Annotated in this window: 45 protein-coding genes and 1 pseudogene; 25 read left to right on the forward strand and 21 right to left on the reverse strand. The window is 62.1% G+C overall.

From position 1 onward, the window contains the following. The 8 genes from DK871_RS28785 to DK871_RS21350 form a co-directional block, all read left to right on the forward strand. The coding region (locus tag DK871_RS28785) for a hypothetical protein (protein ID WP_218581498.1) at window positions 1–255 on the forward strand (255 nt) is incomplete at its 5' end. A gap of 310 nt (window positions 256–565) precedes the next feature. Then, on the forward strand, window positions 566–2,959 hold the full coding sequence (locus tag DK871_RS21320) for a TonB-dependent siderophore receptor (RefSeq protein WP_161906521.1): 2,394 nt from the start codon (window positions 566–568) through the stop codon (window positions 2,957–2,959). Window positions 2,960–2,978: 19 nt separating this feature from the next. Beyond that, window positions 2,979–3,950, forward strand: coding sequence for an amino acid ABC transporter permease (locus DK871_RS21325; protein WP_161906522.1), 972 nt, complete (start codon window positions 2,979–2,981; stop codon window positions 3,948–3,950). After that, complete coding sequence (locus tag DK871_RS21330; RefSeq protein ID WP_161906523.1) at window positions 3,943–4,716, forward strand: amino acid ABC transporter ATP-binding protein; 774 nt, start codon at window positions 3,943–3,945, stop codon at window positions 4,714–4,716. Before DK871_RS21325 ends, DK871_RS21330 begins: the two co-directional genes overlap by 8 nt. 18 nt (window positions 4,717–4,734) lie before the next feature. Next, complete coding sequence (locus tag DK871_RS21335; RefSeq protein WP_161906524.1) at window positions 4,735–5,658, forward strand: ABC transporter substrate-binding protein; 924 nt, start codon at window positions 4,735–4,737, stop codon at window positions 5,656–5,658. Between the two features lie 12 nt (window positions 5,659–5,670). Further along, window positions 5,671–7,254, forward strand: a complete 1,584-nt coding sequence (locus DK871_RS21340; protein ID WP_161906525.1) for an FAD-dependent oxidoreductase — start codon at window positions 5,671–5,673, stop codon at window positions 7,252–7,254. An 11-nt stretch (window positions 7,255–7,265) separates the two neighbouring features. Beyond that, window positions 7,266–7,688 carry a RidA family protein gene (locus DK871_RS21345; RefSeq protein WP_161906526.1) on the forward strand — a complete coding sequence of 141 codons (423 nt, stop codon included), beginning with the start codon at window positions 7,266–7,268 and terminating at the stop codon, window positions 7,686–7,688. A 130-nt stretch (window positions 7,689–7,818) separates the two neighbouring features. After that, complete coding sequence (locus tag DK871_RS21350; RefSeq protein ID WP_094775154.1) at window positions 7,819–8,103, forward strand: hypothetical protein; 285 nt, start codon at window positions 7,819–7,821, stop codon at window positions 8,101–8,103. 77 nt (window positions 8,104–8,180) lie between these two features. On the opposite strand, the gene DK871_RS21355 is transcribed toward DK871_RS21350, so the two are convergent. Continuing rightward, the gene (locus tag DK871_RS21355) at window positions 8,181–8,585 is read right to left on the reverse strand and encodes a hypothetical protein (protein WP_161906527.1); all 405 of its coding nucleotides are present in this window, start codon (window positions 8,583–8,585) and stop codon (window positions 8,181–8,183) included. A gap of 367 nt (window positions 8,586–8,952) precedes the next feature. On the opposite strand from DK871_RS21355, the gene DK871_RS21360 reads away from it, so the two are divergent. Then, window positions 8,953–9,441, forward strand: a complete 489-nt coding sequence (locus tag DK871_RS21360; protein WP_161906528.1) for a type VI secretion system tube protein Hcp — start codon at window positions 8,953–8,955, stop codon at window positions 9,439–9,441. Between the two features lie 46 nt (window positions 9,442–9,487). Here DK871_RS21360 and DK871_RS21365 read toward each other — a convergent pair whose 3' ends face one another. Next, on the reverse strand, window positions 9,488–10,324 hold the full coding sequence (locus DK871_RS21365) for a 5'-nucleotidase, lipoprotein e(P4) family (RefSeq protein WP_161906529.1): 837 nt from the start codon (window positions 10,322–10,324) through the stop codon (window positions 9,488–9,490). Between the two features lie 170 nt (window positions 10,325–10,494). Here DK871_RS21365 and DK871_RS21370 point away from each other — a divergent pair, with 170 nt between their 5' ends. Beyond that, window positions 10,495–10,914 (forward strand): chemotaxis protein CheY, encoded by a 420-nt coding sequence (locus DK871_RS21370; protein ID WP_161906530.1) that lies wholly within the window; start codon window positions 10,495–10,497, stop codon window positions 10,912–10,914. 231 nt (window positions 10,915–11,145) lie between these two features. On the opposite strand, the gene DK871_RS21375 is transcribed toward DK871_RS21370, so the two are convergent. Then, complete coding sequence (locus DK871_RS21375; protein WP_161906531.1) at window positions 11,146–12,222, reverse strand: aldo/keto reductase; 1,077 nt, start codon at window positions 12,220–12,222, stop codon at window positions 11,146–11,148. Between the two features lie 216 nt (window positions 12,223–12,438). Between DK871_RS21375 and DK871_RS21380 the strand changes: the two genes are divergently transcribed. The 4 genes from DK871_RS21380 (at window position 12,439) to DK871_RS21395 (ending at window position 15,905) form a co-directional block, all read left to right on the forward strand. Continuing rightward, window positions 12,439–13,071 carry a glutathione S-transferase family protein gene (locus DK871_RS21380; RefSeq protein ID WP_161906532.1) on the forward strand — a complete coding sequence of 211 codons (633 nt, stop codon included), beginning with the start codon at window positions 12,439–12,441 and terminating at the stop codon, window positions 13,069–13,071. 16 nt (window positions 13,072–13,087) lie between these two features. Next, on the forward strand, window positions 13,088–14,008 hold the full coding sequence (locus DK871_RS21385; RefSeq protein WP_161906533.1) for a LysR family transcriptional regulator: 921 nt from the start codon (window positions 13,088–13,090) through the stop codon (window positions 14,006–14,008). Continuing rightward, a complete protein-coding gene (locus tag DK871_RS21390) occupies window positions 14,008–14,892 on the forward strand; it encodes a LysR family transcriptional regulator (RefSeq protein WP_161906534.1) in 885 nt (294 codons plus the stop codon). The genes DK871_RS21385 and DK871_RS21390 overlap by 1 nt, the downstream gene beginning before the upstream one ends. Before the next feature lie 80 nt (window positions 14,893–14,972). Further along, a complete protein-coding gene (locus tag DK871_RS21395; protein WP_161906535.1) occupies window positions 14,973–15,905 on the forward strand; it encodes a pyridoxamine 5'-phosphate oxidase family protein in 933 nt (310 codons plus the stop codon). 154 nt (window positions 15,906–16,059) lie between these two features. On the opposite strand, the gene DK871_RS28670 is transcribed toward DK871_RS21395, so the two are convergent. Next, on the reverse strand, window positions 16,060–16,197 hold the full coding sequence (locus DK871_RS28670) for a DUF6124 family protein (RefSeq protein WP_178116070.1): 138 nt from the start codon (window positions 16,195–16,197) through the stop codon (window positions 16,060–16,062). 485 nt (window positions 16,198–16,682) lie between these two features. Between DK871_RS28670 and DK871_RS21400 the strand changes: the two genes are divergently transcribed. Then, a complete protein-coding gene (locus DK871_RS21400; protein WP_161906536.1) occupies window positions 16,683–17,084 on the forward strand; it encodes a RidA family protein in 402 nt (133 codons plus the stop codon). 104 nt (window positions 17,085–17,188) lie between these two features. Here the strand turns inward: DK871_RS21400 and DK871_RS21405 are convergent, their stop codons facing one another. Further along, window positions 17,189–18,676: an aldehyde dehydrogenase family protein gene (locus tag DK871_RS21405; RefSeq protein WP_161906537.1), complete on the reverse strand. Its 1,488-nt coding sequence runs from the start codon at window positions 18,674–18,676 to the stop codon at window positions 17,189–17,191. Between the two features lie 236 nt (window positions 18,677–18,912). Here DK871_RS21405 and DK871_RS21410 point away from each other — a divergent pair, with 236 nt between their 5' ends. Continuing rightward, on the forward strand, window positions 18,913–20,082 hold the full coding sequence (locus DK871_RS21410; protein WP_161906538.1) for a p-hydroxyphenylacetate 3-hydroxylase oxygenase component: 1,170 nt from the start codon (window positions 18,913–18,915) through the stop codon (window positions 20,080–20,082). Between the two features lie 56 nt (window positions 20,083–20,138). Then, window positions 20,139–20,612 (forward strand): annotated as a pseudogene (locus DK871_RS21415) (flavin reductase family protein); the annotation flags it as partial. A gap of 32 nt (window positions 20,613–20,644) precedes the next feature. Here DK871_RS21415 and DK871_RS21420 read toward each other — a convergent pair. Next, window positions 20,645–21,967: a hypothetical protein gene (locus tag DK871_RS21420; protein WP_161906539.1), complete on the reverse strand. Its 1,323-nt coding sequence runs from the start codon at window positions 21,965–21,967 to the stop codon at window positions 20,645–20,647. A 217-nt stretch (window positions 21,968–22,184) separates the two neighbouring features. Between DK871_RS21420 and DK871_RS21425 the strand changes: the two genes are divergently transcribed. From DK871_RS21425 to feaR, 3 genes are all read left to right on the forward strand, one after another. Next, on the forward strand, window positions 22,185–23,684 hold the full coding sequence (locus DK871_RS21425; RefSeq protein ID WP_161906540.1) for an APC family permease: 1,500 nt from the start codon (window positions 22,185–22,187) through the stop codon (window positions 23,682–23,684). Further along, window positions 23,647–24,213 (forward strand): DUF3156 family protein, encoded by a 567-nt coding sequence (locus tag DK871_RS21430; RefSeq protein ID WP_161906541.1) that lies wholly within the window; start codon window positions 23,647–23,649, stop codon window positions 24,211–24,213. The genes DK871_RS21425 and DK871_RS21430 overlap by 38 nt, the downstream gene beginning before the upstream one ends. Window positions 24,214–24,327: 114 nt before the next feature. Further along, window positions 24,328–25,269, forward strand: a complete 942-nt coding sequence (feaR, locus tag DK871_RS21435) for a transcriptional regulator FeaR (protein WP_161906542.1) — start codon at window positions 24,328–24,330, stop codon at window positions 25,267–25,269. Between the two features lie 153 nt (window positions 25,270–25,422). On the opposite strand, the gene DK871_RS21440 is transcribed toward feaR, so the two are convergent. From DK871_RS21440 to DK871_RS21460, 5 genes are all read right to left on the reverse strand, one after another. Beyond that, the gene (locus tag DK871_RS21440) at window positions 25,423–26,178 is read right to left on the reverse strand and encodes an SDR family oxidoreductase (RefSeq protein ID WP_161906543.1); all 756 of its coding nucleotides are present in this window, start codon (window positions 26,176–26,178) and stop codon (window positions 25,423–25,425) included. Then, complete coding sequence (locus DK871_RS21445; protein ID WP_161906544.1) at window positions 26,168–26,971, reverse strand: SDR family NAD(P)-dependent oxidoreductase; 804 nt, start codon at window positions 26,969–26,971, stop codon at window positions 26,168–26,170. Before DK871_RS21445 ends, DK871_RS21440 begins: the two co-directional genes overlap by 11 nt. Continuing rightward, on the reverse strand, window positions 26,964–27,785 hold the full coding sequence (locus DK871_RS21450; RefSeq protein ID WP_161906545.1) for a molybdenum cofactor biosynthesis F family protein: 822 nt from the start codon (window positions 27,783–27,785) through the stop codon (window positions 26,964–26,966). Before DK871_RS21450 ends, DK871_RS21445 begins: the two co-directional genes overlap by 8 nt. A gap of 13 nt (window positions 27,786–27,798) precedes the next feature. Then, the gene (locus DK871_RS21455; RefSeq protein WP_056787204.1) at window positions 27,799–28,164 is read right to left on the reverse strand and encodes a cupin domain-containing protein; all 366 of its coding nucleotides are present in this window, start codon (window positions 28,162–28,164) and stop codon (window positions 27,799–27,801) included. 134 nt (window positions 28,165–28,298) lie between these two features. Next, window positions 28,299–29,597 carry an FAD-binding oxidoreductase gene (locus DK871_RS21460; RefSeq protein ID WP_069558480.1) on the reverse strand — a complete coding sequence of 433 codons (1,299 nt, stop codon included), beginning with the start codon at window positions 29,595–29,597 and terminating at the stop codon, window positions 28,299–28,301. A 208-nt stretch (window positions 29,598–29,805) separates the two neighbouring features. Here DK871_RS21460 and hpaR point away from each other — a divergent pair, with 208 nt between their 5' ends. Then, window positions 29,806–30,228, forward strand: coding sequence for a homoprotocatechuate degradation operon regulator HpaR (hpaR, locus tag DK871_RS21465; protein WP_032896376.1), 423 nt, complete (start codon window positions 29,806–29,808; stop codon window positions 30,226–30,228). A 124-nt stretch (window positions 30,229–30,352) separates the two neighbouring features. Here the strand turns inward: hpaR and hpaI are convergent, their stop codons facing one another. The 8 genes from hpaI to DK871_RS21505 all read right to left on the reverse strand — a co-directional run bounded on the left by hpaI (window position 30,353) and on the right by DK871_RS21505 (window position 37,739). Continuing rightward, entirely contained in the window at window positions 30,353–31,153 is an 801-nt protein-coding gene (gene hpaI / locus DK871_RS21470) for a 4-hydroxy-2-oxoheptanedioate aldolase (RefSeq protein ID WP_161906546.1), read from the reverse strand. Between the two features lie 16 nt (window positions 31,154–31,169). Next, the gene (hpaH, locus tag DK871_RS21475; RefSeq protein ID WP_047711249.1) at window positions 31,170–31,973 is read right to left on the reverse strand and encodes a 2-oxo-hept-4-ene-1,7-dioate hydratase; all 804 of its coding nucleotides are present in this window, start codon (window positions 31,971–31,973) and stop codon (window positions 31,170–31,172) included. A gap of 11 nt (window positions 31,974–31,984) precedes the next feature. Further along, window positions 31,985–33,289 (reverse strand): MFS transporter, encoded by a 1,305-nt coding sequence (locus DK871_RS21480; RefSeq protein ID WP_003192395.1) that lies wholly within the window; start codon window positions 33,287–33,289, stop codon window positions 31,985–31,987. 131 nt (window positions 33,290–33,420) lie between these two features. After that, window positions 33,421–33,813, reverse strand: coding sequence for a 5-carboxymethyl-2-hydroxymuconate Delta-isomerase (locus DK871_RS21485; RefSeq protein ID WP_161906547.1), 393 nt, complete (start codon window positions 33,811–33,813; stop codon window positions 33,421–33,423). 15 nt (window positions 33,814–33,828) lie between these two features. Beyond that, window positions 33,829–34,686: a 3,4-dihydroxyphenylacetate 2,3-dioxygenase gene (gene hpaD, locus DK871_RS21490; RefSeq protein ID WP_014719073.1), complete on the reverse strand. Its 858-nt coding sequence runs from the start codon at window positions 34,684–34,686 to the stop codon at window positions 33,829–33,831. Between the two features lie 154 nt (window positions 34,687–34,840). Next, a complete protein-coding gene (hpaE, locus tag DK871_RS21495; protein WP_161906548.1) occupies window positions 34,841–36,301 on the reverse strand; it encodes a 5-carboxymethyl-2-hydroxymuconate semialdehyde dehydrogenase in 1,461 nt (486 codons plus the stop codon). Window positions 36,302–36,306: 5 nt separating this feature from the next. After that, a complete protein-coding gene (locus tag DK871_RS21500; RefSeq protein WP_161906549.1) occupies window positions 36,307–37,077 on the reverse strand; it encodes a fumarylacetoacetate hydrolase family protein in 771 nt (256 codons plus the stop codon). Continuing rightward, window positions 37,074–37,739, reverse strand: a complete 666-nt coding sequence (locus DK871_RS21505; RefSeq protein WP_161906550.1) for a fumarylacetoacetate hydrolase family protein — start codon at window positions 37,737–37,739, stop codon at window positions 37,074–37,076. Before DK871_RS21505 ends, DK871_RS21500 begins: the two co-directional genes overlap by 4 nt. A 128-nt stretch (window positions 37,740–37,867) precedes the next feature. Between DK871_RS21505 and hpaA the strand changes: the two genes are divergently transcribed. The 3 genes from hpaA (at window position 37,868) to DK871_RS21520 (ending at window position 40,960) form a co-directional block, all read left to right on the forward strand. Continuing rightward, window positions 37,868–38,728, forward strand: coding sequence for a 4-hydroxyphenylacetate catabolism regulatory protein HpaA (gene hpaA / locus DK871_RS21510; RefSeq protein WP_161906551.1), 861 nt, complete (start codon window positions 37,868–37,870; stop codon window positions 38,726–38,728). A 210-nt stretch (window positions 38,729–38,938) separates the two neighbouring features. Next, window positions 38,939–40,069, forward strand: coding sequence for a type III secretion protein (locus DK871_RS21515; protein WP_178116071.1), 1,131 nt, complete (start codon window positions 38,939–38,941; stop codon window positions 40,067–40,069). Between the two features lie 36 nt (window positions 40,070–40,105). Continuing rightward, window positions 40,106–40,960 carry a hypothetical protein gene (locus DK871_RS21520; protein WP_256677506.1) on the forward strand — a complete coding sequence of 285 codons (855 nt, stop codon included), beginning with the start codon at window positions 40,106–40,108 and terminating at the stop codon, window positions 40,958–40,960. Here the strand turns inward: DK871_RS21520 and DK871_RS21525 are convergent. Further along, window positions 40,957–42,381, reverse strand: coding sequence for an efflux transporter outer membrane subunit (locus DK871_RS21525; RefSeq protein ID WP_161906552.1), 1,425 nt, complete (start codon window positions 42,379–42,381; stop codon window positions 40,957–40,959). The two genes, DK871_RS21520 and DK871_RS21525, sit on opposite strands and share 4 nt — an antisense overlap. Further along, window positions 42,381–43,175, reverse strand: coding sequence for a helix-turn-helix transcriptional regulator (locus tag DK871_RS21530; RefSeq protein ID WP_161906553.1), 795 nt, complete (start codon window positions 43,173–43,175; stop codon window positions 42,381–42,383). The genes DK871_RS21525 and DK871_RS21530 overlap by 1 nt, the downstream gene beginning before the upstream one ends. Before the next feature lie 490 nt (window positions 43,176–43,665). Between DK871_RS21530 and DK871_RS21535 the strand changes: the two genes are divergently transcribed. After that, complete coding sequence (locus DK871_RS21535) at window positions 43,666–49,935, forward strand: non-ribosomal peptide synthetase (RefSeq protein WP_161906554.1); 6,270 nt, start codon at window positions 43,666–43,668, stop codon at window positions 49,933–49,935. Window positions 49,936–50,219 lie beyond the last annotated feature (284 nt).

Here is a 50,219-nt window from a genome sequence, read left to right on the forward strand (position 1 = left end):
GGCATCCCTGCCGGTTTACCCCCCCAAATCCCTGTCGAATTCCGGCCAGCGTGGTTTAACGGGGCGCCTAAGATCAAGAGCGGCTCGCTTCGCATCGTGGTTACCGTCGGTAGTTACCGTTGCGATGGGGGGCGTGTCAGTAAATGCATTTTGACTGGCCCACAGTCATCGGGAGCAAGCCCCCTGCCACACTTTGAAGCGTTCTGCGCGCTCAGATTAAAAATCATTTTTATGAATAATTATTTTTATAAATAATGAAAGTACAGAATATTAGCTTATGCCCAAATAGCATTATATTTTTAAAATCCATTCCGTTATGTTTGATCCCAACAGCCTACCCCTGACCTCGGATGGTACCCAGCGTGATTCAGATTCTGCGCGCCTGACCGGGTAATCCTCCCGCCGCCGCAGAGTCGTTGGACGGGAGCTCAACGTATGTTGTCACTTCAAACCCCTCGCTTGCCCCACACCTAGCCCACGCCGTATCGCCCCTTTGAACATCGGCCCCGCCGTGCCCGGCGCGTGCCTGCTCGACTTTGCGATTTGGAAAAAGCTGGGAATGGATATGAAGCACATTCTGCAACCTACTGCTGCCCTGACCCTGTCGCTGTTCGCCGCAGCTTCGCAGGCCCAGGAAGACAGCACTTTGTCTACGGTCGTTGTGACCGGCAACCGTGGCGCCGAGCAGCGCACGGTCACTAGTAGCCCGGTGCCGATTGACGTGGTCAGCGCCCAGCAATTGCAAAACACCGGCAAGCCCGGGTTGATGGAGGCGTTGAGCGCGGTGATTCCGTCGCTGACCCTGCCGGAAAAAACCGGTTGGGACGCCAGCGGTATTGCCCGGGCACCGAACCTGCGGGGCTTGAGCGCCGCCGAAGTGTTGGTGCTGGTCAACGGCAAGCGCCGCCACACCAGTGCCACCTTGAATATCAACGGCATCAACACCGGCGCGGCGCCGGCTGATCTGGACCTGATACCCATCAGCGCCATCGACCATGTCGAAGTGCTGCGCGATGGTGCGGCTGCTCAATATGGGTCTGACGCCATCGCCGGGGTGATCAACGTGATCCTCAAGGCCGATACCCGCGGTACCTCGGTGACCCACGCGGGCCTTGGCTACGACGGCAAGAAGCAGACCGTGCAGCAAAGCCTCAACAAGGGCTTCGAAATCGGCAACGGCGGCATCGTACAACTGGCCCTGGATGCGCGCAGCCAGAACGATGACAACAAGGCCAGCGCCAACGGCTACACCTATGAGCAAGCCTATGGCCTGGCGGGCAAGTCCACCTATGGTGGCTACGGCACACCCAAGACCAACCTGCTGACCCTGGGCTACAACGCCGAGTTGCCGATCGACGACAGCCTCAGCTTCTACTCCTTCACCACTTACTCGCGACGCAAGGCCGAGCAGGGGCAGAACTTCCGCCTGCCGACCATCACCAACACCATTACCACCGGGCCCAACGGTTACCCGGCCGGGTATACCCCCACCTGGTACATCGACGAGGACGACTTCCAGGCGGCGTTCGGTGGCAAGGGCACTGTGGGCGAGTGGGACTGGGACTTGTCTACCACCTACGGGCGCAACGAAGCGGAGCAGGGCACCACCCACAACCAGAACCCTTCCCTGGGCCAAGCCACGCCGAACAGCTTCACCTCCGGCACCTGGATTTCCACCGAGCTGACCACCAACCTGGACTTCAAGCGTGGCTTCGACATCGGTCTGCAAAAGCCCTTGGACCTGTCCTACGGCTTCGAGCATCGGCGCGACACCTACGAGGTGCAAGCCGGCGATTACGCGTCCTATGCCAATGGCGGTTACTGCGTGGCGCCGGGTAACTGCGCCTCGTCCGGGGCGCAGGTCACCAACGGTATTTCACCGGACGAAGAAAGCAGCGCGTCACGCAACAGCCTGGCCGGTTATGTGGATGTGGGTTTCAACCCCATGCCGGACTGGTACGTTGGCACGGCGGTGCGTTATGAGCATTACAACGAGGGCGTGGGCGCCACCCGCAGCGGCAAGCTGACCACCCGCTACGACTTCACCCCGCAGTTCGCGGTGCGCGCCACGGTGAGCAATGGCTTTCGTGCGCCGTCCCTGGCCAACAGCCTGTTCAGTGCGCGCTCCACCACCTATGGCGTCGTCGATGGGGTGTATCAGTCGATCAACTATGGCGTGCTGCCGGTGGGTTCGGCGGCGGCCCAGGCGCTAGGTGCGCAAGAGTTGAAGCCCGAGCGCTCCACCAACTTCAGCCTTGGTTTCACGCTCACACCCACCGACCGCCTGAGCTTCACCGCCGATGCCTACGTGATCAACCTGCGTGACCGCATCACCCTTACCGGCACCTTGCTGGGCCCGGAAGTCACCCAGGTGTTGCAGAACAACGGTATCAACTCCACCTCTGGCGGCCAGTACTTTATCAACGGCGCCGACACTCGCACCAAAGGCCTGGACCTGGTCAGCAGCTATAACCAGGACCTGGGCGCGTTCGGCGCGCTGAAGTGGACCGCCGCGTTCAACTGGAACCAGACCAAAATCCTCAACTACAAGGCATCCACTGACATCCTCGGCACCTCCTACGACCTGATGGACCGCCAGGCGCGCAACCTGATCACCGGCGTGCAACCCAACACCAAGCTGATCCTGGGCGGTGACTGGCGCATCGACCGCTTCAACCTCAACCTGGCCCTGACCCGCTACGGCTCGTACAAGGAAGTGAACTCATCGGCCAATCGTGACCTGGACCGGGTCTACAACGCCCGCTGGATCACCGACCTCGACCTGGGCTACAGCCTCACCAAAGACCTGAACATCGCCATCGGCGCCAAGAACCTGTTCGACCTCTATCCCAAGAAACAAGGGGTGCCGAGCAGCACCATGGTTGCCAGCTACGGCACCTATTCGCCCTACGGTTTTACCGGTGGGTATTACTACACCCGGCTGACTTACGCCTTCTGAGGCCTGCGAGGAAAAGAACATGCCCATTGTCGCCAAACCCTATGACCTGCTGGATGAAGTCAGCGCCCAACCGCTGCGCCAACGCCGTGCCGCCACGCCGATCAAGGCGTTGCGCGTAGTGCCGGCCCGGCACCCCTGGCGCTGGGCCGGGTCGATTTTCGCCGCGCTGGTATTACTCGCCATCGTGCACTCCCTGGCCACCAACCCGCGCTGGGAATGGGGCGTGTTCGGCCAATGGTTCTTCTCGCCCTCGGTGCTGCGCGGGCTGGGCCAGACGTTGCTGCTGACGCTGCTCAGTACAGTGTTCAGCATCCTGCTGGGTACCGCGCTGGCCCTGGCGCGGCTGTCGGGTTCGCCGTTGCTGGCGGCGTTGGCCTGGGGCTACATCTGGTTCTTCCGCTCGATGCCGGCCCTGCTGGTGCTGATCATCCTCTACAACTTTGCCTACCTGTACGACCACATCGTGCTAGGCGTGCCGTTCACCGACCTGGTGTTCGCCGAGTGGTCGACGGTGGATGTGCTCAGCCAATTTACCGTGGCCGTCCTGGGCTTGAGCCTGATGCAGGCGGCCTACGCGGCGGAGATCATTCGCGGTGGGCTGATCGGCGTGGATGCCGGCCAGCATGAAGCGGCGGCGGCCTTGGGGTTGCCGGCCTCTCGACGCATCTTCCGGATCATCCTGCCCCAGGCGCTGCGCTCGATCTTGCCGTCGGGGTTCAACGAAATCATCGGCCTGGTCAAGGGCACCTCGATTGTCTACGTACTGGCCTTGCCCGAGCTGTTCTACACCGTGCAGGTCATCTACAACCGCACCCAGGCGGTGATCCCATTGTTGATCGTCGCCACGGTCTGGTACTTGATCATCACCACCGTGCTCACCAGCGCCCAGTACTACGTCGAGCGCCACTTCGCCCGGGGCACCGCGCGGGTGCTGCCACCCACGCCGCTGCAGCGCGTGCTCCGCTGGTTCAAGGAGAAGGCCCATGCCTGAAGCACGCGCCGGGCGCATTCAGATTCAGGGCGTGGGCAAGCGCTTTGGCAACCAGCAGGTACTCGATCATATCGACCTGAGCATTGACGCTGGCAAGGTCACGGTGATCCTCGGGCCGTCCGGCTCGGGCAAGTCCACCTTGCTGCGCACCATCAACCACTTGGAGAAGATCGACAGCGGGCATATCACCATCGACGGTGAATACGTCGGCTATCGGCGCAAAGGCGACCTGCTGTTTGAACTCACCGAACGCGAGATCCTCAAGCGCCGCATCGACGTGGGCTTTGTGTTTCAGAACTTCAACCTGTTTCCCCACCTCACTGCCTGGGAAAACATCGCCGAAGCGCCCCTGGCGCACAAGCGCTGGAGCCGGGCGCAGGCCCGTGACAAGGCCGATGAACTGCTCGCCAAGGTCGGCCTGGCGGACAAGGCCGACGCCTACCCGCGCCAGCTCTCCGGCGGCCAACAGCAACGCGTCGCCATCGCCCGGGCCTTGGCGCTCGACCCCAAAGTGTTGCTGTTCGACGAGCCCACCTCGGCCCTCGACCCGGAGCTGGTGGGTGAGGTGCTGGACGTGATCAAGGGCTTGACCCAGCTGGGCGTGACCCTGGTGATCGTCACCCATGAGATCGGCTTTGCCCGCGAAGTGGCCGACCACGTGGTGTTCCTCTGCGACGGTCAACTGATCGAAGAAGGCCCGCCTGAACAGATTTTTCGCCAACCCCGACATCCCCGCACCCAGGCCTTTCTCGGCAAAGTGCTTTAGTTCAAGGAGTGACTGCCCATGTTTATCACTACTGCCCGTGTCGCCCTGTTGGCAATTGCCGGCGCCACTGCCCACAGCGCATTTGCCGTGCAACAGGTCGACCTCAGCCCCGACCGCCCGCGCATCCATGCGCCACGCAATGAAGCGGCCATCGCGCAGATCCCGCCGGGCTTCAAGTTCGCCCAGCCTGGCAAGTTCACTGTGGCCGTGTCAGGCGTAGCCGGGCCACCGCTGGCGCTGCTGGCCAGTGACGACAAGACCACCATCGGCAGCGAGGCTGACACCGCCCAATTGGTGGCCGACAGCCTTGGCCTGCAACTCAACGTGGTGCAAACCAGTTGGGAAGACTGGCCCCTGGGCGTCAGCTCGGGCAAATACGACGCGGTGATCAGCAACGTCACCGTGACCGAGGCGCGCAAAAAGCGTTTCGACTTCGCCACCTACCGCCAGGATGTGCTCGGGTTTTACGTCAAGAGCACCAGCAAGATCAGTGAGATCAAGCAGGCGGCGGACATTGCCGGGCTGAAGATCATCGTCGGCTCCGGCACCAACCAGGAAAAAGTCCTGCTGGCCTGGAACGAGGCCAATGAGAAAGCCGGCCTAAAACCGGCGCTGTTGCAGTACTTCGACGACCAGGCCGCCGCGCAACTGGCGGTGCAGTCGGGGCGCAGCGACGCACTGTTCGGGCCGAACTCGGTGTACGCCTATTCGGCAGCGATCACCGGCGGCATCAAGCGCGTCGGCACCGTCAATGGTGGCTGGCCGTTGCAGGCGGATATCGCGGTGACCACGCGCAAGGACAACGGCCTGGTCAAACCGATTCACACCGCCCTGCAAGGTGCGATTGCCGGGGGGCAATATGCGCAGGTGCTGCAACGTTGGGGCCTGGATGTGGAACGGGTCGACCAGTCGCTGATCAACCCGCCCGGGCTGCCGGATTAAGGAGGCACAGACATGGGACTGACACGACGTGAAGCGCTGTCGAGTATCGCCGCGGTGGGCGGTGAGAAAGCGGTCAAGGATGCACTGGCAGTGTTGGGGCTGGGCCCATCGTCACACCGTCGACCGCAACCACTGAAACTCAAGGACGGCCTGGGGCAGGGCACCCGTGTACTGGTGCTGGGCGCCGGAATTGCCGGGTTGGTCACTGCGCTGGAGCTGACGCGCGCGGGCTTCAGCGTGCAGGTGCTGGAGGCCCGCGAGCGCGTGGGTGGCCGCACCTGGACTCTGCGTAACGGCGACCGCGTGGACTATAAGGACGGTCGCTCGCAGACGGTGGGGTTTGACCCTGGGCAGTATTTCAACGCCGGGCCGGCGCGTATTCCCAGCCAGCACCGCACGATCCTCGACTATTGCAGTGAACTGGGCGTGCCCCTGGAAGTGCTGGTCAACAGCAGTCATGGCGCCCAGGTGCGACCGGACCTGAGCCAGGCAGCGTTCAGCGTCGGCCAGGCGCTCAACGATACGCGTGGGCATTTATCCGGCTTGTTGGCCAAGGCGGTGCAACGCGATGCCCTTGACGATGTACTGAGTGGCGAAGAGCGCACGCGCCTGCTGGCTTTTTTGCAGGTCTATGGCGACCTGTCCCAGGCGTTGGCGTTTGAGGGCACCCTGCGTTCGGGGCACCTTGAATCCGCCGCTCACCCTGGCGCCTTGCCCGCCCGCCGCAGCCCGTTGACGTTGGAGCGGTTGCTGCACCCGGAACTCTGGGGGGCTTTACTGCACACCGAGTTCCCAGAATTTTCGGCCACCATGTTCCAGCCGGTGGGCGGCATGGACCGGATCACCGAGGCCTTCTACCGGCGCGTGCAGGAGCAGGTGCAACTGGGCGCCCAGGTGCGGCAGATCCGCCAGCTGGAGGACGGCGTGGCGGTGACTTACCACGACCAGCGCAGTGACCGTGAACAGGTGGTGCGTGCCGACTTTTTAATCTCCACCCTGCCGCTGCCCCTGCTGGCCAAGCTCGATACCGACTTCAGCGCGCCGGTCAAGGCGGCCTTGCTCAGCACCCGCAGCGACCAGGCGACCAAGGTGGCCTGGCAATCGCCGCGCTTTTGGGAGACCGACTACCGTACCTACGGCGGCTTGTCGTGGATCGAGCATCCGGCGCGCCTGCTGTGGTACCCCAGCAACGACCTCAACACCCGCGAAGGCGTGCTGGTGGCCGGTTACGTGACCGGCGAAGGCGCCGACGTGTTTGGCGCCCAACCGCTCGATCAGCAGTACGCCGCCTCACGGCAAGCCGTAGAGCTGTTGCATCCAGGTTATGCCAGGCATTTGCGTAACCCGTTGGCGGTGTCCTGGGAGCAGATCCCCTACAGCGAAGGCCCGTGGTTGCAACGCGAACACTTCCCCGCCCAAGCCCACGCGTTGCTTGAACAGCCCCATGGCCGGGTGTACTTCGCCGGCGACGGCCTGGTGCAAAGCGGCGTGGGCATCTGGCAGGAATCGGCAGCCAACTCGGCGCGCCATGTGGTCGCGCAACTGGCCGAGCGCATCACCCAACAACACCAACTCGCGGCGTTGGCCGCATCCTGAGGAGCCTCACCATGAGCAACAGCATCCACCGCACCAGCGTCGGCGAATTCCCCATCTCGCAAACCGTCACCGTGCCGGCCTCGGCCAGCCTGGTGTTTGTCAGCGGCACGCTACCGGACCCCGCCGACCCGAAGGTGCCTGGGGTGTATGGCGACACTGAAGTGCAGAGCGTTTCAGTGTTCAACAAACTGCGCCAGATCCTGCGCCAACATGACTTGGACCTGGGCGACATCGTGCAGTTACGGGTGTTTCTGGTCGGCGCCGAAGAGACTGATGGCAAGCTGGATTTTGCCGGTTTGCAGCGCGGTTATACCCAGTTCTTTGGCACGCCCGAGCAACCGAACAAACCGGCGCGCACCGCGTTGCAAGTAGTGGCGTTGCCATTGCCGGGGGCGTTGGTGGAGGTGGAGGCGATTGCGGCCAGGGCGGTGTGAGTTCCGCGCTCAGAGGTGTAGGTCATTTCTTTTAAGGTTGTAGTCTAAATAGTTAAATGGTTTCCTTTTGCTGATTCTTTACCCATTCCAGGCAGAATGCCGCCTGGATTTTGGGCTCAGGAGCAGCTCCATGAAACGTTCTGACAGTCGGTCGTTATGGTGCGTTACAGCGGCTCTCGCCGTTTGTACGGGGCTTTTAGGCTACCAGATAGTTGATGGGTTAATTCGCGGCGTGATTGTGGCTTTCAGCCGTGTAGGGCCTTCCGCCACTTACACGCTTCTGGAGCAACCAAAGCAGTATTGGATGACCCTGATTTGGCTCGCTATTGTTGAAATTTTTCTTATCGCTATGACGCTTGGTGTTGCTTGGATTTCCAACGAAATAGCAAAAAATGAACGATCCAGAAAGGTGTGATCGCTAGTGCTTGCGAGGGCCTTGAGAACCTTGATCACTATCATCAAAGTCGCTCTACGAGGTTTGCCTTAAGTTGTTTATTGGGGGACTTCCTCGTAGATACCAATGGCCAATGTTTTGACATTACCGGATATTGCACTACCGGTGAGGCCGAGCGCTGCGGCTAACGTCTCTTGTATATGGTTGGCGGTAGTCTGTCGCATTTTCGTAGCGCTGATTCGCTTGGGGAGCACCCTGTTGGATTGTTTAATCTTGAGTATTTTTGGTGTTAACCGGGGATCTTGGAGTCTGAGCAACTCATTATTGAGCTTTACCCTTTCTTGTCGATTCAGACTTCTGAGCACCTGAGTGAAGGATTTTCCGGTGACTTTCCGCGTGGTGTTGACTGTTTTGGTTACGGTTAAGGCTGAGGTGGCAACGCCAAGCAATGCAATAGCATCCAGCAGCGCGGCTACGGCCTGAAACCAGGCTTCGTTATCCAACTGATCAAGGTCCCGTGGAACTAGCACCTCAGCGCCCGCACGCCCTAACCCGATGAAACATTGCGCGCCGCTTGCAATTAGGGCTGCCTTCCCAATAAACGAGATCACTGCGCTGACCCCCGCAGTGAAAGGTATTAGTGCAACGCCACTAGTAATGGCTACCCAGCTTAGCAGCGCTCCGGCACACGTTAGCGCCGTATTCATCGCCTCCGAGACCAACTTCGACTCTCGTGGCTCATGCTCCAGCATCCGCTTGAATTCCATCGGGCCCAAATACCGAGGCGCCTCACGCAATAGTATGCTCGCTCCGCCTGATCAACAGTGCGACCCACGTCATTACCGACGCACGCTAGGACAAGGAGCCAACATGGCCGTTGATATGTTTTTGAAACTGGGCGACATCAAAGGTGAATCACGGGACCAGGCCCATCGCGATGAAATTGATATTACCGAATGGGCATGGGGTGTATCGCAGACCGGGTCGATGCACGCCGGTACCGGCGGTGGTGCCGGCAAGGCGGATTTTGCCAACCTGAACCTGGTTAAACCGTTGGACAAATCCAGCCCCAACCTGATGATGGCCTGTGCAAGCGGTAAGCATTATCCCGAAGCCAGGCTGGTGGTTCGCAAGGCGGGAGGGGCCAGCCCGATTGAGTATCTGGTGATGACGCTCAAGGAGGTCATGGTGGTGTCCTACAGCACCAGCGCAGAAAAGGCCGGCGATGTGCTGTACGACCGTATCGCTTTGAACTTCGCTACTGTCGAGTTCAGCTACCAGCCGCAGAAGGCCGATGGCGCCAAGGAGGGAGGGCCGGTGAAGTTTGGCTGGAATATTCGGCAGAACGTTAAAGTCTGAGTCATCACTTGTCGAGCTCGAATGGCCCCCGTGGGAGCCACACACCCTATTCCTGCAACAGCAATGCCCGCTGCTTGAGCTTGCGTTTCTGCGCAAACGGCAAGCGCTCATCGTCCCCATACGGCGCGCTGTACCAGTTGCCGTAGCTCGGGTTGGGCAACAGGAACCAGCGCTGGCCTAGCCAGTTCACATAGGGTTCGACGGCCTTGCGCTGCGCGGCCAGGGTATTGTGTTCGGCCTGCACGAAATCTCCCAGGGAGTCTCCGGCCATCAACAGCACGCGGGCATGGTTGGCGACCCACTGGCGGCGGCACTGCTTGCCGTAGCCCGCGCTTTCGCAGTGGCCGGTGGGGGTGCTGGCCGCCAGGATCTGTGCGTCGCTCTCAATCGGAAAGCCGCGCAAACGCAGGTTTTTTGCGGTGGCCGCGACCTGGCTGTGTTCTCGGTTGGTGAGGTAGTAAACCTGGATGCCTTTTTGTCTGGCTGCCTGCAGGAACGCTACCGAGCCTGGCAATGCCTGGGCCTTGGCCTGCTCGACCCAGGTGTTCCAGCGGTCATAGGAATAGACCTGATTGTTGATGATGTCGCGGGCGTTGAGGGGCACGTTGTCCAGCAGGGTTTCGTCGATGTCCACCACCACCGCCGGGGGCAGGCCGGTCAGGTTGCGTGGGGCAAAGGGCAGGGCGTCCCAGCTCGGGTCGGCCAGGGCAACATCCAGTTGGCGGGTGGCATTGGCGAAGAGCTGGCGGTAGATCAGTTCATGCTCGATGGAAGTCTGGGTCCAGAGCACTGCGTCGAGTTGGTCATTGGCCGGCGGGTGTTGCTGGCAGCCTGCGAGGGCGGTGGTGAGCAAGCAGAGGCTGGCGAGGAACAGGTTGCGCATGGGCTGGTTCTCGAAGAACGGGGTGGCGTGGTCTGCACGCCAGTCTAATCACTTGCGAGGCTCGCGGCTTGTTGCCGTTTCGGAATCGTCTTAAAGCCAGGCTTAACCCTGGCGGGTAATGTAGCGAGCGTTGAAGGATCGTCGTCGCTGCCCATCTGCCAGGTTTGCCTATGTCCAATAAAGCGTTACGTTTTCTGATCGCCGATGGAGAGCATTTGCAGCGGGTCAAGATCGAGAAGATGCTCAACCAGTTGGGCTACTACCGCATCGCCCCCTTGAGCTCGTTCGACGAGGTGCAGGCGTTGACGCGTTCGAACGGCGTGATGTTCGACCTGTTGATCATCAACACCGCGCTGGTGCGTTTGCGCCAGGTTGACCTGCTGAAGTTCTGCCGAGAAAACCCGATGATCCGGCATGCGCTGATCTACGACGGGCAGTGCGCGCAGCGGTCGGTGGTGCCGGTGTCGGCCAGCCAGACCTTGCATCTGTCGCTGTCACAATCGCCGGATTTCAGCTCCCTGTGCCGCTGCCTGGAAATGCTCGACCCGGCGGCGATGGCGCGCGTCGCCTGGATGTCACCCAAGCGTTGAACTTCATTGCTTTGAGCATTGTATTCGCCTAACTCACTGGCATGAGGGCAAGCTCGCCCACAGGGGATGCATGTCAAATGAAGGCGTTGGCTTGCCTGCGAAAGCGGTGGGTCAGTCGCTGCAACTGTTACTGCACTACCGCTATCGCAGGCAAGCCAGCTCCCACATTGGATCTCCGTTGCTTTGAGCATTGCGCTCGCATAATCAATCGGCGTTGGGGCGGGTTTTGTGTTACTTGTCCGTGCGCGCATCCAAGGTCTTTTGATGCTCGGCGAGGAACGGTTGCTCCGCGGGGTCAAAACGATCAATCCCGGCGGTGAAGCGGTGCCAGTAGGGGTACAACGGCTGACGGCGCGTGACGGCCTCGATGCGCGCCGACTGCGCTTCGGTGAGTTTCAGTTCAGTGGCCGCCAGGTTGTCGCGCAGGTGTGCTTCGGTACGGGCGCCGACAATCAGCGAGGTGATCCCCGGGCGATCCTTGAGCCAGGCCAGGCAGGTGCGGGCGACCGAGACGCCATGTTCATCACCGACGGCGGCGAGGGTCTCGATAATGTCCAGCGCACGTTCCTGGTCGTGGACATAGGGTTCCGGCCAACCGCTGCCCTGGCGAGTATTGGCCGGCGGCTTGTGCCCGCGTCGGGTTGTGCCGGTCAGCAAGCCTTCGCCCATCGGGCCCCACACCAAAGTGCCGACCTGCTGGTCCAGGGCCAATGGCAGCAACTCGTACTCGGCCTCGCGGGATTCCGGGGTGTAGTAGATCTGCTGGGTAATTGGCTTGAGCATCCCGTGTAGTTCGGCCTTGCCCAGGGTTTTCATCATCTGCCAGGCGGTGAAGTTGCTGGTGCCGAAGTAGCGGATCTTGCCCGAACCCACCAACAGGCGCAGGGCTTCCAGGGTCTCTTCGATCGGCGTCATACCGTCCCAGTTGTGCAGTTGGTACAAGTCGATGTGGTCGGTGCCCAGGCGCTTGAGGCTGGCTTCGCACGCGCGGATCAAGTGGTAGCGCGATGAGCCGGAGTTGTTGGGGTTGTCGTCCACCGGGCTGCGGCCCTTGGTGGCCAGCAGGATCTCGTTGCGTTTGTCGCCCAGCGCCTTGCCCACCACTTCTTCGGCCAGGCCGTGGGAATAGAGGTCGGCGGTGTCGACCATGTTCACCCCGGCGTCGAACGCCATATCGAACATGCGCTTGGCCAGGGGCACATCCACCGCACCGCATTTTTCAAATTCTGCGCGACCGCCAAAGGGCACGGTGCCCAGGATGATTTCCGATACCAGCAGGCCGGAATGACCCAGTTGTCGGTACTGCATGTTGCCTCCTACTTAACGTTGCACGTGAAGGTGTGAACGATGGGGAAGGCGATAGTTTGAATTTTTTTATGAAATCTTCGCGCCACGTTTGGCTGCGACGTACACGAAGGATTGTTTCGCTGGATGAAATGCTGGATTGTGAATCCTGGTCATTCCGCCAGACAAGGCAGCGGTAGAACATCCGTGGCGTCGATACCCACTCATTTGGAGCCTGTCATGACCCAGCCTGCGATCAAACTCTATGGTTTCCCCCTGTCCGGCCACTCCCACCGGGTCGAGCTGATGTTGTCCCTGCTGGGGCTGACGAGTGAATTTATCCTGGTGGACCTCAAGCAAGGTGCGCATAAAACGCCTGAGTTCCTCACCACCCTGAACAGCTTTGGCCAGGTGCCGGTGATTGATGACGGCGGCACGGTACTGGCCGACTCCAATGCCATCCTGCTTTACCTGGCCAGCACCTATGGCAACGGCCAATGGCTGCCGAGTGACCCGACTGGCCAGGCGCGAGTACAACGCTGGCTCTCGGCCGCTGCTGGCCCACTCCATGCCGGGCCTGCCACGGCTCGCTTGGCCACGGTGTTTGGCGCCGAGGTGGACACGGTCAGCGCAATCAACCGTGCCCATGCCTTGCTGAGCGTGATGGAGCAGCAACTGAACCAGAGCCGTTTCCTCGCCTGTGAGCAGCCCAGCATTGCCGACATCGCCTTCTACACCTACGTGGCCCACGCGCCGGAAGGCAATGTGTCCCTTGCCGACTACCCTAAGGTACGCGCCTGGCTGGCCAGCATCGAAGCACTGCCGGGTTTCGTTGGCATGCCGCGTACGGCGGTGGGGCTGCAATCGCAATAACAACCGAGGGGCGCCGATGGACCGATTTCATGAAATGCAGGTGTTCTTGGCCGTGGCCGAGGAGGAGGGCTTCGCGGCTGCCGCGCGCCGCCTGAACACCTCGCCGCCCAGCGTGACTCGGGCCATTGCCGCCATGGAACAACGCATCGGCACGCAGTTGCTGGCGCGCACCACCCGCAGCCTGCACTTGACCGAAGCCGGCCAGCGTTACCTGGAAGATTGCCGACGCATCCTTGCCGAACTGGATGAGGCCGAGGAAGCGGCGGCGGGCAGTTATTCCATCCCGGGCGGCCAGTTGACGGTGACCGCACCGGTACTGTTTGGCGAGCTGTATGTGGCGCCGGTACTGGGGGATTACCTGGACCGTTTTCCCTTGGTGAGCATCAACGCCTTGCTGGTCGACAGAGTGGTCAATATGACCGACGAAGGTGTTGACGTGGCGGTGCGTATCGGCCACCTGCAGCCATCCTTGCAGCAAGCGATCAAGGTCGGCGAAGTACGCCGGGTGGTGTGCGCATCGCCGGCTTATCTTGACCAACACGGGCGGCCCCAGCGCCCTGAGCAGTTGCGTGAGGCCAAGCTTGTCACCTCATCGTCCAGCCAACTGGTGAGTGAGTGGACATTCATTGACGCCGGCCAGCCGCTGAAGGTACCGATCGAGCCACGCCTGGTGGTCACCGCCAACAATGCCGCGATCAACCTGGCCCGCCTGGGCTGGGGCATGACGCGGGTGCTGTCTTATCAAGTCGCCGCAGCGGTGGCGGCGGGTGAGCTGGAGCTGGTGCTGGAGGATTTCGAACCGGCGCCACTGCCGATCCACGTGGTGTTCCAGCAAAACGGCCGCGTACCGGCCAAGGTCAATACGTTTGTGGATTTCCTCAGCCAGCGCCTCGGGCAGGACCCGGCCCTGAGCGCGGCGACCAAGCGGCGCGCCTGATGGAGCGTTTTCGCGATATGCAGCTGTTTGCCGCGCTGGCCGGGCAACCCAGCCTGGCGTCGGCGGCGCGTCATGCGCAGGTTTCCGGGCCGACGCTGGTACGAGCGGTTGCGCGCCTTGAGGCACGTCTGCGCGTGGTGTTGCTGCAACGTAGTACACGCGGGGTCTACCTGACCGATGCAGGCCAGGCTTACCTTGCCGACTGCGTGCGCCTGCTAGCAGCGGTGGACGCGGCCGAGGCCTCGGCCAACGGTTTGCATGTGCAGGCCCAGGGCGACCTGCGGATATTCCTGCCGTTGCTGTTCAGCCGCTATGTCATGGCGCCGTTGTTGGCCGGCTATGCGGATCGCTACCCGGCGGTGCGTGTTATCGCGCATTACCACGACTATTACCCGAACCTGCACGTAGAAGGGCTGGACGTGGCGGTGCTGGTCGGCGAATTGCCCAGTTCGTCGCTGATCGCGCGGCAGGTCGGGCAGGTGGGCACTGTCCTTTGCGCCAGCCCAGCTTACTTGGCGACCCGGGGCGAACCCCGGCATCCGGCTGAACTCAAGCAGCATCATCTGATTGCCAGCGCCGACCCAGTGCACTGGGATTTCCCGCATTACACCCTCAAGGCTCGCGCCCGGCTGAGTTGCGCCACTGTCCAAGGCGCGATCAATGCGGCAGTGCAGGGAGCGGGCGTGATTCGGGCCTTGAGTTATCCGCTGCACGAACACCTGGCGAGCGGCCAGTTGCAGCGCCTATTGCCTGCCTTCGAGTTGCCGCCGCAGCCGGTGCATGTGGTCTACCGCGAAGGCCGCCATGCGTCGATGCGCGTGCGCAGCTTTGTTGACTACTGCGTCACGGCGTTGCGCGAGCATCCGGCGTTTCAGTTGGCGTAATAGTGGATTGCCCTGGGTGGGCATTCTCTCTATTACGGCATGGGCGCAGCATCTTCAGTATCTAACCGGAGGTGAGCGCCATGCACTCGATTGAACCAACCCCTTGGCATGTCGGCGAACGGCACATGCAGGACAGTGCCGGCGTTTCTGAACGCATGGCCGTGATCGGGCCCAAGGTCATTCGTGATCATTTGCCTGAGCAGCACCGCGATTTCTATCCGCTACTGCCGTACTTGATCGCGGGTGTGGTGGACGAACAAGGCATCCCCTGGGCGACGATGCTGGAAGGCGCACCCGGGTTTGCGCATTCACCGGACCCACACACGCTGCAGATCGACAGCCTGCCCGCCAAAAGCGATCCCGCCTGGGCTGGGATAACGAGTGGCGCGGCGATCGGCCTGCTGGGCATCGATCTTAACACCCGCCGCCGCAACCGCATGAATGGCCGCATTGGAACGCTTGAGGATGAGGGCTTCGCGGTCGACGTGGTACACACCTTCGGCAACTGCCCCAAGTACATCCAACTGCGCCCCGTCGCCGGCATTGCGCGCAAACCCGGCAACCTGGCCGAGCGCAGCAACCGTCTGGACGATGCGGCACAAGCACTGATCCGCCACGCCGACACTTTCTTCGTCGCCAGCTACGTCGACCTGCACGGCGAGCGTTCGGTGGACGTCTCCCACCGAGGTGGCAATACGGGGTTTGTGCGGGTGGAAGGCAGCGTGCTGACCATCCCGGATTTCGCCGGCAACCTGTTCTTCAACACCCTCGGCAACCTGCAGGCGAACCCGGTGGCGGGGTTGTTGTTTATTGATTTTGAAACGGGCGACGTGCTGCAAGTAGCCGGGCGTACTTCGCTGATCCTCAGTGGGCCGCAAGTGGCTGAGTTCGAAGGCGCGCAGCGCTTGTGGACGGTGACGGTGGAGCATGTGGTCCGCCGCCCTGCAGCATTGGCCTTGCGTTGGCAGTTCGCTGAATTTTCACCGCACAGCCTAGCGATGGGCACCTGGTAGCCTGGCACGATAATGCCCTGTAGGAGCGAGCTTGCTCGCGAAAAACGTCAACGATAACGCGGGCTTCCTGAGTAAGCGCGGCGCCTGTGGGTTTTTCGCGAGCAAGCTCGCTCCTACAGGGGATGTCATTACCTGTTGGGTTTGCGCGTTTTCATCAGGCCACCGGGCACTCACGGTTCAGCGCTTCATCTACCAGCAACTGCGCAATCTCGATCATCTGCACCACCGCCAGCACCTGCTTGCGGGCGTGACCGTCATGCTGTTCGGCACAGACAGTCGCGGACTCCAGCATTTCGCTACCACACGAAGTAAGGAGGCGACTGTACACGGGGTGGTAGACCGGTCATAGAAACCCGGCAGGCCGAAGCCTCCCATGCACAGCCGCCACAAAGCAGCCAGCACAACACCCTTGAGAGTTTTGGATTCTATGGTTAGCGGCGAGGTTCATCGGACGCAACCCGAACGTTGTGTAAGAGCGGTCCGACAACCGCGCCATTGCGGGTACGCCGAATACCCCATGTAGGAGCGAGCTTGCTCGCGAAAAACGTCAACGATAACGCGTGCTTCCTGAGTAAGTGCGGCGCCTGCGGGTTTTTCGCGAGCAAGCTCGCTCCTACAGGGGATGTGATTGCCTGTTGGGTTTGCGCGTTCTCATCAGGCCACTGGGCACTCAAGGTTCAGCGCTTCACCCACGAACATGTTGCTGGATGTTGAGCCATCATCCTTAGCGATTCCTTTGGGTTAGCCTTGTTTTCCTACTGACAATAAGGATTGGTCATGCAACGAAAGGTCATTAATCCCACGACGGTATTCAACTCCCTGCAATACGGTTTCAGCCAGGCCATGGAAGTGCCAGAGGGCCGGCGAATCATGCTGTCCGGGCAGGTGGGCGTGGATGCTGAAGAGCGTACGGTGGGCCCAGGGGTTGCCGAACAAACGGCCACGGCGTTGGACAATGTCGAAAAGGTGCTGGCCGCGGTGGGCGGTGATCTGTCTCACGTGATCATGCTGCGCTTGTATATTGTCGAATCTGCCCGAGAGCAGCAGGAGCCGATTGCCGAGGCTCTGCGCCAGCGCTTCGCGCACAACCCGCCGCCGTCTTCGTGGATTATCGTCAGTGGGTTGTCGTTGCCTGAGTGGTTGATCGAGATTGAGGCGGAGGCGGTGGTTCCGTTGTAGGAGCGAGCTTGCTCGCGAAAAAACCATAGCCGCCGCATTTATTCAGGACGCACGCGTTATCGTTGACGTTTTTCGCGAGCAAGCTCGCTCCTACAGCCATTCAATCAATACCGAACCATCACCGACTTGAGCTCGGTGTAATCCTCAATAAACGCACTGCCAAACTCCCGCCCCAGCCCCGAAGACCGGCTGCCACCAAACGGCACTGCCGGGTCGAGCAAGGTGTGCATGTTCACCCACAGGGTGCCTGCCTTGATCGCCGGGATCATGCGCAGGGCCTTGCCCAGGTCATTGGTCCACAGGCTGGCGCTCAACCCGTAAGGCCCGTGGTTCATCATGGCGAGCAGTTCGTCTTCATCATCGTAGGGCAGGAAGGTGGCGATGGGGCCGAAGGTTTCCTCGTTGAGCAGGGTGTCGTGCAGGTGGTTGGCGAGGATCACGGTGGGTTCGACGTAGCAGCCGGGGCGGTCGATGAGGTGGCCGCCGTGGATGATCGTGTTGTTTTCGGCGCGGGCCTGGTTGAAGTAGCCGAGCAGTTTTTGCTGGTGCTGCTGGTGCGTGACCGGGCCGAATTCGGTGTGTTCGTCCAGGGGCGAGCCGATGGTCAGGCGGCTGAGGCGTGCCTTGAGTTTTTCCAGCACGGCGTCGATTTGCGAGCGGTGCACGAAGAACCGCTCGGCCGCTGCGCAGATTTGCCCTGAGTGCAGGAAGCCCGCTTCGATGATGCCATTTACCGCTTTGTCCACGTCCATGTCGCGCAGGAAACCGGCGGCGTTCTTGCCGCCCAGTTCCAGAGTCGCGCGGGTGAGGCCTGCGCCCATGGCACTGCGGCCCACCGCAATACCGGTGGGCACTGAGCCGGTGAACGACACCTTGTGCGTGCCGGGGTGTTCCACCAGCCCCTTGCCGACATGGCCGCCGCCGGTCAATACGTTGAGCACGCCCGCCGGCAACCCGGCGTCGATGGCCAGTTCGGCGATGCGCAGCAGGGTCAGCGGGGTGAATTCGCTGGGCTTGATGATGATGCTGCAGCCGGTCACCAGTGCCGAGGCGAGCTTCCAGATGGCGATCATGGTCGAGAAATTCCACGGCACAATGCCCACCACCACGCCCACCGGTTCGCGCAAGGTGAAGGCGGTGTAGCGTTCGCCATTGAACGAAGGCAGCGACGGCGTGAGGGTCTGGCCGCTGAGCTTGGTGGCCCAACCTGCGTAGTAACGCAGGAAGTGCGCGGCCTGGTCGACCTCAAAGGCGCGGGAAATCTGGATGATCTTGCCCGACTGGCAGGTTTCGATCTGCGCCAGTTCTTCGCGATGGTGTTCCAGCAGGTCGGCCAGTTTCAGCAGCACGTTGCCACGAATGGCCGGTGCGGTCTGGGACCACAGCTGGAAACCCCGGTTGGCGCAAGTGACTGCAGCGTCGATATCCGCCAGGTCTGCGTCGGCCACATCGGCGATCACCTGGCCGGTGGCGGGGTTGGTCACGCTCAGGCGTGCATCGGCGTGGCTGCGCACACTGGCGCCGTCGATGAATAGCCCATGACGGCGGCGCAAAAAGGCTTCGACGTGAGGCAGCAGCGGGATATCGCTCATGGCAGGTTCCTGGCAGTTCACAAAAGAAACCCCGAGGTTAACCAACGCGCAGGCACGCGGCTTGACTGTGCCTGCCAGGTTTTATGCCTGTGCCTGCCGTGCCTGTGAAAAGTACAACCTTGCCTGCCGAACGTGCATGTTGTGCCGGCGCAAGCCGGTCGATACTGGCCCTGCATCCCGCGCCGTTCCACGATTCGGAGCGCCTGCCGGACTTCCAATAATAAGCAGGGCCGTCCATGAAAAAGCCAAACCCGCTCCTCGAAGACCTTAAGCCTCTTCTGCCTGCCATTGCCGCCAACGCCAGCCGTGCCGAACAACTGCGCCAAGTGCCGGATGAGAATATCGCGCTGCTCAAAAGCATCGGCCTGCACCGTGCCTTTCAGCCCAAGGCATTCGGTGGCCTGGAACTGTCGCTGCCCGAATTCGCCGACTGCATCGCCCTGCTCGCCGGCAGTTGCGCCAGCACCGCCTGGGCCATGAGTTTGTTGTGCACCCACAGCCATCAACTGGCGCTGTTCTCGGCGCAATTGCAGGAGGAGATCTGGGGCGCCAACCCGGATGCCACGGCCAGCAGCAGTATCGCGCCGTTCGGCCGGGTGACCGAGGGCGAGGGCGGTGTGTACTTCAGTGGCGAGATGGGCTGGAGCAGCGGCTGTGACCATGGCGAATGGGCGATTGTCGGCTGCCGTCGCCAGAATGCCGAAGGCACCCAGGACTACTGCTTTGCCGTGCTGCCGCGCAGTGACTATCAGATCCGCGATGACTGGTTTGCAGCCGGCATGAAGGGCAGCGGCACCAAGACCCTGATCATCGACAACGCCTGGGTGCCGGAGCACCGGATCCAGAAGGCCAAGGACATGATGGAAGGCAAGTCTGCAGGCTTTGGCCTGTACCCAGACAGCCAGATTTTCTACGCGCCGTACCGGCCGTATTTCGCCAGTGGCTTCTCCACCGTCAGCCTCGGTGTGGCCGAGCGCATGCTGGAGGTGTTCCGCGAAAAAACCAAAAACCGCGTGCGTGCCTACACCGGCGCTGCCGTCGGCGCCGCGACCCCGGCGCTGATGCGCCTGGCCGAGTCCACCCACCAGGTGGCCGCTGCTCGGGCGTTTTTGGAAAAGACCTGGCAAGACCACGCCGAACACAGCGCCGCCCACCGTTACCCAACCCGAGAAACCCTGGCGTTCTGGCGCACCAATCAGGCCTACGCCACCAAGATGTGCATCGAAGCGGTAGACCGGCTGTTCGCCGCCGCCGGTGGCAATGCCTGGTTCGAACACAACGAAATGCAGCGCCTGTTCCGCGATTCCCATATGACCGGCGCCCATGCCTACACCGACTATGACGTGTGCGCGCAGATCCTCGGCCGTGAGCTGATGGGCCTGGAGCCCGACCCGAGCATGGTGTAGCCGCGTTTTCCCTACAACAATCAGGGCGGCCCATAGAGGCCACCCGGGAGTCTTGCATGTCTGACGTATTCGACCCACGGGCTTTTCGCCGCGCCTTGGGCAACTTTGCCACTGGCGTGACCGTGGTCACCGCCGCCACCGCCTCCGGGCGCAAGGTGGGCGTGACCGCCAACAGTTTCAACTCGGTGTCCCTCGACCCGCCGCTGGTGCTGTGGAGCATCGACAAACGCTCCAACAGCCATGCGGTGTTCGAGGAGGCCAGCCACTTTGCGGTGAATGTGTTGGCGGCGGACCAGGTGCATCTATCCAACAATTTCGCGCGCCCCCGTGAAGACCGCTTCGCCCTGATCGAATACGAGCCGGGGGAGGGTGGCTCGCCGGTGTTCGCCGATTGCTCGGCGCGTTTTCACTGTGAGAAATATCAGCAGGTGGACGGCGGCGACCATTGGATCATGATCGGCAAGGTGGTGGCCTTTGATGATTTTGGCCGTGCGCCGCTGCTCTATCATCAGGGCGCCTATGCTGAGGTCCGGGCGCTGCCTCCGTGCGCGCCCGAGGCGGTTTAGAACGGCACGGCGACCACCAGTTGGCTGTAGACATTGGTGCCGTTGCCGCCGACCTGATTGCCACCGGTATCGGCTGATCTATTCGGTTTGTACAAGCCGAGCAGCGGCGTGATGATCAGGTGCTCGTTGACGGCCCATTCGGCATACAGGTCTAGTTCGCGGCCATCGAGGTTCAATTGGCCGCGGGTACTGACGGTGTTGTAGTCGAAGAACAGCGCCCCAAGCGTGACGTTCTCCAGTGGCTTGACCTTGAGCGCCACGTGCTGCACGGCGGTGTTGCTGTTGAAGGGGCCGGAATAGTTGCCCGCTACTTCGCCCTGCACCCAGGTGCCGTAGCCACGGTTGAAGCCTGAGAACATGCCGTCCCAGTTTTTCGAATAACGGGCGTAGCGGTAGGTCAGATCCGGTGACCACGGCAGGTTGGCGAAGGTGTAGCCGGCTTCGGCGTAGCCGGCATTTTCCTGGCCGTCGCGACGGCTTTGGCGCGCCAGTTCGAAGGCGAAGTGCGCGTCGTCGATACCGGCACTGCCGGCGCCGCGCAGGCTGTAGAGGTTCATGCCTTTGCGCTGGCGCTGCAGGTCGGTGGCGAAGCGCTCATCCACGTCGATGCCGTGAATATAGGTCAGCCCCAGGGTGCCCGGCGCGGCACTGTATTCCAGGGTGCCGGCGGCCATTTCGGTGAGGGCCTGGGCGCGGTTGTCGGACTTGATCCACATCAGGCTGCCGTGCACGCCGTCCTTGCCGCCCAGGCGAATCACCGCCGTTTTATCGAAGGCATGGCGCGCAGCGATGTAGTAGGCGCCGCCGCGATTGAACTCGCCGTCGCCGACGCCATTGCCCAGGTTGGGGCCGTCGTCGTTAAGGATAAAACCGTCGCCGAGCATGATGATCTGGCGACCGAACGACAGGTCCAGGCCGTCCTTGCCCAGCGCCGGTAACAACTCGCCAGACCGCCAGCCGGCGAAGGCCTCGTCAAACTTGGTGGTGCGCTCGGTGCCGTTGGTGAGCCCTGCCGCATCGCCATCGCCCCAGGTACCGGAACTCACCAGGTTGGCCGTGCCATACACGCCGCCCAGGTGGCCCAGGCTTTGTTCGACGCTCAAACCGTACTTGATGAACGCTTCGCGCCAGGTGGAGCCGCCGCTGCGGCCATCGTAGTTCTTCGGGCTGTTGAACATACCGTACACGGCGAGGAAGTTGCCAGTGACCTGGGTGTCGGCGTCGGCATACAACGCGATGGCCTGCGCCTGGCCCACCAGCAGTGCCACGCCCAGGCCGACCGTCTGGCGCAGGCGGCGGTTTTTCAGTGTGTGCTCCATTGTTATTGCCCCCATCTTGGTTAAGAGTGAGGGCGCATTAGGGCGAGCGGTATGAGGCCAAGTCTTTTCCCTGCGTGCCAGGCAATTGACTCTGGCCGCCAGGCCACACGCCCTGGCAGGCAGCAACAAAACCGGCGGCAGGCAGGGGCAAGACGATCAACGGGAGTGGGGCGCAGAGTGCCGACACATTAAAAAAAACCGCTTCGAGGACCCCTCCATGTCGATCAACGACCGACTCACCGCACACCTCAACCGGGGCACGGTAGGTTTTCCCACTGCGTTGGCCAGCACCATCGGCCTGATCATGGCCAGCCCGGTGATCCTCACCGCCACCATGGGCTTTGGCATCGGTGGCAGCGCGTTTGCCCTGGCGATGCTGATCGCCGTGGTGATGATGCTGGCCCAGGCCACCACCTTCGCCGAGGCCGCGTCGATACTGCCCACCACCGGTTCGGTGTATGACTACATCAACTGCGGCATGGGCCGGTTCTTTGCGATCACCGGGACCTTGTCGGCCTACCTGATCGTGCATGTGTTCGCCGGCACTGCCGAAACCATCCTCGCCGGGGTCATGGCCCTGGTGAACTTCGAACACCTCAATACCCTGGCAGAGTCGGCCGGTGGCTCGTGGTTGTTGGGCGTCGGTTTCGTGCTGGTGTTCGGTGTGCTGAATGCCTTTGGCGTCAGCGCATTTGGGCGTGCGGAGATCATCCTGACCTTCGGCATGTGGACCACCCTGATGGTGTTTGGCGTACTGGGGCTGATCGCCGCGCCGGCAGTGCAGCTGGATGGCTGGTTCGGTGAGTCGCTGGTGGGCACCGACCTGGTCACCGTGCTGTCGCTGGTGGGCATGGCGATGTTCATGTTCGTGGGCTGCGAGTTCGTCACCCCGCTGGCGCCGGACCTGCGCCAATCGGCCAAGGTGATGCCACGGGCGATGATGCTCGGGCTGATGGGTGTGGCCACGTGCATGTTCATCTATGGCGCCGCGATGAAACGCCAGGTGGAGAACGTGGTGCTCGACGCAGCTTCAGGGGTGCACCTGTTGGACACACCCATGGCCATCCCCCGGTTCGCCGAACAGGTGATGGGGCAGGTCGGCCCGTTGTGGCTGGGCATCGGTTTTCTGTTCGCTGGCGCTGCGACCATCAATACCCTGATGGCCGGCGTGCCGCGCATTCTCTACGGCATGGCAGTGGATGGCGCCTTGCCCAAGGTGTTCACCTACCTGCACCCGCGTTTCAAGACGCCGCTGTTGTGCATCCTGGTGGCGATGCTGATCCCCTGCCTGCACGCGCTGTACCTGGGCGGCAACACCGACAACATCATGCACCTGGTGCTGGCGGCGGTGTGCGCCTGGAGTTTCGCTTACCTGTTGGTGACGCTGTCGGTGGTGATCCTGCGCATTCGGCGTCCGGACTTGCCCCGCGCCTATCGCTCGCCGTGGTTCCCGCTGCCGCAGATCGTCTCCAGCATCGGCATCCTGTTGGGCATGTGGTTTATCACCCCGCCTGGCATGAACCCGGCGGACATTTACGTGCCGTTTGGCGTGATGCTCGGTGTGACGGCCACCTACGCGCTGTTCTGGACCCTGGTGGTGCAGAAGGTCAACCCCTTCAAGCCCGCCTGCGTAGAGGAGGTGTTGGCCAAGGAATTCAGCCATGAACCGGGAGTTGCCCATGACGGTTATAACGACTTTGCGGCAAAAACTGTTTGAGCTGTTTCGTGCCGACCGCGCACCCAGCGGGTATCGGCCGGGGGTGACCCTGGCTCATCTGCGGCGTGATCTGGGCCTGGCCACCCTTGAAGTGGACGGCATGGCCTTCGAGATTGTCGAGCGCACCGAGTCGCAGTTGTTGATGCACCTGGTGCTGACCGAATGTGTCCTGCGCGTTCCTGCTGCAGCGGGTGGCGCTGGCAGCTTCGAGGTGCACCATGGTGGCGCGATCCGGCGCAGTGGGATTCATGTGCGGCGCCGCGCTGGCAACCAGGCACTGGGCCGTGAGTTGCAGGCGCGTTTACAGGCTGACAGCGCGTTGTTCCAGGCGTTGATGCCGCTGGATTTCAAGCGCCTGCGCATCGAGCTGCACGACCAGCAATGGTGCGTGCGCCTGGAGCATATGGGTGGCAGCGAGGTGGTCAACCGCATGCCGGCGTTCCGGCGCTACATTGCGTTGAGCGCCGAGCAACGCGGGTATCTCTTGGCAACCCTGGCCGGGTTGCGGCGGGTACTGTCGGGTCTCTGATTGGCACCATTAGTGCTTCTGCAAAGGGCAAACAGGTTGTTGTTGCGTGCATATAGATAACATGTTAACTATTGCACCAGAACAACAAGAATAACGCCACTGCGGAGACACCCCATGAGCATCCCACAGCATGCACCCGACGGGCTCGACAGCTGGAACCGCGAACTGCGCGCCGCGTGCGGCCACTTCGATACCGAACTGGCTTTCAACCGTTCGCTGTTTATCGGCGAGATCCACAACCTGTCGCGTGGCCTGGCCATCCTTCGCACCAATGCCGGGCTGATCAGGCGCCCGACGCACCACGCCGATCACGATAATGACCAGGAATGTTTCCTGGTCAGCCAGCGCAGCGGCTATTCGCAAATCACCCAGAACGACCAGACGGTGCAACTGGCCCCCGGTGAAATGTTGTTGATGGATTCGGTGGGCTCCATCGAAATCACCCCCTTCGGCCTGATTGAACACGCCTCGCTGTCGCTGTCGCGCACAGCGGTGTGCAAGCACCTGGGCGGCCAGGCACGGGCCTTCGGCAAGGTCTCCTCGACCAAAGCCTGCGGGCGCATGCTGCATGTGCTGATGGACCAACTGTGCAAGGACGATACCGACGAAGACGCCACGCAGGTAGAAGCGCTGCAAGCGGCCTTCGTGTCGCTGTTGGGGTCGGCATTGGAGCAGGGCGACGAGTGCCGCGAGGGCGTGGCCGCGTTGCAGGGCAATAACCTGCGCAGCTATGTGCAAAAGGTCATTGATGAGTCGCTGAGCCAGCCAGGCCTGAGTCCGATCGGCTTGGCCAACCGCCTGAATATCTCGGTACGGCACCTGTACCGCTTGTTCGAGGAACAGGACGACAGCGTCTGCCGCTACATCCAGCGCGCGCGGCTCAAGCGCAGTGCGGATGACTTGACCAACCCGTTTCTGCGCAGTGAGTCGATCACCTCGATTGCGTATAAATGGGGCTTTACCGACTCGGCGCATTTCAGCCGCTCGTTCAAGAAGCAGTTCGAGGTATCGCCCAAGGATTTTCGTTCGAGCCGGTTGCAGGCGGTGCAAGCATAACGTCTTCAAGCTGCATGAGAGCCAATGTGGCAAAGCATTTTGTAGGAGCGAGCTTGCTCGCGAAAGACCCACAGGCGCCGCGTTCATTCAGGAAGCACGCGTTTTCGTTGACGTTTTTCGCGAGCAAGCTCGCTCCTACAGTGAGTTCGGGTTTCAGGTTTCGGGTAGGGTAGACCCACCATCCACCACCAGCGTCTGCCCGGTGATATAGCCAGCCAAATCGGAAGCCAGAAACACCATCGCCCCGGCAATATCCGCCGCCGCGCCCAGGCGGCCCAGCGGCACGCGGCGGGCGATGCTGTCATTCACGGCCGCATCGCCCAGGTTATCCATCGCCGGGGTGGCGATCATGCCCGGCTCCACGCCGTTGACCCGCACATTCAACGGCGCCAGCTCCAGCGCCGCATTGCGGATAAACCCATTCACCCCGGCCTTGGACGCCGCATAGTGGCTCAGCCCCGGATAACCGACACGGTTGCCCGTAACCGAAGACGTCACCAGCACGCAGCCTCCGCCTTGCGCGCGAAACCTCGGCAACGCCGCCTGGGTCAGCCAGAACAGCGCCGACAGGTTCACCGCCAGGGTGCGCTCCAGAATCGCTGGGGTGATGTCGGCAAAGGCGGTCAGCGGAAAGTACCCGGCGTTGTGCACCAGCACATCCAGTTGCGCCAAGCCTTCGACGCAAGCAAACACCGCTTCGGCATCCGCCAGGTCAACGCCAACGGCTTCCACTTGATAGCCCTGCGCGCACAACTCGGCAGCCACGGCTTCAGCCTGTTCAAGCAGGCGGTCGGCAATCACCACCCGCGCACCGCGTTCGGCAAAGGCCTGGACGATGCCCAGGCCAATGCCCTGGGCACCGCCGGTGACCAGCACGACCTGGTCGCTGAAATCCAGGTCATTCGTCATAGGCAGGCTCCAGGCGCGTAAACGCCAGCGTCGGTACGTCGACGATGCTGGAGCCACCGTCCGCCACCAAGGTGGCCCCGGTAATGATCGAGGCGTCGTCGCTGGCCAGGAAGCGGCACACCTTGGCGATCTCGTCGGCACGGGCGGCGCGCCGCAGCGGTACATCGGCACACACACGCGCATAGGCTTGCTGCAAGGTCTCGCCGTACGCCTCCATCAACGGCTGCATCTCCGCGTCGGCCATCGGCGTGTGCACCCAGCCTGGGCACACCGCGTTCACCCGCACGCCATGGGGCCCATAGTCACGGGCCAGCGAGCGGTTGAGCCCGAGCAGCGCATGCTTGGCGGTGGTATAGCCACACACCTCGGGGCCTGCTGCCAATGAGGCGATGGAGCCAATCAGCACCATGTTCCCGGCGCTTTCCTGCAACAGCGGCAGGCAGGCGCGAGCGCTGTAGAACGCACTGTCGAGGTTGCTGCGCAGTGCGCCTTCCCAGGTGGCTGGGCTGGTCTGGGTCGCGCTGCCCAGCCCGTGGCCACCGGCACAGGCCAGCAGCACATCGAGGCGCCCGAAGTGGCTGCGGATTTGTTGGATGAAGCCGTCCCAAGTGTCCGGGCAGGCGGCATCGCCCACCAGGATCAGCCCGCCGGTGTCCTGCGCCACCTGTTCCAGCGGCTCACGACGCCGACCGATCAGCGCCAGATGCGCGCCTTCCTGCGCGTACAGGCGTGCGCAGGCGGCGCCGATGCCGGTGCCGGCCCCGGTGATCACCACCGTGCGCGGCTCAGTCACGGGGGTACTCCGTGTGGTTGAGCACCTGGCAATAGGAACTGATCGGGAAGTTCGACAGCGCGTCGAAGGACGCCCCGGCATAGCCGAAGATCTTGCCGTCGCTGCGGTGCTGTTGCAGATCGATCAGCACCAGGCCGAGGGTGGGCACGATCTTCTCCTGCCAGACGAACAGGTACAGCTGTTCGGCGATCTTGTAGTAATGGCAGCGGTCGGTGTCGCACAGGCCTTTCTCCACGCCCTCAAGGCATTGCCAGGCGTAGAACCGCGGGTTGAGGTAGATGTGTTCGTATACCTCGCTGGGGCTGTAGCGATAGTGGTTGCGCAGGCCGACCAGCTCGTCGGTGGGGGCGTGCAGGCAGTGGCCATCCTGCCACGGCCGGTCGAGGCTGCCGTGGAGGAAGTCGACCTGTACCGAGGTCAGCGGTTTGCCGGCCAGGGCGCGGTGGTACAGGCCTTCGTGGGTCTCTGCTGGCTCCGGCATGCGGCCAATCACGGCGGTAAAGGAGGCATTTGACGTGTCCAGCACCAGGCTGATCGACCAGCTTTGCCCAGCCTCGTGCTTGATAAAGTCCACCAGGTACAGGCCCGGGCGAATCGAGCTGGCGCGGTAGGCGGCGCTGCCGCTGGAGTGACCATCGGCGGCGTGCCAGGCCAGGCGTTCCTGTTCGAAGCGGTGTTCGATCTGCCAGCCATTGGCAAAGTGCAGGGTGAAGGTCTGGCCGGCCAGGTCGGCCAGGTTCGGCAGGATGAACGCCTCGGGTGCAAAACCGTCGGCCAGGGCGCCCACGGTGATCCAGTCAGAAGGATTGGTCATGGCAACGCCTCCCTTACACGACGGCGAAGTAGTGTTTGACGAAACTCTCGCTGACCACTTCCCACAGCACGGGCGTGCCCTTGGTCACGAACCAGCTGTCACCGGCCTTGTAGCGGGTGGATTGGCCGGTGGACTCGTCGGTGAGCACCACTTCGCCGGTGACTATCGTGGCCTGTTCGGCGAACGGGTAGACCATGCGGAACTTGCCCTGGGTGGTGCCGAAGTACGCACTGCTGACCGCATCGGTGGGCGCGCCGAAGGTCATCTTGCCGAAGGCGCGTACTTCGCCTTCGAGGATTTGCGAGCCGAGGTCGGCCACGGTGCCCCAGGCGTCGAGTTCCGACAGCTGGACGTTGTGTTTGATAGCGGTAAGGGTCATGGCAGATGCTCCTGATAAATACGAGATTTTTGTAGGAGCGAGCTTGCTCGCGAAGAACGTCCTGACACCGCGAATCACCGATATGCCCGCGTTATCGTTGACGTTTTTCGCGGGCAAGCCCGCTCCTACAGGGGTTAGCGGCGACCGTTCCAGTAGCCGGATAATTGGTGCCAGGATTTGCCCGCCGTCAGCAGCAGGGGGCGAATCGCGTCCTTGCCGATGATGGTGGGGCGGGGGATCGAGCTGACCAGGTCATAACGCGCCGAGCCCTCGCTCATGCCTTCGGCCAGCACCTTGCAGATGATGTGGCTGGGGGTGACGCCAAAGCCGGAATAGCCCTGCACGAAAAACGCATTGCTGCGCCCCGGCAAGGTGCCCACCTGCGGGAACAGATTCGGGCTGCAGGCCATCGGGCCGCCCCAGGCCAGGTCGATTTTCACGTCCTTGAGGTAGGGGAAAATCTTCAGCATCAGCTGGCGGTTCCAGGCTTTCAGATCGCCGGGAATGTGCTCCACCAACGGCGTGGCGGCGCCGAACAGCAGGCGGTTTTCGTTGGTCACGCGGTAGTAGTCGATCACCGGGCGGATATCGCTGTAGGCCCCACGGATCGGGCTGATGCGCTGGATCAACTCCTCGGACAACGGCTCGGTCATCATCTGGAACGCGTAGGTGTTGATGGTCGAGCGGTGCAGTTCCGGCTCCAGCTTATTGAGGAAGCTGTCACAGGCCCACAGCAACTTGCTGGCGCGTACCGAACCGCGACCGGTGCGCACGGTGATGCGCTCGCCGTAGCTGACTTCCAGGGCCGGGCTGTTCTCGAAGATCTTCACACCATGGCTGACCAGCGCGGTGGCTTCGCCCAGCAGCAGGTTCAGCGAGTGCACATGCCCGCCGCCCATGTGCAACAGGGCGCTGGTGTAGGCGGTGGAGCCGATGATCTGCTGCACGTCAGAGCCGCCGAGAAAGCGGATTTCGTGCTGGCTGTTGATCGACTTGAAGTCTTTCTCCCAGGCGCGCAGGGTTTTTTCCTGGCGGGCGTTGAAGCCCATGTAGCCGTAGCCGTGGCAAAAGTCTGCGTCGATGTTGTACTTGGCGATGCGGTTCTTGATGATGTCGGCGCCCAGGTCGCTGATCTCGAACACTTGGCGCAGGCCGTCTTCGCCCACGTCCTTCTTGATCTTCTCCAGGTCATGGCCGATGCCTGCCATGATCTGCCCACCGTTGCGGCCCGTGCCGCCAAAGCCCAGGTAGCGGGCTTCAAGCACCACGATATTGGTGATGCCTTTTTCGGCCAGCTCAAGGGCCGTGTTGATCCCGGAAAAGCCGCCGCCGATGACCACGACGTCCGCGTCGATATCCTGTTCCAGGGTGGGGAAGCTGAGGTTGTATTTCTTGGTGGCAGTGTAGTACGTGGGGGTTTCGATGTTGATCATGGCGCAGCCTGAAATAGTGAAGGAAGGCGCTAAAGCGGATGCCTCCATTAGGGCCCTTGGCGGGCTGGAAGTCTTGATCCTGCGTGCCCGGGTTTTTGATTCAGCGCGCCACGGGCGAGGGCACCTAATAAGTTATAGCGCGCTCGCCGGCCGGGAATGTTAGAGTTTCGTTAAACTATTAACTAAATACTTCGTGACCCTGAGCCCTATGTCCACACCTCGACAATCCCTGACCCTGGCCTTGCTGCAAGCGCGCGAGGCCGCGATGAGTTTTTTCCGTCCTTCCCTGAATGAACACGGCCTGACCGAACAGCAATGGCGCATCATCCGCATCCTTGAACAGCACGGTGAGTTGGAGATCTATCAACTGGCGGAACTGGCCTGCATCCTCAAGCCGAGCATGACCGGCGTGCTGGTGCGCATGGAAGCGGCCGGCATGGTGCACCGGCGCAAGGCCGAACAGGACCAGCGCCGGGTGCTGATTACCCTGGCGGACAAGGGCAAGGCGAGTTTCGAGTCCATGAGCCAGTGCATGGAGGCCAACTATCAGCGTTTGCAGGATCAGTTTGGCGAAGAGAAATTCCAGATGCTGTTAGGGTTGCTGGATGACTTGAAGAACATCAAGCGCTGACTCAATTGCTGAACCACCACCGGTCAACTGTGGGAGCTGGCTTGCCTGCGATAACGGTGCGTCAGCGACAAATAAGCCAGCTGACCCAGCGCTATCGCAGGCAAGCCAGCTCCCACATTGGATCTCAGTACACGCCACCGGTATGGGTAGCCACAGGCACGTCTTTGAACTTCCCGGCCAGGCTTTGCAGCCCCCGCATCAACACCGTGGTATCGACCCCCACCGCCACGAACGTCGCCCCCAACTCGATATAGCGCCGTGCGAGATTTTCATCCGCACTGAGAATCCCTGCCGCCTTACCCGCCTTGACGATACGCACGATGGCGTCCTCAATCGCCGCCTGCACTTCAGGATGCCCAGGATTACCGCGATGGCCCATGGACGCGCTCAAATCTGCCGGGCCGATAAACACACCGTCCACGCCTTCGACGGTGGCAATGGCGTCCAGATTGGCCAGGCCCTCGGCGTTCTCAATCTGCACCAGCAGGCACATCTGCGCGTCGGCCTGGTCGAGGTAATCGGCGATGCTGTTCCAGCGCGAGGCGCGGGCCAGGGCACTGCCGACCCCGCGAATACCCTGGGGCGGGTAGCGCAGGGCGCGCACCAGTTCCCGGGCCTGGGCGGCGCTTTCGACCATGGGCACCAACAGCGTCTGCGCGCCGATATCCAGCAGTTGCTTGATCAGCGCCGTGTCGCCGATCACCGGGCGAATCAACGCCTGGCTGGGGTAGGGCGCGATGGCCTGTAATTGCGCGAGCATGTCCCCCAGCTGGTTGGGCGCATGTTCGCCGTCGATCAGCAGCCAGTCGAAACCGGCGTTGGCCGCCAGTTCCGCGCAGTAGGCGTTGGCAAAGCCCAGCCACAGGCCGATCTGTACGTCGCCGTTGTGCAGGCGTTGCTTGAAGCGGTTGACAGGCATGTCCATGACAGCACTCCTGGGTTCAGACGAAGCGGCAGGCAATCGAGCCGAGCAGGTCGTAGTCGACGTGGAAGGTATCGCCAGGGCGGGCTGCCACGGGGCGGGTAAACGAGCCGCCGAGAATCACCTGGCCGGGCAGCAGGGTGACGTCATAGGGCGCCAGCTTGTTGGCCAGCCACGCCACGCCCTTGGCCGGGTGGTTGAGCACCGCCGCCGACACACCGGACTCTTCGATCACGCCATTGCGATACAGCACCGCCGGCACCTTGCGCAAGTCGATCTCGGTGGGGCGCACGGCGCGGCCACCGAGCACCACACCGGCATTGGCGGCGTTGTCGGAGATGGTGTCGAACACCTTGCGGGTGGCGTTGGTGTGGGGGTCGACCTGCTGGATGCGGGCGTCGATGATTTCCAGCGCCGGGATCACCCATTCGGTGGCGTCGAGTACATCGAACACCGTGCAGTTGGGGCCCTTGAGCGGTTTGCCGAGGATGAAGGCCAGTTCCACCTCCACCCGTGGCACGATGAAGCGCTCGAAGGGGATGTCGCTGCCTTCGTCGAAAAACATGTCGTCGAGCAGGGCGCCGTAATCGGGTTCGGTGATATTCGACGACACCTGCATGGCCCGTGAGGTCAGGCCGATCTTGTGGCCCTTGAGCGTGCGCCCGGCCTTGATCTTTTGCGCGACCCATTCACGCTGGATGGCGTAGGCGTCTTCGATCGTCATGCCGGGGTAGTCGAGGGAAAACTGGCGCACCTGTTCGCGGCTGCGTTCGGCGCGGTCCAAGTGGGCGGCGGCTGCGAGGATTTGCTGGGAGTCGAGCATGGCAACGGTCTCTAGTGTGGGTTGACGATGGCGGCCTGGGTGCGCAGCACCAGCAAGCCACCGAGGGCGATAAACAGGGCAAGTACGTACAAGGCCAGGCTGGCGCTCTGGGTGGCGTCGCGCATCCAGCCGATCAGGTAGGGCGCGAGGAACGCGGCAATGCTGCCGAACGAGCTGATCATGGCGATGCCCGCCGCCTGGGTGGTGTGGGAAAGAAACGCCGGCGGCAGTTGCCAGAACATCGGCAGCGCGGCACTGGCGCCCATGCCGGCAACCACCAGCCCGCTCATCACCAGCAACGCATTGCCGGGCGCCAAACCCGCCACGGCGATACCGAGCGCCGCCATCAGCAGGGGCACACACAGGTGCCAGCGGCGCTCGCGGTGGCGGTCGGACGAGCGCCCGCAGCCGAGCATGAAGAAGCAGCCGGCCAGGTACGGCACGGCACTGAGCAAGCCCACCTGGCTGTCACGGCCGATGCCGGCGCCGTGGATCAGGGTGGGCATCCAGAACGCCAGGGTGTTGACCGCCAGCATCACCGCAAAGTATACGGCCACCAGCAGCCACACCTGCGGGTCTCGCAGGATGCCGCCGAACGAGGTGATGGTCTTGCGCTGTTCCTCGTTGCTCAATTGGGTGCGCAGTTGCTGTTTTTGCTCGGCAGTCAGCCAGTGCACCGACTCGAAACTGTCCGGCAGCCACTTGAGCACCACCAGTCCCAGCAGCACCACGGGCGCGCCTTCGATCAGGAACATCCACTGCCAGCCGCGCAGGCTGCCGACATCGTGGAAGTTCTCCAGGATCGCCCCGGAAATCGGCCCGCCCAACACCCCGGCCATGGGCACCGCAATGGCAAACAAGGCGGTGACCTGGGCGCGACGGCGCGCCGGGTACCAGCGGTTGAGAAACACCAGGATCCCCGGGAAAAACCCGGCCTCGGCCACCCCCAGTAGAAAGCGCAGCACGTAGAACCCGCGCGCGCTCTCCACCCACAGCATGCCGGTGGAGAGCAGGCCCCACACCACCATCAGGCAGGCGATCCAGCGCCGTGGCCCGACGCGGTCCAGGGCGATGTTGCTGGGCACGCCGAACAGTGCGTAGGCGATGAAAAACAGGCCGGCGCCGAAGCCGTACACGGTGTCGCTGAAGTGCAGGTCGCTGCTCATCTGCATCTTGGCAAAGCCGATGTTGATGCGGTCCAGATGGGCAAACAGGTAACACACCAGCAACAAGGGCATCAGGCGCCAAGTCACCAAACGATGGGTGCGGTCGTGCTCGGCAAGCTGCAGGCTTGCAGTGGAATGGGCTGTGCTCATGGTGTTGTTCTTTTTGTTGTAGGAGCGAGCTTGCTCGCGAAAAACGTCAACGAAAACGCAGCGCTGTTGGGTCCGCGGTACCTGTGGGTTTTTCGCGAGCAAGCTCGCTCCTACAGGGAGGCGGGGCCGTTTCAGGTGGCTGGGTTGTTCAGGAACGCATGCACATTGTTTTGCTTGAAGTTGAGCTGCGGGTGCAGCTCGATCATCTCGAACGACAGCGCCAACAAGCGCTGCGCCTGCAGCTCGGCGAAGTGCTCGGTAATCACCGCGAACACTGCTTGGGCGACGGCCTCGCGGGTTGCCAGGTCGCGGCCGTGGCCGACCTTGAGGGTCATGTGCACAAAGGCATAGCCGTGCTTGCCGTCGGCCATGCGCCAGGTGTCGAGGCGCACGCCGCGACTGCGAATGCCGCCCAACGGAAACACGGCGCTGTCGCCCAGCACGCGGTGGACTTTTTCAAACAGGCCGGGCAAATCGGCCTGCTGTTCGAGGTTGTCGGTGTACTCAGCGATAAAGTGCGGCATGGGGCTCTCCCAGGGTTAAAGCGGGAAAATCGCGTTGATCTGGCCGGTGCCCGAACTGCCGAACGGCGGCGTGATGATCTCGGCCGGCTTGGCATAATCCGGCCCACCCAGCAGGCCCAGGAGCATGGCGGTGTCGTGCATCTTGCCTTCGCCAAAACAGTGTTCGGCGTAGTCGGGCAACATGGCGCAGAACTCCTTGAAGCGACCTTGCTTCCACATTTGCACGACATGCAGGTCCACCTGCTTGTCGAATTCGCGGGTCCAGTTGTGGATATTCGCCTCAGCCTCGCGGTCGTCCGAGAACCGATGGGACAGTGAGCCGGAAGCGAGCACCAGCACCTTGCGGTCGCTCTTTTCGATCGCCCGGCGCACGGCGGCGCCGAAGGCGAAGCTGTCTTCCAGGCGATGCCAGGCGCACCAGGCAGCGATGGAAATCACCTTGAATTTCTCTGCGTCGGGCACACCCATGTGCATGTAGCGCATGGGCACCAGGGTGCCGTATTCCAGCTCCAGGCTCGGGATGTTATGGGCCATGCTGCGCACGCCGGCGAGGTTAGCTTCGGCGGCGATCAGCTCCCCCAGCTCGGGGCAACCGGGGTAGGCGTAATCCATGTTTTTGATGAAGTGCGGCAGCTCGTTGCTGGTGTAGGTGCCCTGGAACTGTTCACCGCAATTGACGTGATAACCGCTGTTGACCAGCCAGTGCACGTCGAACACCACTGCCGTGTCGGCCCCCAGTTCGCGGGCGCGTCGGCCGATTTCCTTGTGCCCGGCAATCGCTGCTTCGCGACAGCCGTGATGCTTGCCGGGCAGTTCCGACAGGTACATCGACGGTACGTGGCAGATCTTCGCTGCCAGAACCACTTCGCCCATGATGACTCTCCTGAATAATTATTCTTGTATGGCCTGTGAGGTCCCTGTGGGAGCTGGCTTGCCTGCGATGGCATCGACTCGGTAGGGCTGAAGGGCCGCGGTGTCTGCATCGCGGGCAAGCCCGGCTCCCACAGGAGGCTTGTTTGAGCCTGGGCTACACGCCCCAGCGCGGAATATGATGACTGCCCATGGAAATACACACGTTCTTGATCTCGGCAAACACTTCGAAGCTGTACTGGCCGCCTTCACGCCCGGTGCCCGAGCCTTTGACCCCGCCGAACGGCTGGCGCAAATCCCGCACGTTCTGGCTGTTGATAAATACCATGCCCGCTTCGATACCGCGCGCCAGGCGGTGGGCCTTGCCGATGTCCTGGGTCCAGATGTAGGAGGCCAGCCCATATTCGGTATCGTTGGCCAGTTGCAGGGCCTCGGCTTCATCCTTGAACGGAATCAGGCACACCACCGGCCCGAAGATTTCCTCCTGGGCGATGCGCATCCGGTTATTCACGTCGGCAAACACCGTCGGCTGGATAAACTGGCCGCGGCGCAGGTGCGCAGGCAAGTTGGCCGGGCGCTCCAGGCCGCCGGCCATCAGCGTGGCGCCTTCTTCCAGGCCGATCTTGATGTAGCCGGTGACCTTGTCGTAGTGGGCCTGGGTGATCATCGAGCCGACCTGGGTGTTTGGGTCCTGTGGGTCGCCGACGATCAGGCGCTTGGCCCGCGCCGCGAACTCGGCGACAAATTGCGGGTAGACGCTTTCCTGGATAAAGATCCGGCTGCCAGCGGTGCAACGCTCACCGTTGAGGGAGAAGATCGTGAACAACGCAGCGTCGAGCGCACGTTCCAGGTCGGCGTCTTCGAAAATCAGCACCGGCGACTTGCCGCCCAGTTCCATGGAGTACTTTTTCAGGCCGGCGCTTTGCATGATTTTCTTGCCGGTGGCGGTGCCGCCGGTAAAGGAAATCGCGCGCACGTCCGGGTGGCGCACCAGTGCATCGCCAGCGGTGGCGCCGTAGCCCTGGATCACATTGAGCACGCCGTTGGGGATCCCGGCTTCCACCGCCAGGCGCCCCAGTTCATTGGCGGTCAGTGGCGACAGCTCCGACATCTTCAACACCGCCGTATTGCCCAGCGCCAGGCACGGCGCGGTCTTCCAGGTGGCGGTCATGAACGGCACGTTCCACGGCGACACCAGCCCGCACACGCCCACTGGCTGGTACAGGGTGTAGTTGAGCATCTGGTCGTCCACCGGGTAGGTGTGGCCGTCCATGCGGGTGCAGACTTCAGCGAAGAAATCGAAGTTGTGCGAGGCCCGTGGGATCAACACGTTCTTGGTCTGGTGGATCGGCAGGCCGGTGTCCAAGGTTTCCAGTTCGGCCAGGTGGGGCACGTTCTGTTCGATCAGCTCGCCCAGCTTGCGCATCAAGCGCGCGCGCTCCTTGGCTGGCGTATTGGCCCACTTGGGAAACGCCGCCTTGGCCGCCGCCACGGCCTGCGCGATTTCTTCGGCACCGCCGCTGGCTACTTCGCCGATGGCCTCGCCGGTGGCCGGGTTGTAGTTGATAAAGGTGTCTTTGCTTTCGACCTCACGGCCGTTGATCCAGTGTTTGATCATGGTGCTCAAGCCTCTTTGCGCGCGGAGAAAAACTCCGTTTCACTGACAATACGGTTGACCAGGCGTCCCACACCTTCGACTTCCACCACCACTTCATCCCCCGGCACCACATCGGCCAGGCCCTCGGGCGTGCCGGTGGCGATCATGTCGCCCGGTTGCAGGGTCATGAAGCTGGACAGGTATTGGATGAGGTAGGGGATATCGAAAATCATGTCTTTCGTGCTGCCTTCCTGGCGCAGTTCGCCGTTGATCCAGGTGCGCAGCTTCAGGTTGCCTGGGTCGGGCACATCGGCCACGTCGACGATCCATGGGCCGACCGGGGTGGTGGCGTCGCGGTTTTTCACGCGAAGGTTGGGGCGGTAGTAATTCTCGAGGTAGTCGCGGATCGCATAGTCGTTGCACACCGTGTAACCGGCCAGGTAGTCCAGGGCGTCGGCGCGTTTGACGTTGCGCGCGGTCTTGCCGATCACCGCCACCAGCTCGCACTCGTAGTGCATGTAGGCGACGTTGTCTGGGCGCCAGGTAACTTGACGGTGGCCGGTGTAGGCGCCCACCGATTTGATAAAGGCCAGCGGCTCGGTCGGCGGCGTAAAGGCCAGTTCGGCGGCGTGGTCGGCGTAGTTCAAACCCAGGGCGAACATGTTGCCGGTGGCGGGTGGCAGCCATTGCACCTGATCTTCGGCCAGCAACCGCCCATCCTCCAGGCGTACGCTGCAGTCGGCTTGCACCAATACGTTGTGGGTTGCACCTTCAAAGCGGATACGTGCGCGTTTCATACCGATGCCTCCGCTGCAATGGTATTGCTCAGGCGGCCAATGCCGGTGATGTCGACCTCAACCTGATCGCCTGGCTGTACATCCACGCGGCCTTCCGGGGTGCCGGTAATCAGCACATCGCCGGGGTGCAGGGTCATGAACTCGCTGATCTCGGCGATCAATTGCGGGATGTCGCGTACCCAATGGGCGGTAGAGCTTTCCTGGCGCAGCTCGCCATTGACGAACAGCTTGAGGCTCAGTTGATTAGGGTTGGCGACTTGATCCCGCGCAACCAGCTGCGGGCCCAGGGCGCAAAACCCATCGCGGCATTTGGCTTTGACGGCGGGGCGGTAGTAGCTGTCTTCCGGCAGGCTGAATTCATTCACCACCACATACCCGGCCACATGGGCCATGGCGTTCTCCAGGCTGACGCGGCTGGCGCGCTGGCCGATCACCACGCCCAGCGCCGGGCCCGGTTGCAGGCGCTCGCCCGCAGGCTGCAGCACCACACCGCCGTGGCCATTACGCGTATTGGGGGTTTTGATAAACAGCACCGGCTTGGTTGGCGGCTGCTGGTAGGGCGCCTGTTGGAAGGCGGCGAGATGCTGGTCCAGCAGGCCCTGGTAGTTCAGCGCAACGCCGAACAGGGTGCCGCTGGCAACATCATGCAGGGTACGGCTCATGCGTTTCTCCTGGCGGTGACGACGGCTGCATAGGCAGTTCGTTAAGTTGTTAACGTTATAATTAATATGTTAACTACCGTCAAGCGTGGCACACTGCGCTGGCCTCAAAATAACAAGAAGAGAGCCCCGTGAAGCCGATCCCCAACATCAACATCGGGCAGGTCTACGACCAGCGCTACAGCGACGCCGAGGTGCATTACGACAAGCTTGGCAACCTGGCGGGTTTTTTCGGGCGCAATATGGCGGTGCATCGCCATGACCGGTTTTTCCAGGTGCATTACGTCAAGAGTGGCGCGGTGCGGGTGTATCTGGATGACCGCCAGTACGTCGAATCGGGGCCGATGTTTTTCCTCACGCCGCCCACGGTGGCCCACGCTTTTGTCACCGAAGCGGATGCCGATGGGCATGTGTTGACGGTGCGCCAGCAGCTGGTATGGAGTTTGATCGACGCCGATCCCAGCCTTGCCTCCGGTGCGGCCTGTGTCGCCTTGACTGACGACGCCGAGGGGCTGGAGCCACTCTTCGAGGCGCTGTGCAGTGAAATCAACACCGAACGGGCAGGGCGCGCCGCCGCCCTCGACAGCCTCACAAGGCTGATCATGATCCGCCTGCTGCGCCTGTGCGCCCACGCCCAGCCGGCACGCCCGACAGCCCATGAAGACCTGCGCATCTTCCATCGTTTCAACGAGCTGATCGAAGCCCACTACCTGGAACATTGGCCGTTGGCGCGTTATGCCGAAAGTATTGGCGTGACCCAGGCGCGGCTCAATGAAGTGTGCCGGCGCATTGCCGACCTGCCCTCCAAGCGCCTGATCCTGGAGCGGCTGATGCAGGAGGCCAAGCGCCTGCTGTTGTTTACCGGCAGTTCGGCAAATGAAATCTGCTACCAACTGGGGTTCAAGGACCCGGCGTATTTCAGCCGGTTTTTCTTGCGGTATGCGCAGATGACGCCGGGTGAGTATCGGATACGGCAGGCGGGGATGCGCTGATAAGGGGTCGGACAAAAAACGCAACGTTGAGGAATTGGCTGATAGTGCTCCGTTAAGCGAGAAGGATGTTGTTACCTGTCGAGCCGGAACCTTTCCCCCCGCCTGGCCACGCAAGAGGACTTGTTCAGTGCCGGATTCGGCAGTGGCAGTGGGCAAGTAGTGCCAGACCGTTCGCGACTATCCTCCTTCGATCAAATGAGACGCCCTACCATGCTCACGCACACTCAGCCTGCTTATTCGCCCGCGCACTCAACGTTTACATCGCCTGATAAAACCCTTGATCAGGCAGTGACAGATCGACCCAATCACTTGGGTAAATTACCGGCACATTCTCCGATTGGCCCAAGTGTTAACTCAAACCGGGACGCAGAGCTGGGGGAGCTGTTGAAGTTGTTGGGTACATTAGTGGTGGCACTTAAAACCTGGATGAGCAGGGAGGATGAGGCGCCGAAACCACAGCCACCCGTTACGGCTTACCCAACCCCACTTGTAAGTTCACCGCACCGGCCGCTGGTTAATACCGTGCCTGCACCGGACCCCGCTCCAACCGTCAGGCGTGAGTGGAAAGAACAATTGGCACCGTTCATGAACCGGTCGAACCTGGCCAGTACCCGTAACGCGTTTGATACCGAACTTATTGAGATGTTCTCAGATAACAACTATGAGCCAATCACCACGTTTATGTCTGAAAAAACCAAAGGTCAAACGCCTGACGATCTGCGCAATGGGTTGCGTGCCACGTATGAGAACTTTCCTTATCTGGGTGCCCTGGGCCGAGAGGAGCACGTGGCTGCGATCAAGGTTGCCATGGCCACGTTCGGGCAAAGCCCAGCGGGGATTTTCAAGCACGTCGTCAAACATGATGACCACTATGACGTGACGATGCGAGACGGCTTCAAGCTGACAATCACCGTTGAAGAACTTGAACTGGCGGCCAAGGCGGCAAAGTTCAGTGGCGGCGATGAAGGCATGGTCAAGGATGCGCAATTTCTGTTTGCTGTGATGAGCAAGCGTCAATACCTGGAGCTTGAGCGCGACAGCGCAACGGACCCCTTCATGAGCCTGTACGGCAAAGACAGTGCGTACCACGCCCATCGCACTTATCCCGGTGTGCTGTCGGGGGCCGGAGGCGGTATCGACGGTGATACGGCGCTGTCCTATCTGGGGCTTAAAGAACATCTGCAGGTCATCGATGCCAGTGCATTGGGCACGCAGGTCGGCGTGCCGTTGGACAAGGGCGCACGAAACAAGAATGGCGTGATTATTGAGGGCGTGATGGAGGGGCAGTTATATAACACGCCGGTTTCACCGTCATTGAAGGTGGTCACGCTTCGCGGGTGATTTAAAGTGCTTAGTGAATAATAGGGGTTATTCAACATGTTAGTGTCTTCTGTTAACACTGCTGCTTTTGGTCATGCCAGGGCAAGCGACGCCGTCACTTCTTCACGTGTTTTGCCCTTCGCCAACGCCTCTGCCCCAACTGGAACTTCTGAACAACTCAGTCGCCTGGTCGGTGAATTGGAGCGTTTGTTGGCGCTGTTATCTGCGCGGTTAAAACCTGAAGTCCATTCAACACCTTTGCCTGCGCAGGTTTCCGATAACCGCACCATCAGACGTGACGAGTTCTTGAAAGGTACGCCTGCAAATACGGGCATCAAGCCTGGTGATATTTTCAAAGACTTTTACCAATTGGCCGAAGGTAATTGCGTGACGATATCGGCGATTAAAGCCGCGATGATGAGGTTCGGCCATAACCCTTACGGTATTTACAAAACCATTGAGGCCACCGATAGCGGCTATCGCATTGTCATGCGCGATGGGTTCAAACTGCACATCACCCATGACGAACTGAAGCAGGCCAAGGCCGGCGCCAACTTCGGCACCGACAGGCCCAACGATGTTCTGGTCAATGCGCAGTTTTTATACGCTGTCAGTGCCAAGCGAGCCTATCTTGAAAATAATGATGGGGAGGCCAATAAGAGCTTTGCCGCCGCCATGCGCAGCCTCAATGATGGTGAGTATCCGGGGCAGGCGTTGCGTCGCCTGGGCTTGAAAGACTTCGTTGCGCCCGCAACCCTCCAGGACTTCCTCAACGGCGCCATTGGCACGGTCAACAGCGGGTTTCATTCGATGGCCGCCGTGGGCGGCTTCGTGGACAGTTATGGGCACAAACAGCCGCTGGATAACCGCGACCCAAATCGTCATGCCGAGTCTGGACTCAAGTTGCTCTAACGCGCCGCCGCCAGGTTCGGCCATTGCGTCCACGCGCCACCCAGCGCCGTATACAGATTCACCTCGGCGACCAACTGCGCCAGTCGGTCCACAATCAGCACCTGTTGCGCGCTGAACAGCGAACGCTGCGCATCGAGGAACGTCAGGTTGCTGTCCACGCCGCTGCGGTAGCGGTGCTGGGCCAGGTTGTAATAGGTCTGGTTGGCCTCGACGAAATCCCGTTGCGCCGCCAGTTGGTCGTTGAAGGTCTGGCGTGCGGCGAGGCCGTCGGCCACTTCCTGGAAGGCAGCCTGGATGGATTTTTCATACTGGGCCACGGTGATGTCTTTTTGCAGCTTGGCGTAATCCAGGCTGGCGCGCAGGCTGCCGGCGTTGAAGATCGGCAGGTTGATTTGCGGCTGGAACGTCCAGCTGCCCAAGCCGCCCTTGAACAGCCCCGACAGCTCCGTGCTGGTGCTGCCCGCGTTTGCCGTGAGGGTCACGGAAGGAAAGAACGCAGCGCGGGCCGCACCGATATTGGCGTTGGCCGCCTGCAGCTGGTATTCGGCCTGGAGGATATCCGGGCGGCGTTGCAGCAGGTCCGAGGGCAAGCCGGCGGGGACGCGGGCGACCAGGTCATCGGCCAGCGGGCGCGCGGGCAAGTGTTCATCCACCGGGCCACCCACCAGCAACGTGAGGTTGTTCAGGTCCTGGGCCACCTGGCGCTCATAGCGGGCCACGCTGGCGCGAGTACTTTCTACCGCTGTGCGCGCTTGCACCACGTCCAGCGCCGAGGCTTTGCCTGCGCTTTTACTGCGGCGGGTCAATTGCCAGCTGTGGTCGTTGGCCGCCAGGGTTTGCTCGGCCAGGGCCAGCAGTTCTTGATCGGCCCGCCAGGTCAAGTAGGCATTGGCGACGTTGGCCACCAGGCTCAATTGCGCGCTGCGCCGCGCTTGTTCGCTGCCCAGGTAAGTGAGCAGCGCCTGTTCGCTGAGGCTGCGCACGCGGCCGAACAAATCCAGTTCATAGGCGCTCAGCCCCAAGGTGGCGGAATAGCTGGAGGTGATCGCTGACTTGCCGGTGCCGGTCACGCTCCCTGGCAACTTCTGACGCTTGCCGGCGCCGGTGGCGGAGATCGCCGGGAACAAATCCGCGCGCTGGATACGGTACTGCGCCTGGAACGCCTGCACATTCAGGGCTGCCACCCGCAGGTCGCGGTTGTTGACCAGTGCATCATCAATCAGCTGTTGCAGCGCTGGGTCGTGGAACAGCTGCTGCCAGTCCGGGTTCTGCGCCAAGTTGCCAGCCTGCGCCAGGCGGTAGACACCGCCTTGGGGGTACTGCGCAGGCGCCGGCGCCGCTGGCTGCTGGTACGCGGGGATCAGCGAGCAACCGCCGAGCATCCAGGCCATGCCGAGGGTGCACAGCGCCTGTTTATTCATCAGGCGCCCACCATCCATTTGGCCAGGCCATGTCGGCCGCTCACGCCCAGCTTGGCGGCGGCGCGCTTGAGGTAGGTCTCGATCGAGCTGTTTTTGACGCTGAGTTTCTGTGCGATTTGCGGCACGGTGCCGCCGGTCAGCAGGCCCAGGCACACTTCCTGTTCCCGCGCCGAAAGGGTGATATCGCTCAAAGACAAACGTTTGTAGAACTCACGCTGCAACTGCGATTGTTCCAGCAGGGTATGGGCCGGCTCTGTCTCGGCATGCGGCGCCTGGCGCAGGCACTGGGCGTGCCGTTCCATCAACGGCAACAGCGTGTCCGACAGGCACTTGAGAAACGACAACTCAGCCAGGGAAAAACCCTGTTGGGTCGGCAGGCGGTAGAGCGAAATCACACAGCGCCGGTTGCCCTGGCGCGATACCAGGTTGCACTGGTGCGAGGTGCCGCGCGGGTGCATGCTGTTGGCCTTGGCGTTCATCTGGATCAGCAGCGGGTCTTGCATGTGCAGCATCTGCCGCAACAACGGGTGGTCGTTCAGCGCATGCAAGGTCTGGGACACCGACAAATCCTTTTTCACCCCGGCGCTGCCCAGTAACTTGATGTCCAGCACGCGGTCGCGCAGTTCATCCAGCGTCCATTCGCTGAGGTCTACCAGGTGAATCGGTACCCACTTGCCCACCAGCTGCAGCATGGTGGCGGCGAAATGCTCGTCGCCGCTGTTTGAAATCAACTCGCCCATTTCGGCATAGAAATGCGGGCCGCAGGTGTCGCCAATACTTGGGGTCAGACTCATAGCCATCTCATCCTTGATGTCGAAAACCGTCAACGGTTGCCCAGGGCCTGTGCAGGGCGCTCCGTACTGCTTGAACGTAACTCGGCGTTCGAGATTTTATTTAGCCATAGGGATTTGTCCTACGTATGTAGCGGAAACGAGGGACACAAACTGCCATAAAAACTGCGCCATTAAACCGACGTTTCTCATGAGTTGAGCCGGCTACGTACAGGCGTAAGTTATTTTTAGCATTGGTTAACTTGTTGATATAAAAGATGAATTTATAAAATTAAGGGGTTGTCCATAGGCTCGGGATGGATCCGATGTAGCCAATCTCCTACAACGCTTTAATCGTTTCAGCCATGAACCTTCGGCCAAGGCCCATCCATCCATTTGAATGTCCGGGTTTCGGGTGTCAGACGCCCCCCGGCGCCCATGCTCAAATCCGGCCACTTCGGTGTAATGGGCCACCTCTGCGCGGCCAGTGCCTGACCCCCATGAGAAGGATCTTATGCAGCATTCCTCCAGCCTGCCGGCCCGCTTCCCCCTCACTGGCGCCCAACGAGACATTTGGCTCGACCAACTGCGCGTGGGCGACTCGCCGCTGTACAACATTGGCGGCTACCTGGATTTTGCCGGCACCGTCGAGCCCGAACGCATGCAGCGTGCCGTCGCACTGCTGGTGGCCCGTCACGATGCGCTACGCACTCAACTGCATACCGACGCCAATGGCCTGCCTGGGCAAACATTCGCCCCTGAGCTGAGGGTGGAAATGGCGCTGCATGATTTCTCCGCGCTGCCCGATCCATCGGCGGCAACCCAAGCCTTGATGCAGGCGCAAATGGCCCGGCCCTACGCCCTGAGCGGCGAACCACTGTGCCGGTTTTTCCTGGTCAAACTTGACCATGATCACTACCGCCTCGGCACCCAGGCTCATCACCTGATCCTCGACGGCTGGGGCTTCGGCCAGATGCTGCAATCCCTCGCGCAGCTCTACAGCGCCCTGGAGCAGGGGCGCGACACTGAGCTGCTGGCGCCGTCCTACATCGACTTTATCGACACCGACCAGCGCTACCTGCACTCGGCCCGCTACGCCCGCGACCGCGACTACTGGCTGGGCAAATACCAAGTGCTGCCCGAACCACTGCTCACCCCCAGGCACAACGCCAAGACGTCGAGCAACACCTGGGTGCAAGGCTTCCCGGTGCAGTTGCAGAGCCGCATGGAGCAGGTTGCCAACCACTACCAGGCGTCGGCCTTTCATGTGTTGCTGGCGGCGATGTATGTGTATTTCACCCGCACCAGCCAACGCCAGGAATGGGGCGTGGGGCTACCGATTCTCAACCGCTCCAACGCGCGTTTTCGCGCCACGGTGGGCCTGTTCACCCAGGTCAGCGCGGTACGTTTTGCGTTCAGCGAGGGCGTGTCTTTCGGTGCACTGGTGCGGGGCATCCGCGATCAGCTCAAGCAGGATTTTCGTCATCAGCGCTACCCGTTGAGTGAGATGAACCGCGAGCTGGGCCTGCGTAGAACAGATCGCGGGCAACTTTTTGACGTGTCGGTATCGTTCGAGCAGGACGACCACGACCTGCGCTTCGGTCAGGTCCAGGCCCGCGCGATCAAGGTCTCCAATCAGCATGAAGCGCTGCCGCTCGCCATTCACCTGCGCAGCCATCGTTACCAGGACCATGCGTGGCTGCATTGCGTCTACAACGAGGCGTATTTCCAGGCGGGTGACGTGCAGGCGTTGGCCCAGCGTTTCATCGGGCTGCTGGAGCAGGGGCTGGAGGACACTGCGCTGCCCATCGGCGAGTTTTGCATGCTGCTGCCCGAGGAGCAGGCCCGACTGCTGCACTGGAACGCCACCGCGCAGCCCAACGCCACGCCGCAAACCCTGCACCAGCGTATCGAGGCCCAGGCCGCACGCACGCCCCACGCTATTGCGGCGGTGTATCAGGACCGCTCCCTGAGTTACACCCAACTCAACCGCCAGGCCAATGCACTGGCTCATCAACTAGTGGCGCTCGGCGTACAGCCCGATGACCGCGTTGCGATCCTGGCCCGGCGTGGCCTTGACACCCTGGCGGGGCTGTTGGCGATCCTCAAGTCCGGCGCCTGCTACGTGCCGCTGGATCCGGCCCATCCCGCCGAACGCCTGGAGTATCTGCTGCACGACAGCGCGCCCGTGGCCATCCTGACCCAGCGCGATTTACGCCAGCGCCTGCCCGTCTCGACGGTACCGGTGATCGCGCTGGAGCCTGGCAATGCGTCCATCGATAGCAACCCTCAAGTCGCAGTCACGCCGTCGAACCTGGCCTATGTGATTTACACCTCGGGCTCCACCGGCTTGCCCAAGGGCGTGATGGTTGAACACCACAGCGTGTCGAACCTGGTGGACTGGCATTGCCAGGCGTTCGACCTGCACGCGGGCAGCCACACCGCCAGCGTCGCCGGCTTCGGTTTTGATGCCATGGCCTGGGAGGTCTGGCCGGCGTTGTGCGTGGGCGCGACCTTGCACCTGCCACCGGCCCAGGAGGGCGCGGAAGATATCGACGCGTTGCTTCACTGGTGGCGCTCGCAACCGTTGCAGGTGTGTTTCCTGCCCACGCCTGTGGCCGAATATGCGTTCAGCCAGGGGCAGGGGCATCCCACCTTGCGCACCTTGCTGATCGGCGGCGACCGCCTGCGCACCTTCACCCAGGCACAGACGTTCGCGGTGGTGAACAACTATGGCCCCACGGAAGCCACGGTGGTGGCGACCTCGGGACGTGTCGAGGTGGGCCAGCCGTTGCATATCGGCGCGCCGGTCGCCAATGCCCACATCTACCTGCTGGACGCGCAACAACGCCCGGTGCCGATTGGCGTGGCGGGGGAGTTGTACGTTGGCGGCAAGGGGGTGGCGCGGGGGTACCTGAACCGTCCGCAACTCAGTGCCGAACGTTTTCTCGACGACCCTTTCAGCGGCGCTCGCCTGTACCGCACTGGCGACCTGGCGCGCTGGCTGCCAGACGGCAATCTCGACTACCTGGGGCGCAACGACGACCAGGTGAAAATCCGTGGCGTGCGCATCGAACTGGGAGAAATCGAGTCGGCCCTGGTCAGCCATCCGGCGCTTCAGGATGCAGTGGTGCAGTTTCGCGACGGGCAATTGTGGGCGTGGTTTGTGCCACGTCAGCCTGTGGAAATCGAAGCACTGCGCACCCACCTGCAAGCCACGCTGGCGGACTACATGCTGCCCGCGGCTTACGTGCGCCTCGACGCCTTGCCCCTCACCGCCAACGGCAAGCTCGACCGCCGAGCCTTGCCGGCGCCGACCCAGGAAGCCTTTATTACCCGTCGCTTCGAAGCGCCACAGGAGGGCGTGGAAACCATACTGGCGCAGATCTGGTCTGAGTTGCTGCACGTGCAGCCAGTGGGCCGCCATGACCATTTCTTCGAGCTGGGCGGGCATTCGCTGTTGGCGGTGCAACTGGTGCAGCGCATGCGCGAGGCCGGCCTGCGCGCCGATGTGCAGGTGCTGTTCGGCCAGCCGACGTTGGCGGCGTTGGCGGCGGCGTGTGTCGGCCACGAACAGGCGGTGCCAGCCAATCGAATTCCGGCCGGTTGCACCCATATCACCCAGGATTTGCTCGTCCTGGCCGAACTTGACCAAACCAGCCTCGACCGCATCGTCGCCGGCATCCCCGGTGGCGCCGCCAATGTGCAGGACATCTACCCGCTGGCGCCGTTGCAGGAAGGGTTGCTCTACCACCACCTCACCGACACGCATGACCCGTATCAGCAACAAGCGCTGTTCAGCTTTGCGCACCGCGAGCAACTGGAGGCCTTTGCCAGTGCCCTGCAACAGGTGATCAATCGCCACGATATTTTGCGCACCAGCCTGGCGTGGGATGCCCTTGAACAACCGATGCAGGTGGTGTGGCGCCAGGCGCAGTTGCGGGTCGAACCGCTGCGCGAACCGGCGCAACCGCTGGACTTGCGCCAGGCGCCGCTGATGGCCCTGGATTACGCCGAGGAGCCCCAGCACCCGCGCTGGGTCGCCAGGTTGCGCTTTCATCATCTGGTCAACGATGCCACGTCGACCACGCTGCTGGTGGACGAGATTCGCGCCCATTTGCTGGGCCAACAGGCGCAACTGCCCGCGCCCGTGCCTTATCGCAACATGGTGGCGCAGGCCCGTTCAACGGCTCGTCAGGCAACGCACGAGGCATTCTTTCGAGCGCGTCTGGCGGATGTGGGTGAGCCGACCTTGGCGTTCGGCCTGCAGGAGCGCCAGGCCAATCGCGACGAAACCGAAGAGGCGCAGCGTGCGCTCAGCGACACGCTCAATCTGCGCCTGCGCAGCCAGGCCCGCGCCCTGGGGGTGAGTGCTGCGAGCCTGTTCCACCTGGCCTGGGCCCAGGTGCTCAGCCGTGTCGCGGGCCGCGAAGACGTGGTGTTCGGCACCGTGCTGCTCGGCCGTTTGCAAGCCGGCGAGGGCGCCGAGCGGGCCTTGGGCATGTTCATCAACACCTTGCCGCTGCGCCTGCGCCTGGCCGGGCAAAACGTGGCGCAGGCGCTGCACGACACCCACGCGCAACTGAGTGCCTTGCTCGCCCATGAACAGGCGTCGCTGGCATTGGCCCAGCGCTGCAGTGGGGTGACCGGGCTGTTCAACAGCCTGCTCAACTACCGTCACACCTCGGCCGACCCCGAGCTGAACCTGGTGCCGGGCATTGCCTTGCTCAGCAGTGAAGACATCCTCAGTTACCCGTTGATGCTCACGGTGGACGACCTGGGCAGTGGCTTGCGGCTCAAGGCCAAGACGCCGCGGGCAGTCGGCGCTGAACGGGTCTTGGACTACTTGGACACCGTGCTGAATGGCCTGTTGGACGCACTGGAAAACACGCCGAAAATGCCACTGCGCGAGGTGCCAGTGTTGCCCTCCAGCGAACTGCACAGGCTACTGGTGAACCTCAACGCGACCGCCACCGACTACCCCCACACGTTGACCGTGCAAGCGCTGTTTGAAGCCCATGCGCGGCGAATCCCCGATGCCATCGCGGTGCAGACGGATGAGCAGGCATTGACCTACCGCGAGCTCAACGAACGCGCCAACCAACTGGCCTTCCACTTGCGCGAGCACGGCGTACAGCCCGACGCTCGGGTGGCGTTGTGCGTAGAGCGTGGGTTGGACTTGGTGGTGGGCTTGCTGGGCATTCTCAAGGCGGGCGGTGCCTATGTGCCCCTCGACCCCGGTTACCCACGCGAGCGCCTGGCCTACATGCTTGCCGACAGCCAGCCGGTGGCGCTGCTGGTACAGGCCGCCACCCGCGACGTGTTGGGTGATGTCTCGATCCCGCTGATCGACTTCGACCACTGCGCCTGGAACCATGCACCGATCGACAACCCACAAGTGCCCGGCTTGAGCGTCGCCAACCTCGCCTACGTGATGTACACCTCGGGTTCCACCGGCACACCCAAGGGCGTGATGATCGAGCATCATGGCCTGGGCAACCTGCTGCAGTGGGGCTCGCAGCTGTGCCCGAACGCCGAAGGCGGCGCCTTGTTGCAGCGTGCGCCATTCAGCTTCGACGGTTCTGTGTGGGAGCTGTTCTGGCCGTTGAGCAACGGCATGCGCCTGGTGTTGGCGCGGCCCGATGGGCACCGCGAGCCGGCGTATCTGGCGCAAGTGATTCGCACGCAGCAGATCAGCGTGATCAAGTTCGTGCCCGCCATGTTGCAGCAGTTTCTCGACCTGGACGCATCGGCCCTGTGCACCAGCCTCACCGATGTGCTGTGCGGCGGGGGCGAACTTACCGCCGCCCTGGCCCGAGGCGTACAGGCGCGCTTGCCCAGGGTGCGTTTGCATAACGTGTACGGCCCCACCGAAGCCACGGTGGACAGCAGCGCCTGGACCCTCGAACCCGGCGCGCCGGTGCCCGCCCTGCAACTGCCGATTGGCCGCCCCATCAACAACACCCGCCTGTACGTGTTGGACGCCCACGATGCACCGGTGCCCATGGGCATCAGCGGCCAACTGCACATCGGCGGCGTCGGCGTTGCCCGTGGCTACCTGGGCCTGGAGCAGTTGACTGCCGAACGTTTTATCGACAGCCCCTTCGTGGCTGGCGACCGCCTGTATCGCACCGGCGACCTGGTGCGCTACCTGCCCGACGGCAATCTTGAATTCCTTGGGCGCAACGACTTCCAAGTCAAACTGCGCGGCGTGCGCCTGGAACTGGGCGAGATCGAAGCGCGCCTGTCCGCCCACCCGGCGTTGCACGAGGTGGCCGTATTGATTTGCGATGAGCGCCTGGTGGCCTACTTCACCCTGCGCGGCCAGGCGCCGAGCCTGCAAGCCTTGCGTGAGCATGTGCTGGAGCACCTGCCGGAATACATGGTGCCGGCCGCCTTCGTGCAACTCGACGCACTGCCCCTCAACCCCGCCGGCAAACTCGACCGCAAGGCCCTGCCGGCGCCAGGGTTGGAGGCCGTGCTTAGCCGAGCCTACGAAGCGCCAGTGGGCGAGGTGGAAACCCTGATGGCCCAGATTTGGGCCGAGGCGTTGAAGCTCGAACGGGTAGGGCGCCATGACCACTTCTTTGAACTGGGCGGGCACTCCCTACTGGCCGTGAACCTGGTAGCCCGCCTGCGCAAGGCCGGGCTGGACGTGGACGCGCGCACCCTGTTCAGCCAGCCCACGCTGGCGCAACTGGCCGCAAAAACAGTGGCGCAGGCCCCGCGCGCAGAAGCCCCCCAAACCGCCATCCCCCAACTCAACCGCCGTCGACGGATTTAGCTCAGGCACTGCGATCCAATGTGGGAGCTGGCGTGCCTGCTATGGCCATAGGTATCTACACAATTCAGAGCCGACGCTGGACCTGTGGCGAGGGAGCTTGCTCCCGTGACGGCCTGACAGCCGGCGCCTACCTCCCTGGCGCCCAGGATCCAAATGTGGGAGCTGGCTTGCCTGCGAAGACGGCCTAACAGTCAATATAGTTGGACCGTGTACATATCCATTCCTGCGGTAACGGCCACCTAGGGTTCCGCTCTGACAGCGGCTCACTTTTGAAAAGCGCAAAA

The sequence above is a fragment of the Pseudomonas sp. L13 genome (assembly GCF_009935965.1).
GTDB lineage: Bacteria > Pseudomonadota > Gammaproteobacteria > Pseudomonadales > Pseudomonadaceae > Aquipseudomonas > Aquipseudomonas lactis.

Coding starts and splice junctions, on each gene's coding strand:
- hpaH (WP_047711249.1), bottom strand. CDS start 31,973: ATGCTCGACTCCCAGCAAATCCTCGCAGCCGCCGCCCACTTGGACCGC.
- DK871_RS21385 (WP_161906533.1), top strand. CDS start 13,088: ATGGACCGATTTCATGAAATGCAGGTGTTCTTGGCCGTGGCCGAGGAG.
- DK871_RS21405 (WP_161906537.1), bottom strand. CDS start 18,676: ATGAGCGATATCCCGCTGCTGCCTCACGTCGAAGCCTTTTTGCGCCGC.
- DK871_RS21375 (WP_161906531.1), bottom strand. CDS start 12,222: ATGCAGTACCGACAACTGGGTCATTCCGGCCTGCTGGTATCGGAAATC.
- DK871_RS21455 (WP_056787204.1), bottom strand. CDS start 28,164: ATGACCCTTACCGCTATCAAACACAACGTCCAGCTGTCGGAACTCGAC.
- DK871_RS21450 (WP_161906545.1), bottom strand. CDS start 27,785: ATGACCAATCCTTCTGACTGGATCACCGTGGGCGCCCTGGCCGACGGT.
- DK871_RS21420 (WP_161906539.1), bottom strand. CDS start 21,967: ATGGAGCACACACTGAAAAACCGCCGCCTGCGCCAGACGGTCGGCCTG.
- DK871_RS21320 (WP_161906521.1), top strand. CDS start 566: ATGAAGCACATTCTGCAACCTACTGCTGCCCTGACCCTGTCGCTGTTC.
- DK871_RS21500 (WP_161906549.1), bottom strand. CDS start 37,077: ATGAAACGCGCACGTATCCGCTTTGAAGGTGCAACCCACAACGTATTG.
- DK871_RS21370 (WP_161906530.1), top strand. CDS start 10,495: ATGTCCAATAAAGCGTTACGTTTTCTGATCGCCGATGGAGAGCATTTG.
- hpaE (WP_161906548.1), bottom strand. CDS start 36,301: ATGATCAAACACTGGATCAACGGCCGTGAGGTCGAAAGCAAAGACACC.
- DK871_RS21440 (WP_161906543.1), bottom strand. CDS start 26,178: ATGACGAATGACCTGGATTTCAGCGACCAGGTCGTGCTGGTCACCGGC.
- DK871_RS21340 (WP_161906525.1), top strand. CDS start 5,671: ATGGGACTGACACGACGTGAAGCGCTGTCGAGTATCGCCGCGGTGGGC.
- DK871_RS21325 (WP_161906522.1), top strand. CDS start 2,979: ATGCCCATTGTCGCCAAACCCTATGACCTGCTGGATGAAGTCAGCGCC.
- DK871_RS21425 (WP_161906540.1), top strand. CDS start 22,185: ATGTCGATCAACGACCGACTCACCGCACACCTCAACCGGGGCACGGTA.
- DK871_RS21485 (WP_161906547.1), bottom strand. CDS start 33,813: ATGCCGCACTTTATCGCTGAGTACACCGACAACCTCGAACAGCAGGCC.
- DK871_RS21520 (WP_256677506.1), top strand. CDS start 40,106: ATGTTAGTGTCTTCTGTTAACACTGCTGCTTTTGGTCATGCCAGGGCA.
- DK871_RS21395 (WP_161906535.1), top strand. CDS start 14,973: ATGCACTCGATTGAACCAACCCCTTGGCATGTCGGCGAACGGCACATG.
- DK871_RS21390 (WP_161906534.1), top strand. CDS start 14,008: ATGGAGCGTTTTCGCGATATGCAGCTGTTTGCCGCGCTGGCCGGGCAA.
- DK871_RS21505 (WP_161906550.1), bottom strand. CDS start 37,739: ATGAGCCGTACCCTGCATGATGTTGCCAGCGGCACCCTGTTCGGCGTT.
- DK871_RS21480 (WP_003192395.1), bottom strand. CDS start 33,289: ATGAGCACAGCCCATTCCACTGCAAGCCTGCAGCTTGCCGAGCACGAC.
- hpaD (WP_014719073.1), bottom strand. CDS start 34,686: ATGGGCGAAGTGGTTCTGGCAGCGAAGATCTGCCACGTACCGTCGATG.
- DK871_RS21360 (WP_161906528.1), top strand. CDS start 8,953: ATGGCCGTTGATATGTTTTTGAAACTGGGCGACATCAAAGGTGAATCA.
- DK871_RS21530 (WP_161906553.1), bottom strand. CDS start 43,175: ATGAGTCTGACCCCAAGTATTGGCGACACCTGCGGCCCGCATTTCTAT.
- DK871_RS21380 (WP_161906532.1), top strand. CDS start 12,439: ATGACCCAGCCTGCGATCAAACTCTATGGTTTCCCCCTGTCCGGCCAC.
- DK871_RS21460 (WP_069558480.1), bottom strand. CDS start 29,597: ATGATCAACATCGAAACCCCCACGTACTACACTGCCACCAAGAAATAC.
- DK871_RS21365 (WP_161906529.1), bottom strand. CDS start 10,324: ATGCGCAACCTGTTCCTCGCCAGCCTCTGCTTGCTCACCACCGCCCTC.
- hpaI (WP_161906546.1), bottom strand. CDS start 31,153: ATGGACATGCCTGTCAACCGCTTCAAGCAACGCCTGCACAACGGCGAC.
- DK871_RS21525 (WP_161906552.1), bottom strand. CDS start 42,381: ATGAATAAACAGGCGCTGTGCACCCTCGGCATGGCCTGGATGCTCGGC.
- DK871_RS21335 (WP_161906524.1), top strand. CDS start 4,735: ATGTTTATCACTACTGCCCGTGTCGCCCTGTTGGCAATTGCCGGCGCC.
- feaR (WP_161906542.1), top strand. CDS start 24,328: ATGAGCATCCCACAGCATGCACCCGACGGGCTCGACAGCTGGAACCGC.
- DK871_RS21430 (WP_161906541.1), top strand. CDS start 23,647: ATGACGGTTATAACGACTTTGCGGCAAAAACTGTTTGAGCTGTTTCGT.
- hpaR (WP_032896376.1), top strand. CDS start 29,806: ATGTCCACACCTCGACAATCCCTGACCCTGGCCTTGCTGCAAGCGCGC.
- DK871_RS21350 (WP_094775154.1), top strand. CDS start 7,819: ATGAAACGTTCTGACAGTCGGTCGTTATGGTGCGTTACAGCGGCTCTC.
- DK871_RS21400 (WP_161906536.1), top strand. CDS start 16,683: ATGCAACGAAAGGTCATTAATCCCACGACGGTATTCAACTCCCTGCAA.
- DK871_RS21535 (WP_161906554.1), top strand. CDS start 43,666: ATGCAGCATTCCTCCAGCCTGCCGGCCCGCTTCCCCCTCACTGGCGCC.
- DK871_RS21330 (WP_161906523.1), top strand. CDS start 3,943: ATGCCTGAAGCACGCGCCGGGCGCATTCAGATTCAGGGCGTGGGCAAG.
- DK871_RS21515 (WP_178116071.1), top strand. CDS start 38,939: ATGCTCACGCACACTCAGCCTGCTTATTCGCCCGCGCACTCAACGTTT.
- DK871_RS28670 (WP_178116070.1), bottom strand. CDS start 16,197: ATGCTGGAGTCCGCGACTGTCTGTGCCGAACAGCATGACGGTCACGCC.
- DK871_RS21345 (WP_161906526.1), top strand. CDS start 7,266: ATGAGCAACAGCATCCACCGCACCAGCGTCGGCGAATTCCCCATCTCG.
- DK871_RS21410 (WP_161906538.1), top strand. CDS start 18,913: ATGAAAAAGCCAAACCCGCTCCTCGAAGACCTTAAGCCTCTTCTGCCT.